The 57,671-nt window shown below is 45.5% G+C and carries 42 protein-coding genes (2 of these 42 cut by a window edge); 22 read left to right on the top strand and 20 right to left on the bottom strand.

Annotated elements, in window-relative coordinates; translation table 11 throughout:
- The 5 genes in view from BUB52_RS04315 to BUB52_RS04295 are tightly spaced (at most 48 nt apart) and all read left to right on the top strand, a layout consistent with a single transcriptional unit that may run on beyond the window.
- Positions 1–1,013, top strand: partial view of a branched-chain amino acid aminotransferase gene (locus BUB52_RS04315; RefSeq protein ID WP_009122770.1) — the 3' portion only. 7 nt of this gene lie to the left of the window's left edge; only the last 1,013 of its 1,020 coding nucleotides appear in the window; its start codon lies beyond the left edge, outside the window; it ends in the stop codon at positions 1,011–1,013.
- Positions 1,014–1,016: 3 nt separating this feature from the next.
- Complete coding sequence (locus tag BUB52_RS04310; protein WP_009122769.1) at positions 1,017–1,823, top strand: MBL fold metallo-hydrolase; 807 nt, start codon at positions 1,017–1,019, stop codon at positions 1,821–1,823.
- Between the two features lie 9 nt (positions 1,824–1,832).
- Complete coding sequence (gene trmB / locus BUB52_RS04305) at positions 1,833–2,591, top strand: tRNA (guanosine(46)-N7)-methyltransferase TrmB (protein ID WP_009122768.1); 759 nt, start codon at positions 1,833–1,835, stop codon at positions 2,589–2,591.
- Between the two features lie 48 nt (positions 2,592–2,639).
- Positions 2,640–3,740 (top strand): Mrp/NBP35 family ATP-binding protein, encoded by a 1,101-nt coding sequence (locus tag BUB52_RS04300; RefSeq protein WP_009122767.1) that lies wholly within the window; start codon positions 2,640–2,642, stop codon positions 3,738–3,740.
- Positions 3,741–3,777: 37 nt separating this feature from the next.
- Positions 3,778–5,325 carry a Gfo/Idh/MocA family protein gene (locus BUB52_RS04295; protein ID WP_039950974.1) on the top strand — a complete coding sequence of 516 codons (1,548 nt, stop codon included), beginning with the start codon at positions 3,778–3,780 and terminating at the stop codon, positions 5,323–5,325.
- Between the two features lie 129 nt (positions 5,326–5,454).
- On the opposite strand, the gene BUB52_RS04290 is transcribed toward BUB52_RS04295, so the two are convergent.
- Positions 5,455–7,344, bottom strand: coding sequence for a TlpA family protein disulfide reductase (locus BUB52_RS04290; protein WP_009122765.1), 1,890 nt, complete (start codon positions 7,342–7,344; stop codon positions 5,455–5,457).
- A 140-nt stretch (positions 7,345–7,484) separates the two neighbouring features.
- Between BUB52_RS04290 and BUB52_RS04285 the strand changes: the two genes are divergently transcribed.
- On the top strand, positions 7,485–8,555 hold the full coding sequence (locus BUB52_RS04285; RefSeq protein ID WP_039951027.1) for an SGNH/GDSL hydrolase family protein: 1,071 nt from the start codon (positions 7,485–7,487) through the stop codon (positions 8,553–8,555).
- Positions 8,556–8,725: 170 nt separating this feature from the next.
- Here BUB52_RS04285 and BUB52_RS04280 read toward each other — a convergent pair whose 3' ends face one another.
- The 12 genes from BUB52_RS04280 to BUB52_RS04225 all read right to left on the bottom strand — a co-directional run bounded on the left by BUB52_RS04280 (position 8,726) and on the right by BUB52_RS04225 (position 32,754).
- Complete coding sequence (locus tag BUB52_RS04280; RefSeq protein ID WP_009122763.1) at positions 8,726–9,997, bottom strand: sugar MFS transporter; 1,272 nt, start codon at positions 9,995–9,997, stop codon at positions 8,726–8,728.
- Position 9,998: 1 nt separating this feature from the next.
- Positions 9,999–10,952, bottom strand: a complete 954-nt coding sequence (locus tag BUB52_RS04275) for an ROK family protein (protein WP_087942772.1) — start codon at positions 10,950–10,952, stop codon at positions 9,999–10,001.
- 2 nt (positions 10,953–10,954) lie between these two features.
- The gene (locus BUB52_RS04270) at positions 10,955–12,583 is read right to left on the bottom strand and encodes a CehA/McbA family metallohydrolase domain-containing protein (protein WP_009122761.1); all 1,629 of its coding nucleotides are present in this window, start codon (positions 12,581–12,583) and stop codon (positions 10,955–10,957) included.
- 19 nt (positions 12,584–12,602) lie between these two features.
- A complete protein-coding gene (locus BUB52_RS04265) occupies positions 12,603–14,213 on the bottom strand; it encodes a sulfatase family protein (protein ID WP_009122760.1) in 1,611 nt (536 codons plus the stop codon).
- A 90-nt stretch (positions 14,214–14,303) separates the two neighbouring features.
- On the bottom strand, positions 14,304–16,304 hold the full coding sequence (gene hepC / locus BUB52_RS04260) for a heparin-sulfate lyase HepC (RefSeq protein WP_009122759.1): 2,001 nt from the start codon (positions 16,302–16,304) through the stop codon (positions 14,304–14,306).
- Between the two features lie 27 nt (positions 16,305–16,331).
- Positions 16,332–17,609 (bottom strand): DUF4995 domain-containing protein, encoded by a 1,278-nt coding sequence (locus BUB52_RS04255; protein ID WP_009122758.1) that lies wholly within the window; start codon positions 17,607–17,609, stop codon positions 16,332–16,334.
- 201 nt (positions 17,610–17,810) lie between these two features.
- Entirely contained in the window at positions 17,811–19,550 is a 1,740-nt protein-coding gene (locus tag BUB52_RS04250; RefSeq protein WP_009122757.1) for a RagB/SusD family nutrient uptake outer membrane protein, read from the bottom strand.
- A 19-nt stretch (positions 19,551–19,569) separates the two neighbouring features.
- A complete protein-coding gene (locus tag BUB52_RS04245; protein WP_009122756.1) occupies positions 19,570–22,731 on the bottom strand; it encodes a SusC/RagA family TonB-linked outer membrane protein in 3,162 nt (1,053 codons plus the stop codon).
- 25 nt (positions 22,732–22,756) lie between these two features.
- Positions 22,757–25,135, bottom strand: coding sequence for a surface glycan-binding family protein (locus BUB52_RS04240; RefSeq protein WP_009122755.1), 2,379 nt, complete (start codon positions 25,133–25,135; stop codon positions 22,757–22,759).
- Between the two features lie 21 nt (positions 25,136–25,156).
- Positions 25,157–27,340: a heparin-sulfate lyase HepC gene (gene hepC / locus BUB52_RS04235; protein WP_009122754.1), complete on the bottom strand. Its 2,184-nt coding sequence runs from the start codon at positions 27,338–27,340 to the stop codon at positions 25,157–25,159.
- A gap of 676 nt (positions 27,341–28,016) precedes the next feature.
- Positions 28,017–28,586 carry a type IV toxin-antitoxin system AbiEi family antitoxin domain-containing protein gene (locus BUB52_RS04230; RefSeq protein ID WP_009122753.1) on the bottom strand — a complete coding sequence of 190 codons (570 nt, stop codon included), beginning with the start codon at positions 28,584–28,586 and terminating at the stop codon, positions 28,017–28,019.
- Between the two features lie 103 nt (positions 28,587–28,689).
- Positions 28,690–32,754: a hybrid sensor histidine kinase/response regulator transcription factor gene (locus BUB52_RS04225; RefSeq protein ID WP_039950971.1), complete on the bottom strand. Its 4,065-nt coding sequence runs from the start codon at positions 32,752–32,754 to the stop codon at positions 28,690–28,692.
- Positions 32,755–32,923: 169 nt separating this feature from the next.
- Here BUB52_RS04225 and BUB52_RS04220 point away from each other — a divergent pair, with 169 nt between their 5' ends.
- Positions 32,924–34,108, top strand: a complete 1,185-nt coding sequence (locus BUB52_RS04220) for a heparin lyase I family protein (protein ID WP_009122751.1) — start codon at positions 32,924–32,926, stop codon at positions 34,106–34,108.
- Between the two features lie 88 nt (positions 34,109–34,196).
- Here BUB52_RS04220 and BUB52_RS04215 read toward each other — a convergent pair whose 3' ends face one another.
- The 5 genes from BUB52_RS04215 to BUB52_RS04195 all read right to left on the bottom strand — a co-directional run bounded on the left by BUB52_RS04215 (position 34,197) and on the right by BUB52_RS04195 (position 40,144).
- Positions 34,197–35,417 (bottom strand): ABC transporter permease, encoded by a 1,221-nt coding sequence (locus tag BUB52_RS04215; protein ID WP_009122750.1) that lies wholly within the window; start codon positions 35,415–35,417, stop codon positions 34,197–34,199.
- Positions 35,417–36,595 carry an ABC transporter permease gene (locus BUB52_RS04210; protein WP_009122749.1) on the bottom strand — a complete coding sequence of 393 codons (1,179 nt, stop codon included), beginning with the start codon at positions 36,593–36,595 and terminating at the stop codon, positions 35,417–35,419. The genes BUB52_RS04215 and BUB52_RS04210 overlap by 1 nt, the downstream gene beginning before the upstream one ends.
- 53 nt (positions 36,596–36,648) lie before the next feature.
- Complete coding sequence (locus BUB52_RS04205; protein ID WP_009122748.1) at positions 36,649–37,635, bottom strand: HlyD family secretion protein; 987 nt, start codon at positions 37,633–37,635, stop codon at positions 36,649–36,651.
- A complete protein-coding gene (locus BUB52_RS04200; protein ID WP_009122747.1) occupies positions 37,632–39,140 on the bottom strand; it encodes a TolC family protein in 1,509 nt (502 codons plus the stop codon). The genes BUB52_RS04205 and BUB52_RS04200 overlap by 4 nt, the downstream gene beginning before the upstream one ends.
- Positions 39,141–39,265: 125 nt before the next feature.
- Positions 39,266–40,144 carry a hypothetical protein gene (locus BUB52_RS04195; RefSeq protein ID WP_009122746.1) on the bottom strand — a complete coding sequence of 293 codons (879 nt, stop codon included), beginning with the start codon at positions 40,142–40,144 and terminating at the stop codon, positions 39,266–39,268.
- Positions 40,145–40,372: 228 nt separating this feature from the next.
- Here BUB52_RS04195 and mdh point away from each other — a divergent pair, with 228 nt between their 5' ends.
- Together mdh and BUB52_RS04185 are read left to right on the top strand one after the other, a co-directional pair.
- A complete protein-coding gene (gene mdh, locus BUB52_RS04190) occupies positions 40,373–41,314 on the top strand; it encodes a malate dehydrogenase (protein ID WP_009122745.1) in 942 nt (313 codons plus the stop codon).
- Positions 41,315–41,459: 145 nt separating this feature from the next.
- A complete protein-coding gene (locus tag BUB52_RS04185; RefSeq protein ID WP_009122744.1) occupies positions 41,460–44,732 on the top strand; it encodes a S41 family peptidase in 3,273 nt (1,090 codons plus the stop codon).
- An 84-nt stretch (positions 44,733–44,816) separates the two neighbouring features.
- Here BUB52_RS04185 and BUB52_RS04180 read toward each other — a convergent pair whose 3' ends face one another.
- Positions 44,817–45,686 carry an NAD kinase gene (locus BUB52_RS04180; RefSeq protein WP_009122743.1) on the bottom strand — a complete coding sequence of 290 codons (870 nt, stop codon included), beginning with the start codon at positions 45,684–45,686 and terminating at the stop codon, positions 44,817–44,819.
- A gap of 103 nt (positions 45,687–45,789) precedes the next feature.
- On the opposite strand from BUB52_RS04180, the gene BUB52_RS04175 reads away from it, so the two are divergent.
- The 13 genes from BUB52_RS04175 to folE all read left to right on the top strand — a co-directional run bounded on the left by BUB52_RS04175 (position 45,790) and on the right by folE (position 57,081).
- Positions 45,790–46,503 carry a pyridoxine 5'-phosphate synthase gene (locus tag BUB52_RS04175; RefSeq protein ID WP_009122742.1) on the top strand — a complete coding sequence of 238 codons (714 nt, stop codon included), beginning with the start codon at positions 45,790–45,792 and terminating at the stop codon, positions 46,501–46,503.
- Positions 46,503–47,219 (top strand): MotA/TolQ/ExbB proton channel family protein, encoded by a 717-nt coding sequence (locus tag BUB52_RS04170; RefSeq protein ID WP_009122741.1) that lies wholly within the window; start codon positions 46,503–46,505, stop codon positions 47,217–47,219. Before BUB52_RS04175 ends, BUB52_RS04170 begins: the two co-directional genes overlap by 1 nt.
- 71 nt (positions 47,220–47,290) lie before the next feature.
- Positions 47,291–47,665, top strand: coding sequence for an ExbD/TolR family protein (locus BUB52_RS04165; protein ID WP_009122740.1), 375 nt, complete (start codon positions 47,291–47,293; stop codon positions 47,663–47,665).
- Positions 47,666–47,705: 40 nt separating this feature from the next.
- Positions 47,706–48,518 carry a TonB family protein gene (locus BUB52_RS04160; protein ID WP_009122739.1) on the top strand — a complete coding sequence of 271 codons (813 nt, stop codon included), beginning with the start codon at positions 47,706–47,708 and terminating at the stop codon, positions 48,516–48,518.
- A gap of 14 nt (positions 48,519–48,532) precedes the next feature.
- On the top strand, positions 48,533–49,078 hold the full coding sequence (locus BUB52_RS04155; RefSeq protein WP_009122738.1) for a DJ-1 family glyoxalase III: 546 nt from the start codon (positions 48,533–48,535) through the stop codon (positions 49,076–49,078).
- Positions 49,079–49,264: 186 nt separating this feature from the next.
- Positions 49,265–49,936 carry a 2-C-methyl-D-erythritol 4-phosphate cytidylyltransferase gene (locus BUB52_RS04150; protein WP_009122737.1) on the top strand — a complete coding sequence of 224 codons (672 nt, stop codon included), beginning with the start codon at positions 49,265–49,267 and terminating at the stop codon, positions 49,934–49,936.
- Positions 49,924–52,020, top strand: a complete 2,097-nt coding sequence (gene recG / locus BUB52_RS04145; RefSeq protein WP_009122736.1) for an ATP-dependent DNA helicase RecG — start codon at positions 49,924–49,926, stop codon at positions 52,018–52,020. Before BUB52_RS04150 ends, recG begins: the two co-directional genes overlap by 13 nt.
- Before the next feature lie 269 nt (positions 52,021–52,289).
- Complete coding sequence (locus BUB52_RS04140) at positions 52,290–53,159, top strand: M23 family metallopeptidase (RefSeq protein ID WP_009122735.1); 870 nt, start codon at positions 52,290–52,292, stop codon at positions 53,157–53,159.
- A 121-nt stretch (positions 53,160–53,280) separates the two neighbouring features.
- Complete coding sequence (locus BUB52_RS04135; protein ID WP_009122734.1) at positions 53,281–53,823, top strand: DUF1599 domain-containing protein; 543 nt, start codon at positions 53,281–53,283, stop codon at positions 53,821–53,823.
- Positions 53,813–55,105, top strand: coding sequence for a BT_3928 family protein (locus tag BUB52_RS04130; protein WP_009122733.1), 1,293 nt, complete (start codon positions 53,813–53,815; stop codon positions 55,103–55,105). The genes BUB52_RS04135 and BUB52_RS04130 overlap by 11 nt, the downstream gene beginning before the upstream one ends.
- A 37-nt stretch (positions 55,106–55,142) precedes the next feature.
- Complete coding sequence (tpiA, locus tag BUB52_RS04125; RefSeq protein WP_009122732.1) at positions 55,143–55,898, top strand: triose-phosphate isomerase; 756 nt, start codon at positions 55,143–55,145, stop codon at positions 55,896–55,898.
- Positions 55,899–55,997: 99 nt separating this feature from the next.
- On the top strand, positions 55,998–56,456 hold the full coding sequence (locus BUB52_RS04120; protein ID WP_009122731.1) for an SPOR domain-containing protein: 459 nt from the start codon (positions 55,998–56,000) through the stop codon (positions 56,454–56,456).
- Positions 56,457–56,493: 37 nt separating this feature from the next.
- Positions 56,494–57,081: a GTP cyclohydrolase I FolE gene (gene folE, locus BUB52_RS04115; protein WP_004288383.1), complete on the top strand. Its 588-nt coding sequence runs from the start codon at positions 56,494–56,496 to the stop codon at positions 57,079–57,081.
- A 2-nt stretch (positions 57,082–57,083) separates the two neighbouring features.
- On the opposite strand, the gene dnaG is transcribed toward folE, so the two are convergent.
- A protein-coding gene (gene dnaG / locus BUB52_RS04110) for a DNA primase (RefSeq protein WP_009122730.1) crosses the window boundary here: on the bottom strand, positions 57,084–57,671 show its final stretch. 1,503 nt of this gene lie beyond the right edge of the window; only the last 588 of its 2,091 coding nucleotides appear in the window; its start codon lies off the right edge, out of view; the stop codon is at positions 57,084–57,086.

The raw sequence follows: 57,671 nt of genomic DNA, 5'->3' as shown, positions 1-57,671 counted from the left end.
AACTGGATTGGGCTAATCTGCCGTTCGGCTATATGAAGACAGATTACAATGTGAGAATTTACTATCGTAACGAACAGTGGGGCGCATTGGAAGTATGTAGCGAGGAAACTATTCCTATGCACATGGCTGCTACTTGTCTGCACTATGGTCAGGAAGCATTTGAAGGCTTGAAAGCGTTCCGTGGCAAAGACGGTAAGGTGCGTATCTTCCGTTTGGAAGAAAATGCGGCGCGTTTGCAATCTACCTGTCGTGGTATCTTGATGCCTGAGTTGCCGACAGAACGTTTTAAAGAAGCTATTCTTAAAGTCGTGAAGCTGAATGAACGCTTTATTCCGCCTTACGAATCGGGAGCTTCCCTGTATATCCGTCCGTTACTGATTGGTACGGGAGCGCAGGTTGGCGTGCATCCGGCAAATGAATATCTGTTTGTTGTATTCGTAACGCCGGTAGGGCCTTATTTCAAGGGCGGGTTCTCAACTAATCCGTACGTTATTATCCGTGAGTTCGACCGTGCTGCGCCTCTGGGCACAGGTATCTATAAGGTAGGCGGTAATTACGCGGCCAGCTTGCGTGCCAATAAGAAAGCGCATGATTTAGGCTATGCTTGCGAGTTCTATCTGGACGCCAAAGAAAAGAAATACATCGACGAATGCGGTGCGGCCAATTTCTTTGGTATCAAAGACAATACATATATCACTCCGAAGTCCACTTCTATCCTTCCGTCCATCACCAACAAGAGCTTGATGCAGTTGGCTGAGGATATGGGTATGAAAGTAGAACGTCGTCCGGTTCCGGAAGAAGAACTGCTGACTTTCGAGGAAGCGGGCGCTTGCGGTACGGCTGCGGTTATCAGTCCGATTGAACGCATTGACGATGTAGAAAACGGTAAGTCGTACGTGATTGCCAAAGATGGAAAACCGGGACCTGTGTGTACGAAGTTGTACAATAAGTTGCGTGCTATTCAATACGGTGACGAGCCCGATACACATGGTTGGGTAACTATCGTAGAATAACGCATGAGTATAAAGATTACAACCCTTGTCGAGAATTCGGTTTACGGCAAAGGATTACAGGGAGAGCATGGGCTTTCCCTGCTTGTTGATACGGGTGGGCATCGTCTGCTGTTTGATACCGGGGCATCCGACCTTTTTATACGTAATGCCCGGATGCTCGGGATTGATTTGAAGGATGTGGATTTCTTGGTACTGTCGCATGGACATCGTGACCATACAGGCGGTCTGCATCACTTTCTTCAGGTGAATCAAAAGGCTGAAGTAGTCTGTAAGAAAGAGCTTTTTATTCCGAAGTTCAAGGAAGAGCGTGAAAACGGCGTGATGCATCCTGACGCTTTGGATAGCACCCGTTTCCGTTTTGTGGATGAAGTCACCGAATTGTGTCCCGGCGTATTTGTTTTTCCCCGGTTGGCTATTGCGGATGAAGAAGATACGCATTTTGAACACTTCTTCACTTTGGCGGGAGGGAACAAACAGGGTGATACTTTTACGGATGAATTGGCATTGGTACTGAAACAAGGTGATGAAGTGTCTGTTTTGAGTGCCTGCTCGCATCGGGGAATTACGAATATCATCCGCGTAGTGCAGGAACATTTTCCGCAGACCTCGTTGAAACTGGTATTGGGTGGTTTTCATATCCGCAATACTGCAAAAGAGAAATTTGATGTGATAGCCCGTTTCTTTGAAAACCATTTGCCTCAAAGGCTGGGAGTTTGTCATTGTACGGGCATTGATAAATACGCATTGTTTCATCAATGCTTTGGCGACCGGGCTTTTTATAACTATACCGGTCGGGTAGAAATACTTTAATACATACGAATGGGAAAGAATAAGTTAGAGAAGTTTGCCGATATGGCGAGTTATCCGCATGTTTTTGAATATCCGTACTCGGCAGTGGACAACGTTCCGTTTGACATGAAGGGAAACTGGCACCGACAGTTTTTCAAAAACGACAATCCGATTGTACTGGAACTGGGTTGCGGTCGTGGAGAATACACAGTAGGACTGGGACGTATGTTCCCCGACAAAAATTTCATCGGCGTGGATATAAAAGGGGCGCGTATGTGGACGGGAGCTACCGAATCTTTGGAATCGGGTATGAAGAACGTCGCCTTCCTGCGTACCAACATTGAAATCATAGACCGCTTCTTCGCACCGGGTGAAGTGAGCGAGATATGGCTTACATTCTCAGACCCGCAGATGAAAAAAGCGACCAAGCGCCTTACATCCACTTATTTTATGGAACGCTACCGTAAGTTTCTGAAAGACGGCGGCACTATCCATGTCAAGACCGACAGCAACTTCATGTTCACCTATACCAAATATATGATAGAGAAGAACGAACTTCCTGTTGAGTTTGTCACCGACGACCTCTATCATTCCGGTTTGGTGGATGATATTCTCGGCATTCGCACCTATTATGAACAACAGTGGCTCGACCGCGGTTTAACCATAAAATACGTCAAGTTCAGGCTTCCCCGATGTGGTGGACTGCAAGAACCTGATGTCGAAATAGAGTTGGACGAGTACCGCAGCTACAATCGCAGCAAACGCAGCGGTCTCCAAACCGGTAAATAAACAGTGGCTATCAAATAGTAAACAGTAAATAGTAAAATAGTAAATAACATGACTCTTTATCCTAAATTGATTTTGGATGCACTGGCAACGGTGCGTTATCCCGGCAACAAGAAGAATCTCGTTGAGGCCGAAATGGTTGCCGACAATTTGCGTATTGACGGGATGAAAGTTAGTTTCTCACTGATTTTTGAGAAACCGACCGATCCTTTTATGAAGTCAATGGTAAAGGCTGCCGAAACAGCAATACATACCTATGTCTCACCGGAAGTGGAAGTGACGATTACCACGGAAAGCCGTCAGGCTGCACGGCCGGAAGTTGGTAAATTGCTGCCGCAGGTAAAAAATATAATCGGTGTGTCTTCCGGTAAGGGCGGTGTAGGCAAGTCGACCGTATCGGCCAACCTGGCGGTTTCTTTGGCTAAGCTGGGCTATAAAGTAGGTTTGTTGGATGCCGATATCTTCGGACCGTCCATGCCCAAGATGTTCCAGGTGGAAGATGCCCGTCCGTATGCGGAGAATATCGGCGGACGTGACTTGATTGTGCCTATTGAAAAATACGGTATCAAACTGCTGTCCATCGGTTTCTTTGTAGATCCCGATCAGGCTACTCTGTGGCGTGGCGGTATGGCAAGCAATGCTTTGAAACAGTTGATTGCCGATGCCGACTGGGGCGAATTGGACTATTTCCTGATAGACCTTCCGCCCGGAACCAGTGATATTCACCTTACCGTAGTGCAGACGCTTGCCATGACCGGGGCTGTTGTTGTCAGCACGCCACAAGCCGTGGCTTTGGCAGATGCCCGTAAGGGTATCAATATGTTTACGAATGATAAGGTGAACGTGCCTATCCTCGGTCTGGTAGAAAATATGGCTTGGTTTACTCCTGCCGAACTGCCGGAGAATAAGTATTACATTTTCGGCAAAGAGGGAGCCAAGAGTCTCGCAGAGGAAATGAATGTTCCTTTATTGGGGCAGATTCCTATCGTGCAAAGCATCTGTGAGAGTGGTGACAAGGGAACTCCCGTCGCTTTGGATGAAAATACGGTGACAGGACGCGCTTTCTTGCAACTGGCTGCCGCTGTGGTACGTCAGGTAGACCGCCGGAATATGGAAATGGCGCCCACCAAGATTGTAGAGACACATAAATAGAAAGATACCCGTATTATTTACTTTAAATTTGAGAAGCATGAAAAGTTTAAAGGTATTATTGTTGGGCATGTGCGTCGCATTGTGCGCATGTTCATCGCAGACATCCACTGTGCAGACAAACGACAAGGGAACTCAATGGCAATGGGAAAACGGAACGATTGTTGTTGAAACTCCCCAACGTCCGGCAGACCAGAAAAGCGTGATAGGATTGGCGCTTCCTAAAATGGAAGTGGTGCGTGTGGGATTTGTAGGTCTGGGAATGCGTGGTCCCGGAGCGGTAGAGCGTTTTACCCATATTCCCGGAACGCAAGTAGTGGCGCTTTGCGATTACGAACAGGAGCGTGCGGAGAAGTGCCAGAAATATTTAGAGCAAGTTTCTATGCCGAAAGCTGCCGTATATTCCGGCGAAAAGGGATACGAGGAACTTTGCAAGCGCGACGATATCGATTTGGTTTATATCGCTACCGACTGGTTGCATCATTTTCCCGTAGCCATGTGTGCTATGGAGAACGGGAAGAATGTGGCTATCGAAGTTCCTTCCGCAATGAATCTGAAAGAGTGCTGGGACTTGATTGACATGAGCGAAAAGACTCGCAAGCACTGTATGATTTTGGAGAACTGCTGTTACGACTGGTTTGAAATGAATACGCTGAACATGGCGCAGCACGGGGTGTTCGGTGAAGTGATTCGTGCGCAAGGCGCTTATATCCACAACCTGAGTCCGTTCTGGAACCATTATTGGAAAAATGGCGAGGGTGATAAGTTGGGCTGGCGTCTGGATTATAACATGAGGCATCGCGGTGACGTGTATGCCACTCATGGTCTTGGCCCTGTTGCGCAGGCTCTTGATATCCACCGCGGTGATCGTATGCAAACGTTAGTCGCCATGGATACTAAATCGGTAGTAGGAAAGTCTTTGGTTGAGGCAAGAACCGACTCCGCTTGCAATAATTTCCGTAACGGCGATCATACCACGACACTGATTCGTACCGCTAACGGTAAAGTGATTGAAATACAGCATAATGTAATGACTCCCCAGCCATACAACCGTCTGTATCAACTGACCGGTTCAAAGGGATTTGCCAATAAATATCCCGTAGAAGGATATGCGCTTGATGCCGACCAACTGACCGCTTCGGGGGTAGAGCCTAAAGTAGACGACCTGAATTCGCATGGTTTCTTACCGGAGGCGGAGATGGAAGCGCTTGTCGCTAAATACCAACATCCTATTTTGAAGAAATACGGTGACATGGCAAAAGAAGTTGGCGGTCATGGCGGCATGGATTTTATCATGGATAGCCGTCTGGTTTATTGCCTGCAAAACGGTCTGCCTTTGGATATGGATGTATACGATTTGGCGGAGTGGTGCTGTCTGGCGGAATTAGGTGAGCTTTCTATGGATAATAATTGTGCTCCGGTGGCGTTTCCCGACTTTACCCGTGGCGAGTGGAATGTTGTGAAAGGGTATAAGCACGCTTATGCAAGTCCCGAAGATGAAGCTGCCGCTATGGAAAAGGCAAAAGCGTTTACTGCCAAACTGAAAGAGCAGGGGGCTAAAGAATGGGCGCAGGCTGAGAAGAAATAATACTTTTCACTGGTAACAGGTGGTTTTTGGAACCCGGCCTGTCAGATGATAAAGAGGTGTATTACAAAACGAATGTTCCGATTAAGGTTGTTTTGTTTTGTAATACACCTCTTTATATATGTCCTTGTTTTAATCGGTCACTTTTAACAGTTCCTCTTTCATCTTTTCAACACCGGGAAAACCGGTTTGCTTGAATTTGATATCTCCCTTACGGTCGATAATCAAATAGGTAGGGACGCCTCTGATTCCGAAGCTTTTACTTAGATATTCCCATTGCGCGTTTGTCAGACGGTAGTGCTCTCCATGAATGTCGGGAATCATGTTTTCCCATGTCTTCTGTGGAGAAACTTCGCCTGTGATATACAGATAGACAATATCCTTATCTTTCAATTCTTCTTTCATGGGAGCCATTACTTTGTTCGCCATGCGGCAAGGAGCGCACCAGGTTGCCCAGAAGTCTACTAAAAGTACCTTACCTTTGAATTTGCCGATAATGGAGGGAAATAAATCCTCATTACTTACTTCGCCTGCCTCGTTGATGGTAAAACCTGATTTTTTCTTATTGTTCTCGAGTAGCTGCAATAACTGTTCGTTGGCTTGTTGCAATGTGCGTTGATAAGCATCGGGCAGAGTGGTGATTTCAACTTTTTGGGTATCGGTCAGCGGAGTAAAGTCTTTTATACTCTGATAGAGCAATGTCGTGCGGGCGATATCGAAAAATACGCCTTTATCGGTCCCCAATCTCCGGGCATAATCATTTTGGCGGCGTGCCGATACGTTGATTGCGTACAGGTAAGGTTGTACAAGAATAGCTTGTGGGATATTCAGATGTTTCAAGGTTTCGGTGGGAATATAATCTGCCGGTAAACTTTCGTCTAGTTTTTTGAAATAGGCTTCGGATTCATTTCTTTGCAGTTTTTTCTGTTGCAGAGCGGCCTGCGTCAACAGCCAAGGGGCTTGTGTCAATGTTTGGATTATATTCAATTCCTTTTCAAGAGAGAGTAGTTGTTTGGCACTTTGGCTGAGACTGGCATTGTCTATTTTCTGTTGGATATCTTTTGCTTTGTCAAGCATATAGGTTTTGTAGGCTGCTATATCCATGTCCCCAATCTCTTTTATTAGGGTTTGGTAATTAGTTATCATATCGGTGTTGATGCGGTTTCTATTCAACTCCTCGGATAAACCTGCCAGCGGGCCATTGATGTAGACAATTTCACCATAAGGCTTTTTGCTTTTGTGGAAAGTGGATTTTTTTCTGGATATTTCCCGCAAATTGATGTACAGTTCGCTGGTTTGTTCCGGCTCCACAAAAAAGTTTATATCTGTACCAAGAAGATTGATAGTGGCCGCTGTGGTTCCCATTACGGGGAAAGTGATATTAAAGCTTCCGTCTCGTTTGATTTCCGCTTTGATGGGGTCGGCATAACCTTTTGAGGGTTCCGACAGATATAAGGAGAGCTCTTTCATCATGCAGGGACGATAATCCAACAGCTTCCCTTTTACAGTCGTGTTACCATATTGCACAAGGGGAGCGGGGAGTGCGGCATTTTTATCTATCGGATGAGCTACGGCTTCCTGCGGTAACATTAACTTCGGTAGTTCTTTGCTTTTCAGTTGTATTCCCCAAATACTGAAAGCTCCTTCCACACCTTCCCCTTCTGTAAAGTCGATGGATGTAACTTTGGCTGGCAATGGCGGAAATACCAGTTGAAACTCTGCTTCACCGGATTCCGGCATCCAAAATTGCTTTCCGGGAGTGATGCCTATGCCGGAGCGTAGTAAGTAAGTTTCTCCGTTATTGTCTTGCAGGTAACTTTCCGAGGCAATCCGTATCCAGTTTTTGGGACGGTATTTGGCGTAAATATGCAATACGGTGGCTGTGTCGCTAAGTATTATTTTACTTACTTCGATGGAGGTCGTGTTACGTACGCAGAATGGCGGTTCTTCGATAACCCGGTTTTTGGCTTGGACGGTACAACCTATTATCAAGCCGACGATAAGTAATAGTGTTTGTCTCATAATATGTTGGTTTTTTATCAAAAATACGCATGTTTCGCAGAAGTGCAAGTATATGCGAGTTAATTGATGCAAAACGAAAGAAAATCGTATTTTTGCAAGAAACTTTGTATCTTTGGGAAATACTTAACATCATCTATAACATGAAAACAAAATCTTTTCTTTTGTGCCTTGTTCTGGCTGTATCCGCCAATGCACAAGTCGTCTATCACGACGCTTCCGCTTTTCCTCTGTTGGGAAAAGCTACCGAGACAACCCTTACGCGTTACGAACGTTTGCCGGACTCTTTACAGAATATCTCCCGTAAGCCTTTATGGGAGTTAGGGCGTAACAGTGCCGGACTTGCTGTACGCTTTCGTTCTAATTCTACCCGGATTGCTGCCAAATGGGATGTATTGCTCGACAGGAATATGAATCACATGACTCCTACGGGTATTAAAGGACTTGATTTATATTGTCTGCAAGATGGAAAGTGGATGTTTGCCGGGAGCGGACGTCCGCAAGGAAAGGCGAATGAGGCGACGATGGTAAAAGATATGCTGCCGGAAGAACGTGAATATCTTTTGTACCTTTCTTTATATGATGGAGTGACTTCTCTTTCTATCGGTGTCGATTCGTTATCTCAAATTAGCGGGCCGGCAGTAGAATTACCGGTGCGTAAGAAGCCTGTCGTATTTTACGGGACAAGTATTCTGCAGGGAGGTTGCGCTTCCCGTCCGGGTATGGCGCATACCAATATTTTGGAGCGCTGGCTCAATCGGGAGTGTATTAATCTGGGATTTAGCGGTAATGCTTTATTGGATTTAGAGATAGCGCATGTGATAGCGGGTGTGGATGCTTCGGTATTTGTATTGGATTTTGTTCCGAATGCCAGTGTGGAGCAGATAAAGGAACGTACTGATAAGTTCTATTCTATTATCCGTAGCAAACATCCTGATACGCCCATACTCTTTGTGGAGAATCCTGTATTTACTCATTCCCGTTTTAATGGAACCGCTGCCAAGGAAGTGAAAGATAAGAACGAAACTTTGCATACTGTTTTTCAATCTCTCAAAAAGCGGGGAGAGAAGAATATCTATCTGCTTTCTTCCAAAGATATGATAGGGCATGATGGAGAAGCTACCGTAGACGGTGTTCATTTTACGGATTTAGGTTTTATGCGTTATGCGGAGATGTTGTATCCGGTGTTGAAGAAACATATAAAAACAGAGTAAAGGGAAGCAAATTGTAAAAGTAACTTCTCTCTGTTATTTAAAACGCAGTGAAGAATCTCCTTCCCATACATATAAGAGAAAGGGATTCTTCACTGCGTTTTAAATGACAGGGAGAGATGTTTATCAAAGCTTAGTATTTCCCTGACATTCGTATATCAAGTTTCTCAGCCTTAAGCTTTCTTCTTGAAAAGTTCTTTCAGACAAATTGTCTTATTATTAATCAGCGGATGAGCCCAGAACCCGATGAATGTGATATAACCTACGAATACGAGGATAATCAACATACCGGTGCGTAATGAAGTTGCATCCGCCAGCATACTGATAATCATCGGACCGCCGGCTCCGCCTACAATCGCCGAACACAGGATACCCGCAAACGAGCCATGATGTTGCGATGCCGAGTTCAGTGCCAGTGAGAATACGATGGAGTACATCATGGAAATGCTGAAACCGATAGCCGGGAAAGCAATGATAGATGCTTCCTTATTTCCAAAGAGCGCAGTCAGCAATAAGACGATAGTTAATCCGCCTGATATTTGGAGCAGCCGTTTACTGTCAATCAATTTCAACAGTACCATGCCTACCAGGCATCCGGCAGTCATTAATCCCCAGAAATAACTTACAGCTTGCGCACCTTCTACCTGCGGGTTCACTCCGTGATATTGTTCGAGGAATGTACTCATAAAGATGGAAGTTCCCTGTTCCGTGCTGACGTAACAGAAAATACCGAGGAAGAACAACCATACGTATTTCTGCTTGAACAGTGCCAGATAAGAATCTTTTGAACCGCTCTTTTCATCTTCTTTCAACTCGATTTTCGGAAAGCGGGAAACGCTTACGGCAATCAGCATTACCAGCAATAGTAACGTAAATACCCAGTAAAGCGATACCCACGGCAAGTCGGGCGGGGTGATACCTGCCAAGAGGTCGATGAAGAAATTCCGGCCTTCCGTGTATATATCCGGATTGAGTTCGTGAATCAGGTATGTGTATACCAAAGGGCTGAGGAAAGAAGCGATACCGAATACGAATTGGGCTACCTCTGCCACGAACGCGTAGTTCTCTTCTCCGCCTACGACACGCTGTAACGGATTAATAACTGTCTGCAACATGGCCATACCCAAACCTATGATGAAAGAAGAAGCCAGCAGCACAGGGTATGTGTGCATGCAAGCAAACAACGTTGTTCCGATAAACGGCATCAGGAAGCCCAAGAACAATACCGGTTTCTCGCCGAAGCGGTCAATCATCAGCCCGGCAGGAATAGACATGATAGCATAGGCAATGAAGAAAGAAGTCGGGATGAATCCCGCCATTGCCAGGTCACTCAAATTGAAGTTATGAATAATGTCCGGAATGAGCGGTCCCAGGATATTAGTAATAAACGATATGGTAAACCAGAACGCCATGATTAGCGCCAGCATTCCTAAATTCTTTTTCATACTATTTTGTGTTTAATGAGAAGACCAGTGACGCGGCGCCGATACTTCCAGCTTTATTACCTAAAGATGCAGCCATGATTTGAGTATTCACGGCACAGTCGGCTATGGCATAACGATGTGCTTTTTCGCTGACTTTCCGGATATAGAAGTCGCCGGCTTCGGACAGTCCGCCACCTATTACGATGCGTTGCGGGCTGAAGATGTTGATGAATCCGGCGATGCCATGTCCCAGAAAATCACAATGCTCGTCCAAGCACTCTGTCGCCAGTTCGTTTCCTTCTTTATAAAGGCGTACGATAAGCTCTCCGTTGATGTCTTCACCCGGGAATGAGACACCGGCTTCAGCGGCACGTTTGCTGAAACGGCGTACCAGTGCCGAAGTGGATGCATAATGTTCCAGACATCCCACGGAACCGCATGCGCAAGGTTCACCGTTAGCGATAAGGGGCACATGTCCCAGTTCGGTACCACGGTTGGCAAAACCGTTGAACAGTTTACCGTCGATAACCACTGCGCCGCCGATACCGGTTCCTACGGTCAGGAACACGACATTCTTTGCACCTTGTCCGGCACCGTACATCGTTTCTCCCAACCCCATCAGGTTGGCGTCATTGCCCATCTGTACAGACAGGCCGGTTTCCGCTTCAATGCGGTCGGCAAGATTCAGATTCTCCCAACCCTTGATGTTCTCGGCTCCACCCAGTACTATGCGGTTCGTTTCGTCCACAATACCGGGAGTACCTATACCTATACCTTCTACCGCTACTCCGAGTTGCAGGGCCGAAGCCATCACCTCTTTGCAGGCGGTTACCAATTGACCGATTACCGCTTCCGCGGATACGTCGGCTTTTGACGGTAACTTCCCTTGAAAGTGAAATACGCCTTCATTATCAATAAGGGCGTATTTCACAGAAGTACCGCCAAGGTCAATTCCTATAGCGTATTTTTTCATAATTATCAAACTCTTTCAGCCCAGATAGGAGAACTCCAAGCCCATTGTCCGTCGCGCTGACGTACACGTACGTAGTAATAATCGGTGTCACGCTGAGGTTCTTTGTCTTCCATGTAGTGTTCTACGGTGAAGCAGCTTTCAGGCATGGCGCGGTTAAAGAGAATAGCTTCGCTCAACCAGCCGATCATGAAGTGAGAACGGGAACCTTCAAGCAGTTCGCCCAATGTGTGTTCGAACTTCTTGCCGTTGAAGTCTGCGGTAAGTATTCCGTCCTTCGGCATTTCCAGGTCAAGGATTACCGCCTGCATGGCTGCGGTGGTTGTATTCGGGTTCTTGCTGCTGTACAAATCCAGTTCCGTTTCTTTCTCGCCCACGGAAAGAATACGATTTACGTGTGTCTTGAACTCGTGTTCGCCCTCTTGGGGAGAAGTGAAAGCTGCGCCACGGAAGCAAGGAGTAACACTTACGATACGGCCCTTGTTTACCGACAGCTTACCTTGCCAGTGTACGTACTTTTCTTCGCGGTTCCAACCGAAATCAACTTTTACTTTGCAACGGACGGTATCGCCTTCCGGTGCAACCGGAGTTAACGGGCCGTTCATGCGGGCTAATATCTGACCGTTTTTAACAATGTCTACATAATCGATGCAGCTTTCGCCGGTTACATTCAAGTAGATACGACGGCTGTTGCCACGGACAACATCACCCATGAAAGCGTCATTAAGACGGAAGTCGATTATTATTTTATCACCGGTGGCGGCACATACGTGGCGGGTACGAAGAGCTTCCCAGATAGCGTCACGAGTCAATGACGGAGCCAGAACACCGATACGTCCGTCACCGTAGCTGCCCGGATAACCGGAGTGCTGGTCGGTAGAAGCCATGATACCGAATTTGTGGCCTTGATCCAGACCGTATTGGATAGTGCCTTCCCATTGGCGGGGACCCATATCGTGCAGATACGGATAATCGCCCTGGTCGCTTTCTGCCAAACCGTGGCGGGAATACATTTCGACGAACGGAGTAATATCTCCTTCGGTGAAGCATTTCCAATTGTAGCCGCGATAACCGCCCTGATAACCCATGTGGTGCGGAGTGACGAATACTTTATGTCCTTTGGCTTTCTCTTTCCAGTCTTCGATGGAAGTACATTCCACAAGCGGTGCGTCCAAGTCATAATTCAGCGCTACGTGGTCGCCATGTTCCATACTGTGTGCCTCGTATCCTACGAAAGTAAGGAATTCGCCTTCCTTATTGTATTCGTTGGTCATCTTTACATATTTCTCATAACCGCCTTCGCGCAAACGCTTGAAAGCTCCGGTATGATAGTCGATTACCCATTTCAGACGGGGATCGTTTGCACCCGGAATATCCGGCCACATAGCGTGGGGAGTTACGCTGACAAAGTCCAACTGGCCTTTGGCCGCTTCAAAAGCATCGCGCATATCGCCGTGTCCGTAAGTAATGTTACAGTGGTTATGTAAGTCACCCCAGAATACTTTAAGGTTACTTGCCGACGGCATAATTTTCTTTGCTTCTTTGCTTCCTGCTACGCAAGAGCCGAGCAGGCTTCCTGAAGCTGCCAGTCCGAGAAAAGACCAGCCTGTGTTTTTTAGAAAACTTCTTCTATCCATGATAATAAATTTAATGGTTTTATCTGTTTTTCATCAATCTTCTGTCACCCTTGAAAAGCTCGTTTACTGTTTCGTCGGGGTCATTGTCATTGTATTGCTTTTGAGTGTCTTGCAGCAGTTGCATCAGCTCTTTCTGTTTTTCAGCGTATTCCGATTTACCGAACACATTGTTCATTTCGCGCGGATCGGTTTTCATATCATACATTTCCCATTCATCGATGTCGTTATAGAAATGAATCAGTTTGAAGTCCTGTGTGCGAATACCGTAATGACGTTTCACCGAGTGCTCTGCGGGATACTCGTAATAATGATAGTAGGCAGCTTTACGCCAGTCTGCGGGAGTTTTACCTTCATTCTCCAATACGGGTTTCATGGAAGTTCCCTGAATATCCGATGGAATTTCCACTCCGGCAAAGTCAAGGAAAGTAGGAGCGAAGTCCACATTCATACAGATCGCGTTACTTGTGCTGCCGGCTTTAATGGCTTTGGGGTAACGGATGATGAGCGGCATACGCTGGCATTCCTCATACATGAAGCGTTTGTCGAACCAACCGTGCTCGCCGAGGAAGAATCCCTGGTCGGAAGTGTAGACAATGATTGTATTATCCAGCTCGCCAATCTTTTCAAGATAGTTCAAAAGGCGGCCGATATTTTCGTCTACCGACAGTACGGTAGCCAGATAGTCGCGCATATATTGCTGATACTTCCAGCTGACTAACGCTTTGCCTTTCAAGTTACCCTTGCGATATTCGGCAATGCGTTGCGCATACACTGAATCCCATTTGTCCTGTACATCGGCAGGCATACGCTTGTACACGCTGTAAAGCCTGTTGGTGGTATCTTTCAGCATTTCTTCACGAGTCAGCAACTTCAAATCCCAGTCGTTGGTCAGGGTATGTTCGATGGACATATCCTGTTCGCGGGCAGCTCTGCCGCGTCCTTCATAATCGTCAAACAGATTGGCGGGTTCCGGGAATGTAGTATTGTTGAATATGCCCAGATGGCGTGGGGCCGGCATCCAGTTACGGTGCGGAGCTTTCTGATGATACATCATGCAGAACGGTTTGTTCTTGTCCCTGCCTTCGAGGAATTTGATAGCCTTATCTGTAATGATGTCCGTGGCATAACCTTTCTCTACGATATGTTTGCCATCTTCCCAGAAATCGGGATCGTAATAATCTCCCTGTTCGTGCTGGCCACTGAGAATACTCCAATGGTCAAAACCTTGCGGTTCGCTGATAAGGTGCCATTTACCAATCATAGCCGTTTGATACCCGGCTTGCTGAAGCAGTTTCGGGAATGTTTGCTGGTCGCCGTTGAAGGTACTCGCATTATCCGTAAAACCGTTTTCGTGGCTGAACTTACCGGTAAGGACACATGCGCGTGACGGGCCTGAAAGAGCATTGACAGCGTAACAGTTATCCATGCGGATGCCCTCATTGGCTATACGGTCCATATTGGGAGTTTGCAGGAGGTTACCACCGTAACAAGACATGGCTTGTGTGGTATGGTCATCCGTCATCATGAAGATAATGTTCGGACGCTTGGGCTCTTCTTTTTTCTGGCTGGCGCAAGAAGCAAGACTTAATGTCGCTAACGGAAGAAGCAGGTTGGGGAGATTGTTTTTCATAATTGGATTGATTTGTTATAATCCTTTGGTAAATAAGTAAGTGTTGAAAATTAGTTTATACCAGATAGTATAAACTAATTTTCAGTATTATTATAATTTGTAATTTAGAGACTGTTTCTTACCGTTTACTTTCACCTCTACTTCCAGTCCGTTTTCATTGAATGCTTTGTTTTTGAACTTGGCAGATAATTTGGGGGCATCTGCACTGTTCTTAATCGGACAGATAACGGTAATGTAACGTACGGCATCTTCGCTGTCTTTCTTTGCGTTGAACGATACATTCATACGGTTGTAGCGTTTGCGGTAAGCGGTTGAACACCAGCCCGGCTCTTTCTTCATAGTCATACCTTCGGGACCGAAGCATTGCAGTTTCATGTTGCTTCCTTCTTCAAACTGAGTAACGAAAGTCATGTCTTCGCGGCTGTTGGCGATTTTGCCTTTCGGCATCTGATAGTGCAGGTTGATAGAACCCTTCTGGCTTCCTACCATTTCGTCTACAATTACGAAGTAGCTGTTGTCTACGAAGAATACGGAACGACGGTGTTTCAAGTTTTTGTAGCTCGGGTTTTCGGTAACCAATATCTGTACATTACCTTCCGGCTGCCACAGTTTGGTTACAGATTCAGTCTGATCCAGGTTCTTGTTGTTCAGAGTTACGGTGTTGTGTACGCAAGTCTGACGGTGCCAGTTACGTTGTTCCATTACTTCTCCTTCACCGGCGTATACATAAGAACCGGAATCGGGGAACAGGTTCTTACCGTTGAACCAGAGTTCGAAAGTACCGTTATCCGGTTGGCAGTGCCAGAAAGCTTTCGGGCCGGCCTTTACAACCATTTGTGTGGCATCCGTTCCCCAAGAGTTACGGAATACGAAGAAACCGGATTTCAAGAAACCTTTAGAGAGATATTCGGGCAATGCGCCTTCTTTACCATCGGTTGCCAGATACTTGATGAACTGGTTCTTCGGGAACATCTTGCTCCAGCTACGGTAGTTCTTCAGCATTTCTTTCTTATTGGTCAGCTTAGCATCGCTGAAGCACGGGTTGGTATAGTCGGGGAAAGAAATGTTGGCATAGAATACAATCATGTTTTCAATTGTATTCAGGTATTCTTGCGGGAACTCGTTGCGGAAACCGTTCAAGTCGGCAATGTTCAGTGCTTTACAGAAGATATTGATGGCAGCGAGGTGATAATGCGGGTCAAGCTCGAACTGTCCGCCGTCATTGTATACCTGTACATTGATTTCACGGTTCATGATGTCGATACCGCTCTTTCTCCAGGCAGCTGCTTCTTTGAATTCGGGGAAGAAAGCTCCGGCATAAATCATACGCTGTGCTTCGAACAGCAGGTGATTACCTTGCTTGGAGTAATTACCCAATATATGTATGGCATGTTTGTGATAGTTTACCAGGAACTCAGTCAGGAACTCCGGTGTGAAAGAGGGAGACGGGAGGAACAACTGGAACTGTGAGGTCTGGTCTTGCAGACGGTTGCTCACTTCCAGCGGACGCCATGCGAAACGTACATTCTCTGCGTCATCTTTCAGTTGGGTATTGCCTGTCAGTTCATATTCGTTCTTGTTTATCTTCACCAACGGGTTTTTCTTAATCCAGTCGATGTATTGCTTCGTCCATTCGGCGGCATATTTTTCGTCACCGCTTACACGATAAGCCTTACCCATGGGAGTAAACCATTTGTGGCGGTGCAACTGCCAGCGCAATTCGTTATCTTTCACCGGCCAGTATCTCCAGTCGATGTCTTCACCGTAATTGAATGACGGTTGATAACCTTTGTGAGCAAAGAATGTATGCTGCAGAGCATCGTCCGCCATTTTCTGGTCATCTTTGCTGATAGTCACTTTCTTAAGGTTGATGTCCGGAGTTTTCACGTTGGTACGTGCGCGGTAGTAGTCGAGTAATGCTTTGGCCGCATCGGCGTCTTTGCCTTCCTGATGCAAAGTCTTTACTTTCTCCAATCCGGGATAGTCCAGATTAAGGAGCGAGAATACCTCAGTCTTCAGTTCCTGGGCATTTGCTTTTCCAACGAAGCAAGCAAGAGCCAGCAGAACGATATATTTGAAAGTCTTATTCATAATGTTTGTCGATTTATAGTTCAGGTATTAGAGATTTTTATAGCTGATGCCTTTCAAATCCATGAAACGCTTCAAAGCTTCCATATAGTAGTAGTCCGCATAGTTCAGCGGAGTATCGATTTCCGAACCGTTAGGCAATGAACCGGTAGAGTGCATCAGGATGAATCCCTGGTTTTCGCCAATCTTTGCCAGATAAGCGTCGCTTGACAAGCTCTTCAAGATTTTCTCTGCGTAGTCCAGATATTTTTTTCCGTCGGGTACCATCGTGCTCAACTCTATCAGGGCGGAAGCGGTTACTGAAGCGGCAGATGCGTCACGCGGAGTTTCCTCGGTTACGGGAGCGTCATAGTCCCAGTAAGGAATAGCGTCGTCGGTCTTAACGCGATCCATAATCATGTCAGCCACTTTTACGGCGAAGTTCAGGAAAGTAGTGTCTTGTGTTTCGCGATAGCAAGCAGTATAGCCGTATACAGCCCATGCTTGTCCGCGTGCCCATGAAGAATCGTCGTTCTTGCCTTGGAATGTTTGTTTCTTTTCTACCGTACCATCGTTGTTGTAGCTGACTACGTGCCAGCAAGTATAGTCGGGGCGGAAGTGGTTGTTCATGGTAGTCATTGCGTGTCTGACGGCAATATCCTTATAAGAGTTGTTACCGGTTGCTTTGGCTACATTGAACAGGAGATCCAGGTTCATCATATTGTCGATGATAACGGGGAAGTTCCAGGTTCCGAAATCCCATGAACGGATAGCTGAAATGGAGTCGTTGAAACGTCCGCACAAGTTGTCGGCGGTTTCTTTCATTACGGCTGCAATGGTATCGTTAGGAGCCAGACGCTCTGCATTACCATAGCTGCAATTTACCATGAAGCCCAAGTCGTGCGTACCGGTGTAGTAACGAACGGGGTTCAGCAGGTTAGTATATTGAATAGCCCATGTTTTCAGTGTATCGTTGCCCGTCAATTCGTAGGCATACCATAAAGAGCCTGGGTAGAAACCGCTGGTCCAGTCATAAACGCTGCATAGGCGGCGTTTTCCCAGTTGGTCGGCTGCGGGGTGCGCGCGTAAAGAATCTTTGAAGGTGTCTTCACCTCTTTCTAATTGGCGGCACAGGAAGTCCATGTCATAGCCTGTGCGAATAGAACGCGGCAACATATTAGTGGATGAGATTTCTTCTGCGGTTAATGTTAATTGTGCAGAAGCTACGTCCAGGCCTTTTTTAATCCAACTGTAGTCTTCCTTAGGCTGTGTCTGGCATGATGCAAAAGTCAGCGCACCCAAAGCTAAGAGAACAAGGTTTTTTTTCATGTTATTCGTTTTTAATGTAATTGATTTTAGTAGGTTTTGTAACGAAAGCAAAGCTAACGGATTTTTTATAGTTTTTGTAGTAAGAATGTTGAAAAGGCAATTAATCCGCGTTCTTCGAATGTCACTTTTGTTGAAAAGAGTTTAGATAATCTCCAATATGCCTCGGGTAGGGGCATATTGGAGATATATTTAGGGTGATTGTTACCAACCCGGGTTCTGTTCAAACTGGGTACACAAGTCCATTTCGCGTTGCGGGATGGGCATGAGTTCATGTTTGCCTTCTTTGGTATAGTCGTATACTACGTAGTTGGGAATGGGGTTTTTCGCTTTGTCTATATCGCTGTTGTCCCACCATTCGTTTAAGGCTGTATGGGTCTTTTCAATTGTTTCGAAGTAAATGCCCCAACGTACGAGATCAAGACGGCGATGTCCTTCGAACGCCAGTTCGTAAGCACGTTCTTTTTGAATGGCTTCGCGGAATTGCGCTTGGTCCATACCTTGGGTCAACTTGTAACCGTTGGCACTATTATAACCGCGTTTACGTACTTTTTCGATAGCGGCATACGCGTCTGTTGTCGGACCACCTTTCCATTCGTTCAAAGCTTCCGCATATAGCAACAGTACGTCGGCATATCGCAATACGTACCAGTTTACAGTGGATTTATCATTGTTGACGAACGGTACGCTTTCCATATACTTGTCAATGTCCCACTTGGCTGGTGTATAATTCTGCTTTTCTTTTGCAGATTTTTTTTCATTTAAATCCTTTTCTAAAGCTACATCTTTGGAATCTGTATATTTGCCTGCCAAATAAACATCGCCGAGATACTGTATGCCTGCTTTGTCATCATTATGACCGTGCTTATAGTTGGCGATAGATAAGTCTAATCGCCTGTCGGGGCTTATGCGGTTATCTACATCAACTCCAACGGCTCTTCTCCAGTCAAGGACGAACGAGTGTACTACTTGTACGTTGGCAGCAGTACTTCCGCTTTTGCCGGCTTGAGTTGTAGTTTTCACCCCATTCCATTTGCCGATACGGCCTACAGGATCGCTACCCCCCGAATATGTAGGAGAGTAGAAAGATATTTCAATCAAACTTTCCGTTGGGTCCCAAATGCCATTACAAGTGTTTTTCCACAATTGTTCGTAGTCGTTCAGTAAATCGTGTTTACCTGATTCAACCAAGATACGTGCCGTCTTTGCAGCGGCTTCCCACTTGCTCTCGTCTCTCAAAGGGTATCCTGCCCAAGTAGCGTACACTTTAGCAAGCAAGCCGAGCGCTGCTCCTTTGGAGAAACGATAGTCATTACTGCTGCGGTAATGGTCGTCTGTTGCATACGGCAGTATGTCGCAAGCATACAGCAGGTCTTCTTCGATGAACTTATAGACGTCTACCGGGTCGGCTTGTATCAGTGTCGACGGATGCTGGTGAGACATGGCGGTGTTTGTCATCAAAGGAATATGGCCCCAGCGGCGAACCAACTCAAAGTAGTATAAGGCTCTCAAAGCTCTGGCTTCGGCGATGTAAATGGTGGCTAAATTCTTGTCCGTTTCATTGTATGACTCCATTTTCACGGAAACTCGTTCCAAGAAGTCGTTGGCATTATATATTCCGGAGTAGAGTGATGCCCATGTGGTTTGCACCTCAGCTTGTGAGGCGTAGTAAGCGTTGGTAGGCAAGATACGGAAGTTCTCGGTGGTACTTCCTTCTACTTGTGAAATATCGGTTCCCATGGAGAAGTAGATAGAGAGATGATAGCCATACATACCGTCTTCTACGGTAGTGCGGTATACACCAAGCAATACGTCCTGAGCCTCTTTGGCGTCATTCATATATTTGTTTTTTTCTACTTCGGTACTGCTTTCTTCTTCCAGCGAGCAGGCGGCGGGAAGAAGGCACAAAGCTAAAAATCCTATATAGTATATAAACTTTTTCATATTATCTTTATTTTACGGATTAGAATTGAAGGTCAAGTCCCACTGTAAATACCCGGCTCTTAGGATAAGCACCCCAGTCCAGACCCGGCATCATCGGATTGTTCAGGCTGTTTACTTCGGGGTCGTAGCCGCTGTAGTTGTTCAGGCAGAATAGGTTCTGACCGGTGACATATACGCGGAGACGTGAAGCATGGAATTTATTTGTCCACTTCTTCGGCAAGGTATACCCCAACGTCAAGTTTTTCAAACGCAAGAAAGAACCGTCCTCAACAAAACGTGAGTATACGTCGTTAGTGATGTAACCTCTTGTGGAAGGAACCAAATTGGAAGCATTCGTTTCGCTCCAACGGTCTGCCACTTCGGCAAGCATGTTACGGCGTCCGCTTCTGGATTGTGTGGCATACAAACGGGTAGCGTTGTAGATGTCGTTGCCATAGTTGAACTGGAACATGAAACTCAAGTCGAAACCTTTGTATTCAAAAGTATTGGTGATACCACCGAACCATTTCGGCATAGCGTTACCAATCACTGTACGGTCATTGGTCGTGATGTCACCGTCACCGTCCTGGTCTTTGTACTTCACTGCACCGGGGCGTGCACCGTTGGCGTCGCCTTTGATGCCGGTGTTGTAACGTGAGTTTTGTGTAATGCCCGGTTTCAATGTCAACTTACCGTCCGTATCGGTATAGAAATCATCGTATTGATAAATACCATCAAATTCATATCCGTAAATCAGACCTAATGATTCGCCTACTTTAGCAATATAGTCATAACCTGTAAAGTTGCTATCAAAGCCGGAACGTGCATACATGTGGCTTGCGCCGTCTGCCAACGCCTTCAGTTCGTTACGGATGAACGAGATGTTGAAATTGGTACTCCATGTAAAGTCTTTAGTCTGTATATTCGTAGAAGATATGCTCAACTCAATACCTCTATTCTGAATTTTACCGATGTTCTGCCATTGCGAAGTAAAACCTGTGGCCTGTGCCAATGACTGTGCCAACAGCAAGTCTTTAGTATTTTTGATAAAGAAATCTGCGGTAACATTCAAGCGATTATCTAAGAAACCTAAGTCAAGACCTAAATTGACAGAACTAGAACCTTCCCATTTCAAATTGGAATTCTTGAGCTGCTTAGGAGTAAGTACGGTTACAGTATTGTTGCCAAGGCCATACTTAACGTTTGAGTACATATCCAAAGAAAGGTAGTTGCTGATACGGTCGTTACCCACGATACCCCAACCGAAACGTACTTTGAAGTTCGACAGCCATTTGAGGTCTTTCATGAAAGCCTCTTCGGATACACGCCATGCAGCGGAGAATGAGGGGAAGAAACCCCATTTATTCTTGTTGGAGAATACGGTAGAACCATCGGTACGTACCGTAGCCGTCAGCAAGTAGCGGTTGTCATAGTTGTAGTTGGCACGAGCAAAGAAAGAGAGTAATGTCTTGTCGTAATAATCAGTGTTTACTTTACTCGGAGTAGCTCCCAGACCTAAGTTATCGTTACCCAGATTATCGAACGGGAAGTCCATCGCTTCGCCCAACAGATATTCGGAACTTCTGAAAGAAACTTCATGCGCCAACATTACATCATAGTTGTGCTTCTTTACTTTATCTTTCCATGTCAGTGTATTGGTATTGGTCCAGCGTACATCGCGTCCCATTTGTGTACGCCCGTAAGGTTTCTGTCCGTTACGGTATGCTTCTTTCGAACCATCGCGGTAGAATATATCCGTACGGTTATTGGTAGTATTGTAAGAACCACTGGTCTTGAATGTCAGGCCTTTGATGATTTGCCAGTTTATGGATGCATTTGCTGACCACATCTCTGCACGCTTCTCGTTGGTTACTGATTCGGCTTGTTTTACAGGGTTTACCTGTGCGAGGCTCTCGCCGGATGCCAACATTTCGGGGTCGATGGCAGACGCCAGCAGTTCTTCATTTGTCATCTTCAAGCCGCCTGTGGGACGTGCACTCAAGATTTGTGCCAGCATATTGAAACGTCCAGAATCACCTGATGTACCCACACCCTTACGGTTGGTCATTGCATAGTTTACAGTGAGGTTGAAAGACAGTTTCTTGTTGATTTTTTGGTCTAAACGGAATTTGGCGGTAGTTCTGTCGAAACCGCTGTTCTTAAAGATACCGTTTTCTACGTAGCGTGAGAGTGAACCGTTATATTTGGTATTGTCGGTACCGCCCATGATAGTTACGTTATGGTCTTGAGACCAAGTGGGGTTGAATGTTTCGCCTTGCCAATCTACTCCGGTTACGCCGATGTAGTCATCGAGTGATTGATATTTGTAAGGAACTCCTTCTGTTTCATCACCTGTTTTGTAGTAGGTATCTGTGAATTTTGCGTCAACATCGCCTTGCAATCTTGCAAATTCGTACGGAGAAAGCACGTCTAATGTCTTTGAAATCTTACGGTATGTAGCCGAGCCGTTGTAGGTAACGGTTGTTTTGCCTACTTTGGCAGATTTGGTGGTAATCAAAACTACACCGTTGGCGGCACGCGCACCATAGATGGCGGAAGATGAAGCGTCTTTCAATACTTCGATAGATTCGATGTCCGAGTTGGAGAGGTAATCGATGTCCGATACTTCAAAACCATCTACAATATAAAGTGGAGAAGCGTCTCCCGTCAATGTTCCTACACCGCGGATGCTGATGTTGAAGCCTGCGCCCGGGGTACCGTCGGTAGAGGTGATTTGTACACCGGCAATTTGACCTCCCAAAGCTCCGGCTACGGAGCTTGTCTGAAAGCCTTCAATGTCTTTGGAAGCTACGGAAGCAACAGAACCTGTCAAGTCGCTTTTCTTCATGGTACCGTAACCCACAACTACTACTTCGTCCAGTGTTTTGCTGTCGGGGGTCAGCTGAATAGTTACCTGTGTTTTGCCTTGCAGGCGTACTTCTTGCGTCAAATAACCGATATAGCTTACTACCAGTGTAGCGTTCTTTTTGGCTTTCAGGGTAAAGTTACCGTCAAGGTCGGCAGCAGCACCGGTGGTTTCGCCTTTCACTTGCACGGTGGCACCAATCAAGGGTTCTTGATTCTCGTCAAGCACAGTTCCTTTTACTGTCACACCTTGCGCAAAGGTGATAATGGAGACGAGGAGAGCCAAGAGGGTGATGTACCCTCTTTTGCTCAGTGTGTGATATGTTGGTTTATACATAATTGTATTATTGTTTGGTTAGTAATTAGTTGCCTTCGTAGGTTTCGTCGAACCAGATAATGAGTGGGAAAACAGGATTCGAAGGATTATCAGTAGTAGCCTTCAGCGCATCCATAATATCATTTTTAATGTTGTATCTGAGCTGAGCTAACATTGCTCCATAAGCATATTGATTATCTTTACCCTTTATTTTGTCAGGAATAACAACGAGTTTCACTTCGTCTTGATCTAAATAGCAAGCTTTTTTATTCAAGTCCGTGATATTAGGTGTTCCTTGTTCATTATAGTAGCGCATTGGATCTTTTTTGGTTTTCGTGACAGTGGAACAGTTTTCCCATACTTGATATAGCAGTTCATCAGCTTTAGAACTTCCATTTAATGGTGTACTGTTTTTGTGACTATCATTATTGTCAAAATTGCAATATGTAAAAGGTCCATAATACTCCCAAACAAATTTATCTTTTGGCATGTCATAAATACCATTACATTTAATAGGTGTACTTTTATTAGCTCCAATTATCTGAGTTGTAAAATTACTACATTTACCAGTCTTTGGATTTGCTTTAATAACGAAAGGAGTACAAATCATAGTTTGATTACCTTTTTTTTCTTCGCCATTTAAAATGTATGGCTTACTGTCAACCTTGGGGGTGTTGAAAAATATAGGAATATTACGAACAAAAGCAGGAGCTTTAGGTTGGGTTGCATTGGTTACGGTTACTTTAATTAATAAAATACCACCTTCAAAACTGCTACCTAAAGGTGTATCTCCCATAGTAATTTTTCCATTGTTTGAGTCAATTTCCGTCTTTGAGAACTTGTCCGTTTTTTCTCCTCCAAATCTAGAAACAATCGTATAATTAAATATTGCATTGTCATCTTTTATGTCTGATCCCTTCACCTCATATTCAGATGTCACATCTACTCTATGAATGAACCGGAACTGATTTCTATAGAGTTCATTTTGAGTCTTTACTGTAGCTATATTTATATTTTGATTAGATTGCACCTCATGTTCAATATTATTCCCCCAATCTATATATGTAAAATAATTTGGATTTTCCAATACATTCACAGAAAGTGATTTAATAATACCTTCTTTATTCTTCATATTAGTAACCTTTACTTTGATTTCGTGAGATCCGGCACTTAATGTATGATTATTGGCTATTGTGATTGTTCCATTACCATCATCAACTTTAATAATCTCATTCTTTTTATGTGCAAGGATTTCTTCGTCTGTATTTTCTTCAGCAAAAGAGAATTCTACAGCATCACCCTCAAAGCCTGGATTACGTTCGGCAGTTAGCTCTCCTCCTAATTGGTAGAGGTCTTGTGTAGTATAACTAAATTTATCAGGGTCAATAGGTTTTACATAGTCTGTAACTTTTGCAGCATATACACTCTCAAAATCAGCACTACCATAGCTGTTGCTGACAGTAATTGTAAATGAATAAATTAAATCCTTGTTAGCAGGCACTTCATGATTCTCTGGTAAACTGATTTGTCCGTTTTCCTCGTTAATACTAAAACCTGAGATTTCCGGGTTGATAGACTTAATGGCAAACTTCAGGTCTTCTTTTCCACCTTTTAGCTGAGGTATACTACTTTCTCCGGCCAATCTTGCTTCAAAAAGGTCATAATCTGTTTGGTTTAGACTATAAACCAATTTGCGTGGCTTGGAAACGACTTTGAATGTTACAGCGTCAGCAAACATATGGTCGCCTACTTTAGTAGTCAGCTTTAAGCTCAATGTATATTCTTCTCCTGCTATCAGTTGGTCTTCTGTAACACCCTCTTTGATTATGATTTTTCCTGTAGATGTTACATCGAAGTATTGCAGATAAGGTTTGCTTTCATCTTGTGCAATGGCATAACGAAGAATGCTAATATGTTTATCTTTTTCAGTAGTGACTTGTGCACTGGTTTCCGCCCACTTTTCTTCGTCTTGGTTTACTACAATTATTTTGTCCGGTTCTATTGTTACGCCTTCGGGAGCAGCAAGCAGCATATTCACCTGAACAGCATCTTTGAACTCGAAGAACTTACCGTTGGAATAGCAACCTACACTGATGCTGTACAGACCTGATGCCATAGCGCCTGTGTTTTGAATGGCGATTGCTCCTGTCTCGGTATTGATTACGAAATTCTCGTCATTGCTGAATGTTTCTTCATCCAGCGTAATATTTGTGATTGTAAAGTCGTAGGGCGCACTGCCTTTATAGGCGGGTGCTTGTAAATCATACGATAATCCCGGACCTATATCCGTCACTCCCATGTAATAGAGAATAAAGCCCGTTGAATCCGTAGTCTCCGTCTTGTCACAAGAGACACAGAACACAGTTAATGCAGCTACCATCAGAACTCGTAGCATGCTGAATGTGCTTAACAATTTAGATTTCATATTTTGAAAGTTATTGGTTTATTATAAAGTATAAGATAAAGTCTTAGTTTTTCCTTCAACTGTAACATTTACAGAAACACTGTTGTCGGTACATTCACCGAATGTAGCTTTAATCTCTTCATTCCCTGTATATTTATCTACCGGAAGAATAACAGTGATGAAACGGGTTGTTTCATTGGCTTTTTTATTGGAATTTATATAATAGGCAGTGCGTTCGTTGTAGCCATCTCCTGCTGAACTTGAGAATGAAACACGTCCATTTCTTGTTGCACCCTTTATGAAGTTGTCATCAGTAATGGTACGTACAATGATATTATTGTTTGAAAATACTGTATGTGCACCTTTCGCTTGTTCATCTACAACTACATCCTCTTTTTTGTCACATAAATGAAAGTTCAGGTACAACTCTCCTGCTGCGTTACCGATACCTTCATCCACTAATACAAAGTATGATTTATCTACATAAAATACAGAGCGGCGATGTGTTAAGTTGTCGTAACCTTTATTTTCGAATACTAGTACATCATTGTCTGCTTTTAAAAGTTTGCCGGCAGCATATTTAAAGTCTGATGCTTGATTGTTCTTTTTATCTATTATCTCTACTTTTCCTAAAGTCAGTGTGTTATGATTTTCACTATTACGGAACCATAAACGATCTTGCCCATCATTTGAATCGAGGTTGTAGTTGTAACTGTAAACTCCAGAATCTGGGAAGAAATTACGTCCATTGATGTAGAGTTCAAATGTTCCGTTGTCGGGTTGGTTATGGCTCCAACGGTCTAAGTTGGTAGATATGTCATTACTCTTGTTATTGCTGAAAATCATCACTGTTGATGACGTTTCCCAACCGTTGCGCATTACATAATAACCTGCGTCTTCAAATACTTTTATTTCAGTGTCGGGATGGCTTCCTTGAGGAGTGTTGCCATTGACGGCTGTTGCCATATATTTGAATTCTTCGCTGTCTGGGAAGAGCTCAACATATCTATCGAAGTTTTTAGAAATAGTAGAACGTTTCCAGTTGCTTTTCCAAGAATCGTTAAAGCCAGGTACAATGTAATCATTGTCAGGACCTGATTTAAAGTAGTTAGGGTAGGTAAAGTGTGTTAAAACTTCTGCTGCCTTACGGAGGTGTTCATTGAAATCAGGGTCTAACTTATTTGTAAGATTGTTGGCTTTGGTCAGTCTTATTGTTTCATAAAAATCGGCTACGGCAGAAATATGATAGTGGAGTGACATTTCTTTATGCCAACCGTCGGACATAAATTGATTTTTTACTTCTGCATTTGCAATGCTGTACCCCTTGTCCATCCATGTTTGAGAATTTTTAAATTCAGGTATCAGTATACCGGCAGTAATCAACGCCTGTCCTTGTGTTACTAAAATATTACCACTTGATTTATAGGGGTATTTTACAAGAAAATCCGCTTGTTCAGCAAATGATGCAAGGAATGTGGTGAGCCATTCAGGGGTAAAGTTGTCGGAGTGTTTGAAGTATTCCAGCAACTGCACCTGGTCGATAAGGCGAGTTGCTACTTGGAGTTGCCACCACGGGCCTTCTCCTATTTCTGCTTCAGTAGCGGGTTGCGGGTTTTGTGCAATCCAGTCGCCGTACACTTCTATCCATGAATTGATGTATTTTTCATCACCACTTACACGATAAACTTTAGCTTGGGGAAGAAACCATTGATGGCGGTGAAGTTGCTTCGGGTATTCTGTATCATTTTTAGGATTATTCGCCCAGTTGATTGCACCGGCTTTACCTACAGAATAAGGTTTTCTGTCTTCGACTTTACCATCGTAGTAACCTTTAACATAGAAACGATACTCTAACGCGAAGTCGGCGGTTTTCTGGTCGCCGTCATTATAGCTGTTACCGTCTTTGTCTTTAGTGTCTTTTTTGAGTTCAATGTTTACTAATGATAATAACGGGTTTTCTGCATTTTTTCTCATGCGATAGTATTCCAGCAATGCACTTGCCGCCAGATAATCCTCTCCTGCTTCATGGTGTTTTTTTACTCTCTCCAGACCGGGATAGTCGAGGTTGAGTTGGTCAAATACGGCAGCATTCAATACTGCGTCCTCTTTGTTCTCAGGGGTCAATTCCGGATTGGTGTTGCCACCTGCTAAGAAATCTTCTTCATCATCAACGCATCCGGAGAATGCACATAATGCGAACAAACAAATAAAAAGAGTGTTCTTCATACTTAAGTTGATTTTTATTAGTAAAAGTTTAATTTTTCTTGCCGCAAATATATTACATTGAATTTTAAATAATAGTATATCTTGTTTATCTTTTTTTTGAAATCAGAATTTTATTATCAAAGTTGTTGAATGAAATATTAGATTTGTCTAAAAGGGTGGCGTAAGATGCTCTGAGAGGGTGATTTTAGTGAATAGGGGAATATCGGATTATGCTTGTTTTATCAGATTATCATCGTAGGAAAACAGGATATTATCATAGGAAAATAATGTTTGCTCATACCTCCTTCACCCTTTTCCTTCTTCCTATTCATAGGGAATAACGGGTGAAGCCTGATTGTGTAAGTGTCATTACTGTCGGCGTATAGCAGTACTTGAAACGCCACACCTTATCTCCCCAAAGTCCGGGCATTTGCTTGGCAAACCGCAGGCATTATGAACGTTGAGATGTGGCATTTTACTCGTAAAGACGTGGTGTTTCGGGCGCTAACGTGTGGGTATTACACGTAAAATCCGTTTTGTAGGATGAATAAGTTCATCCTACAAAACGAATAAATTCATCTTACGGGTTAGTTTTTTTCGTCTCATGAGATGAATATATTTATCCCATGGGTTCACCCGCTATCCCGCATGAACAGAGAAGGGGGAAAGGGTGAAGGGGGGCAATTACGTACTTCTTTTATTGCCATACTTCAAGATATTGATTAAGTGTGTTGCGGAGCCTTAGTTTTGCTGCATAATCCATCAGTAAGGAAATATTTTTGTCAGGGCGTTTCAGGTAAGTTTGAAGAATTTCAGCCATTACATCAATACCAACTTTATTCCTGTATTTGATAGCATCACATACCGAACGCTCCATGTCAAAGATTGGTACATTGTATCCTTGTACATCTTTTTGGGTAACTCCGATAGACAGCAACTTATCGGATTGAAAAACCAGTTGAAACTCCGGATAATCGGGCAATATTATTTTTCGAGTACGCTCAATGGCCACATAGTAAGCGTTTGGTATCTGCGTGGTCAGATGGTAAATAGACCATGCGGACCAAAGACAAAGTATGCCATTGGGGATTATCGTGCGGATATCTACCATTGTGTTTGCCAAGGCATCAATGTCTGCATATATACCATTTTTAAGACGTATAGCCTCACCTTTACGAACAGCAGCCTGCAACTGTTGTTCTTGCCAGTCGCTCAACTCTTTGGTTGAAATAAAGCCACTCTTTTTTAGTTTATCTATGATACACATACTCTAAACATATTTACTTTGCAAAAGTACTGCAATTATTTGAGTATGCAGTAGGTTTTATAGGATTTTTATTCTGATAGTCTAAAACTTTGGTTTTCAGTAATTATCCTTTAGCTTTCTTTATATACTCCGTCGGCAGGCAGCCCACATACTTCTTGAAACATGTTGCAAAATAAGACGACGAATTAAATCCTACCATACTGCTGACTTCGGCCACTGTATAACGTCCGCTTTTCAGCAGTTCCGTCGCTTTCTTAAACCGGATTTTGCGGATAAAGTCAATAGCGGATTCTCCGGTAATCGCTTTTAGCTTCAAATGCAGGTTGGAACGGCTCATATTCATTTTCTGCGCAAATTCATCGGTGGAGAATTCGATGTTGTCTATGTTCTCCTCTACAATGCTCACGGCACGTTTCAGCAACTCTTCGTCCATGGCGTTGAAAGTGATTTTCTCCGGTTCCACTTCCAGTGACTTGGCATACTTCTCGAGCATGTGCCGGCGGGTACGCATCATGTTCTGTATCTTTGAAGTGAGGACGGTAATGGCGAACGGCTTGGAAATATAATCATCCGCACCCACTTGCAAGCCTTCCAACTGGTCTTTTATATCGGTTTTGGCAGACAGAATAATGACCGGAATGTGGCAAGTACGGATATTCTGCTTGATATTCTTACACAGTTTGATTCCGTCCATTACAGGCATCATAACGTCGGTGATGATGATATCTACCTCATTATCTTTCAGCTTCTCCAGCGCTTCTTCACCGTTTCCGGCTTCCAGAGTATTGAACAACCCGGCCAAGCCGCTACTGAGATAATGGCGTATTTCCTGATTGTCTTCCACAATAAGGATAGTGCCGCGTTTTTTGTCACCCGTCTCTATGGCCTCACTTTCCATTTTCTCCGTATCGATGAAATACATGTCTTTGGAGTTGGTGGAGTACACCTGCTCTTCTTCCTTGGAGGCATTGGAGTCCGCCCGTTCCGAAACTTTATAGACGGACAAGTCTTGCGGCAGATAGACGGAGAACGTGCTTCCCTTACCCTCTTCGCTCTCTAATTCGATGTGCCCGTGATGTAAATCCACCAGGCGTTGCACCAATGAAAGGCCGATTCCGCTTCCTATATGCTGGCTTTCTATCTGATAGAAACGTTCGAACACCTTACCCTGCTTGTTGATGGGGATACCGATACCGGTGTCGCTCACTTGCAGTATCAGGCAGTTGTTCTCCTCTTTCAGAGTAACGGTGATGCTCTTTCCGTTATCCGTATATTTAAAGGCATTGGATAACAGATTGTTGACAATCAGTTCCAGATAGTTCGGGTCGAAATACTCCTCTTTATCTTCCAGCTCGGAGTGGAAAGCATAGTGTATCTCTTTGTGGCGTGCCAGCTTGTCATAATACAGGAAGTTTTCGCGTATCAGGCGATATGCGTTGCCTTTCTTTATCTTCAATTCGAAAACACCGAGTTCCGCCCGGCGGTAGTCCATAAGCTGATTGACAAGATGCAGCAGGCGGTTGGCGTTCCGCTGGATGTATTCCAGCTGGTTGCGGGTCCAACGGTCGTTGATTTTGCTGATAACCTCTTGCAGCGGCGCCAGAATCAGGGTAAGCGGCGTGCGGAGCTCATGCGAAATATTAATGAAGAAACGCATCTTCATCTGGTTGATTTCTTCACGGTGTTCCTTGTCTCGGCGTTCTATTTCAAGCTCCGCTTCCATATTCTTACGCAGCCAGAAGAACCGGAATACAAACGTAATGAACCCGATGGAAGTGGAGAGGAACAGCAGGATAGCCCACCAAGTCTTGTACCATACGGGCAGTATGACGATTTCCAGTATGGTAGGCGTGGTATTCCATTTGCCGTCGTTGTTGGCGGCTTTCACCATGAAGTGATAAGTGCCGTGCGGCAGGTTGGAGTAGGATACCGAGCGCCTGTCCGTGAGGTAATACCATTCTTTGTCGTAACCGTCTAATTTATAGGCGAAAGTATTATGCTGTCCGGAAATGTAGTTTGAAACGACAAACTCCAGAGAAAACGCTGTCTGCCAGGATTTCAGCGTGATGCTTTTCGTGTCGCTGATGTTCTTGCTCAAAATACCGGTTTCGTCGTCGGGACGGACGGTTTTGTTGAACAGTTGTAACTTGGTGATTACTACCGGCGGAGTATAGGGGTTGTCCAGCAACAGCTCCGGGCGGAATGTGGTAAGGCCGTTTATGCCTCCGAAGTACATTTCGCCGTTGGAAGTACGGTAACAGGAAGATGTATTGAACTGGTTGCTTTGCAATCCGTCCGCTTCGGTAAAGTTGCGGAACTTCTCCGTTTCAGGGTTGAAACATGAGATACCCCGGTTGGTGCTCATCCACAGGCGGCCGTAAGAGTCTTCGAGTATGCCGTAGACCACGTTGTTGGGCAGGCCGTTGGCTGTGGTGTACCGCTTAATCCGCTTCTCCTTCTCGTTGAAACAGTAGAACCCTTCGCGCGTACCCACCCAGATTAAACCGTTGGCCGCTTCATAGATATAATTGGTGAATGCTTTCGTAACAGTGGATTCGGGCAGAATCGCCGCTTTCTGTATAGACGTTCCATGCTGTTTGAATACGGATATACCCTCTTCCCCGCCTATCCAAAGGCGCTTTTGAGAGTCCCGGAACAGGGTTGTAATCTTTTGAAGATTCATTGGCGTCCCGTCGCTCTCTTGCGTGACGGTGGTAAAGCTCCGCTTCTCCGGATTGAAGTGTACCAAAGCGCTTAATGTACCTAAGAGGAAGTTATTCTCTCCGTCGGGCAGAATGGCGTATACGTTTTCGTTGATTAAACGGCTGTTGCGTTGGTTGAAGTTCTCTATGCGTCCGCTGTTGCGATGCAAGATGCTTAGACCGCCGGCGTGTGCGCCGATGTAGACTAATCCTCTCGGTTCATCCACATATACGGACTTGATGTTGTTGGAGCCGAAACCGTCTTCACGCTGGTTTTCCTGCAATGCGTAATGGACGAATTGCTGGGTATCGGGGGTGTATAGGTTCAGTCCGCCGTCATTGGTTCCTATCCACAGGTTTTTCTGCCTGTCTTCAACGATACAGCTTACGACATTATCACTCAGCGAGTTTCTGAAAGGAATACGCTCGATGTTCTTGAAGCGGTTACGGATGGGGTGGTAATAGTTCAGTCCGCCGAAATAAGTGCCCAGCCACATACCGCCTTGCGAGTCCATGAAGATGCTGCGCACCGAGCGTTGCGACAGGCTGCCGCTTTCTACGGGATTGCTGCTGTAAGACATGAAAGAGTCGTTTCCTTCATGGTAGATATTGAGGTCGTTGAAAGTGCCTATCCATAAGCGGTTTTGCGAATCCAGCGCCAATGAGCGGATGTAATTGGAGCTGATGGACTGCGGATTGGAAGGGGAATGTCTGTATATCTTGACTTCCCGGGTCTTAGGATTGATGAGAAGCAGCCCGGAGCCTTCCGTTGCCACCCATATACGGGTGGGGGATTGCTGGAGTATTCCCTGAATCTGCTTGCTGCTCGGTATGTAAGTAAGCTTCTCAAGTTTTTTCTGCGGAACGGAGTAGCAGTACATACCGTCCGACGGCGTCCCGATATAGATTTGGTCGCCATGCCTGTACAGGGCGGATGCAATCGTTTTGTGCATTGCCGTACTGAATATGTCGTTGACAAAACGGGATGTAGAGACGTCGAACATCGTCAAACCCTCCAGGGTGCTGATGAGTAAACGGTCTGGTGACAGTTCCACAATACCGTTGACTTGCAGATGCTTGCCGTTCTTTTCATAGAAAAAGTTCTGGAATTTGTCTTTCTCCTCGTCGTAGTACGAAAGGCCGTCGCGGGTGCCGATCCACACGCGCCCTTTGCTGTCGGTCATCACGATACGGGCTATGTCGTTGGCGATGCTGTTCGGGTCGTTCTCGTCGTGCTGATAAACGGTGAATGCGTATCCGTCGTATTTATTGACGCCGTCGTAAGTGGCGAACCACATATTCCCGAGCTTATCTTGCGCTATGGAGAATACTGTGCTTTGCGATAAGCCGTCCTTAATGGATATATAAGAAAAATTTATTTGTCCCCAGGCTTCCGAATAAGCGTAAGAGACTCCTGCCATACATAGAAAAAACAGGATGGTTACTATCTTTTTAAGGTTACTCATTATTAAACCGTAAAATTTATGATGCATCAAAGATAGTAATATCTTTCAAAATTTCTATATCTTATGGTGGATTTACACAAATATAGGGTTTTCTGAAACAAATAGGGGGTGGGTATGAGGGATAGCTTTCGTACTTTTGCAGCGTAATTTAAGTTTAATATCAAATAGAATGAAGAAAAACATTTTTGTTATCTGCATGGTGATGGCAGCAGGTTGCACGACAACGCTGACTGCGCAAACCAAAGGCTCTGAAACATTGGTTCCCCTGACCAAACGGGTAAACGTTCAAGCTGACTCAGCGCGTATCGATCAGGTTATAGACGGCTGTTGGGTAGCTGTCGGCGCGAAAAAGGAGCATGCCATTCAACGGGATTTTACATGTTTGTTCAACGGCAAACCGTCTTATCGTTTTGAGCTGCGTGAAGAGGATAATACTTTGGAAGGGTACGGAAAGGGAGAGACCAAAGGCCGTGCCGAGTTCTCTTATTGTTATGCCACCTCGGCCGATTTTAACGGATTGCCGGCGGATGCTTACCGGAAAGCGCAAATCACCAAGACCGTATATCATCACGGAAAAGGTATTTGTCCGCAAGGAGCGTCACGCGACTATGAGTTCTCCGTATATATTCCGTCTGCGCTGGATAACAATGTGTCTACCATTTTTGCCCAATGGCACGGTATGCCCGACCGTACGCTTGTGCAGACTCCTGAAGGTGAAGTGAAAAAGTTGACGGTTGACGAGTTTATAGAGCTGGATAAGACCACTATTTTCAAAAAGAACACCGGACATGAAAAAGTGGCGAGACTGGATAAGCAAGGAAATCCGATGAAAGATAAAAAGGGAAATCCTATCTATAAGGCCGGAAAGAAGAACGGTTGGTTGGTAGAGCAAGGCGGTTATCCGCCGTTGGCTTTCGGATTTTCCGGCGGCTGGTTTTATATCAAGGCCAATTCAGACCGCCGTTGGCTGACCGACAAGACTGACCGCTGTAACGCCAATCCGGAAAAAACTCCGATAATGAAGCCTGTGACTTCTGAATACAAGTCGTCTACAATAGCTTATAAGATGCCTTTTGTCGATTTCCCCAAAGACTGCTGGGTTACTTTCCGCATTCATATCGACTGGACTACTTATGGCAAGGAAGCCGAAACCATTGTGAAACCGGGCAAACTGGACGTACAAATGGAGTATACCGACAAGAAGAAAACCGTTAAAGAGCATATCGTGAATAATGAAGAAATTCAGATAGGCCGTAATGACGATGACGGTTACTATTTTAAATTCGGCATCTATCGTGTAGGTAACAGTACAGTACCGGTATGCTATAACTTGGCTGGATATAAGGAAGAGTGATGAGTTATAAGTTATGAGTTATAAGTGATTAGTGATACCCTCGATTCACAATTCCCTTACTTACAACCAATCCTTAATCACTTATAACTCATAACTTATAACTTATCACTCCTTTCTTTCTGCTTTGTATGATTTGCCAACGATAGACCAGACAAGTGGTGAGGAAGTAAATGCCTGTTTGTATCCATAAAGCCTGATACTCGAACGATACTTCGTTGAGAGTGGCTCCCATACTGTTGATGCGTACATAGCCGTTGATTCCGAAAGTGGAAGGGAAGATATAGGAAAAATATCTCCAGAATTCGGGCATTGCGGCGCCCGGCCATGAAATGCCGGAGAGGAACAATAGCGGTACGGAGGTAAATACAAACAATAACATACAGGTTTCCCGGTTGCGTATGGCAATGGATGCCGTCATCGCAAAGAAGATGCAAGCTGCCAGATAGGGCAGGGCGAAGAGAGTCAGCACACCGGGAATCGCTATCTGGTTGAGGCTGAAAAGGCGGGGAACCACGCATAATATATACACAGCCACCAGCGAATATACCATAAAATAACTCAATCCTTTTCCCATTACGATACGGAGCGTACCGTTATAATGACGGTTGATAGGAACCAAATCTTTGAATCGGTTTTGCTCACGGGCGGTTCCGGCGGATAAGCCGATACCCAGCAGGAGCGTTTGCTGTATAATCAATATGAGTACGGCAGGTATCAGAAAAGCGGCAAATCCATTGGTCGGGTTGAAGATGGCTACGTCTTCGTATTCGATGGGGTAGGCTGTTATTTCATCCTGACGGGCGGTGGTGTTGCCGGCGCGTTTCATTTTAATGTCTGCATTCATGGCGAGCGACACGTTGGTGTTGGCTGTCAGTAATGCCTTGTAGTAAAGCAGTCCGCTCATATCGCAGAAAATGCTGACTTGTGTCTGTTTGCCCCGGGCTATATCATCGCTGAAATGGGCGGGTATGTAAATAATGCCGTAAGCTTTGCGGTCTTTCAGCATGAGTTTGGCTTCTTCCATATCGGCGCAATGAGCCACAATGCTTGTTTCCGGACTGGCGTCCACTTTCCGGAGATACTCCCGGCTCAGTGAACTGCGCGAGTTGTCCACGACTACGGTAGGTACTTCACGAATTGTTTCGTTGGTATAGATGAAAGAGTATATCAACGGATACACCAACGGGACAAGCACAAAGAAAATCAGCACGCCTTGATCGCGAAAGGTGGTGCGGAATTCCTGCTTCCATATATAGAACAGGTCGTGTATGCCTTGTACGACTTTCTGTTTGAACGTCAGCTGTTTCATCAGGGTACGTATTTATAGTATATCAATGCTTCTTTCAGCCTGTGGGCAACGAGGAAGGGAAGCATCATGAAAATAAGCAATGCCACATAATTCATCCATGAGTAAATCATGGGATAGCCGTTCAGAGCCTGGTCTACATAGATAAGGAAGTAGTGGCGCAGGGGGAATAAGTTGGCCAAACCTTGCAGTACGGGGTGCATCGCCATAGCCGGGAACGACAGTCCGCACATGGAGAACGACAGCACGCCCCATAAGGAAGCGAAGCTCAGTCCCAAACGCAGTGTGGGGAGGGTGCCTATCATCAGTATGCCCATGCCTTGCGAAGCCAATACCAGGCAGAGGGTGGCGAACAGCATCGGCAATATTCCGCTGTTGCAGGGGAAGTGCAGGAAGCCGTACAGATACACATTATATAATATACCCATAAGGAAGAATACAGCCGTGTGGGGCAGCAGCTTTCCGGCAAGGGAAATCCAGATGGAGTTGTTACCCGTACGCAACCATTCGCGGGCGGTACGGTCTTTGATTTCTACGCCGATGGAGTAGACGGTTATCATAAAGATGAGCAGCATCAGTACGCCCGGAGCAAAGGTATTGCACAGGTATACGGAATAGTTCAGCCACGGATTGTTCAGCGGGTGAGTATCGATGACAATCGGTTGCAGGAATGCCATCGCCTGGTCTTCGGTAGCGCCTTTGGCATATAGTGTTGTGCGTGCGGCGGCTCCGGATGCCAGTTCGCTCATCATCTTCATGTCTTTAAAGAGTAATGAACCGGCTATGAGCAACGTGTTGTTGGTATAGAAAGATACTTTGGGCTGCCGCTGGGCTTGTGCTTTGGCGGTTGTCCCTTCGGGGATGTAATAGAAGCCGTAAATCTCTCCTTTCTGCATGGCGATACGCGCATCGGCGATAGTGGGGTAGTGAGCTACGACTGCCGTTTGCTCGAAAGCGTCCAGATTACGTACCAGTTGGCGTGAGGTGGTAGTCATATCCTGGTCTACCACGCCGACCGGCATATCGGTGGGCAAACCGGAATCCATCAATGTCGTGAAGAATATATAGCAGAATAGGGGCGCTACTACCATGCAGAACAGGTAGAGCGGGCGTGAAACGAGACGGCGAAACTCACGTTTCATCACATTCCACAAGGCCATGTATTTATTGTTCTTCTCCATTGTCGTTCTCTCACCTTATCACTTTACCACCTTATCATCTTTGTATTACCTCATCACTTTTTCAATATCACGCTCATTCCCGGACGCAGCCCTTCTACTTTCTCCTGCGGAGACGCCTTTACTTCGAATGTTTTTAAGTCGAATTGTCCGGTAGTCTTGGTGGCTTTCCAGGCGGCGTATGTGCCGAGGTCTTTCATGTAGTATACTTTCAGCCGGATGTTCCTGTCAAGGGCGGGGATGAAGGCTTCAAATTCGGTTCCCATACCCAATCCTTGCAATAAATCCTCGCGCACATTGAAAGTGACCCACATGTCGTCCATAATGGCGATATTCATGATGGGGGCACCTGTACCCACCAACTCGCCTGTTTTTGGGAATATCTCGGAGACTTCTCCGGCGGTTTGGGCTATCAGGTAAGTCTCCTTAATGTATGACTCTACCTCGGCGACGGCTCCTTTTGCCCGTTCCACCAAAGCTGCCGCGGCGGCCTTGTCCTCACGTTCCGCCCCGTTCTTTGCCATGGTGTATTGGGCTTTGGCGGCTTTCTCGGTGGCTTGCGCGGCATCGCGCTGGGCGGTAACTTCATCCAGCTTTTGGGCGGACATTACTCCCTGGTCGTGCAGGTTCTTTACACGCTTGTACGATTTCTCTGCTATGGCAAGTCCTGCTTGGGCTTTCTGCCACATTTCGTAGGCTGCCTGTATTTGTTCTTGGCGGGCGCCTTTCAGCGCCTTTTCGTTTTGGGCTTGCGCGGCGGCTTCGGCGGCACGTGCCTGCTCCAGTTTCGCCTGTACGTCCGGAGCTTCAAGAATGGCAAGCGTATCTCCGGCCTGTACGCTTTGTCCCTCTTTCACCCGGAACTCCAGGATACGCCCCGGTACTTTGCTCGATACGCGGTATTCTGTTACTTCCGCCTGGCCTTGTATGATTTCCGGTCCCTTGCGCAGCATGAAGAAACCCACCAGAGCAACGATGGCAATCACTCCCGTTAAAGTGAGGAATGCCAGCAACATGTTACTGTTTTGTGATTTTGTATTCATTTTATGATTTCAGATTTATAATTTTCAACCCTTAAACTTCCCGTTGCCTTCTTTAAATAGATGTCCGTCAGTTTCACGTCTATTTGGGCGTCTATCTTCTCCGACTGGGCGGACAGCCAGGCGGTATGCGCTTCCAATACGTTGCTTGCCGGGATTACTCCTTCCTCGAATCCGAGGGTGGCGTAGCGTAAGTTCTCATCTGCCTTTTCCAGGTTCTTTTCGGCCATGATAAGTTTCTTGGCTGCTTCGTTTACTTTGAAAACCGATTGGCTGACTTGCAGTTCTATCTTTTCTTTGGCGTCGTCCAGTTGATATTGGGTGATACGGGCTTCGGACTTGGCGGCTTTTACTTTATAAATACCTTCTCCCCAATGCCAGATAGGTACACTGACCATGACGCCTACATTCCACATACCTTTGAATTTGTTCTCAAAACTGTTGAATACGGAAGGATTCGTTGCCATATAGTTTCCGATGAGGGCTACGGACGGCAGGAACTCCGAACGGGTGACGTTCACTTTCTGCTTGTAGATTTGAGTGGCGAGTTCCAGGCTGCGTACTTCCGGGCGTGTGGCATATACACTATTTATATCGATACTGCTGTTGTCTGCCGGAATAAGGGTTAAGTCGTCCTCCTTTTCATCCGCTAAAGCAATGGGGGTACTGAGGTCTAATCCGCATAGCTGGCATAGCAACATTCTGGAAAGGCTTAAACCGTCATCCACTTTTGTCAGTGTCATTTCGGCTTCGTTTACTTTTACTTTGACAGACAATCCGTCCGCTTTGGTAGCTACTCCTTCGGCAATCATCTTGTCTACATCGCTTTCCAGCTTTTGCAAAAGTTCAAGATAGCCTTCCGCCAATTTCTTTTTATTGGCGAGAGATACGACTTGCCAATATGCCTGGTCGGTACTTAGAATGACTTCCTGCATCCCGTTGTTGTGCTGTTGGCGCGCCAGTTCTTCGGCATATCTGGTAATCTTGTTGTAAGCGCGTATTTTACCGCCCATATACAATGGCTGGGTCAGTGTCAATGCCCCGGCGTACATGTTACGTGTGTCGGTACGGAAGGCATCGACAAGCGACTGTCCTAATCCATTCAGCGGAGTGGCAATGTCTATGTTGCCCAATGACCGGACGAGCGCCATGAATTGCGGGTTTTGTGTCAGTTGCGGGTATTGGGTTATCATACCTTGAATACCGTTCTGTAACGCGCCGCTTACTTGTGTTCCTACGGAGCCGAGCGCGCCTTTCTGCGCATCATTCAGCAGAGAAAACTCTTTTTGATTGCGCATATATCCGCCGGTAGCGGATATTTGGGGCAGATAGCTCGTGAACGCCGCTTTTTTCCGGTAGTGCGCCGCTTTGATTTTTTCCTGACCGATCAGCAGTTCCTTGTTATTGGCAATTGCCAATGCACGGCAACTATCCAAGCTTAAAACGTCCTGTGCAACCGCTGGAAGCGTCAGGCAGGTCAAACAGATGAAACAGAAGAACTTTTTCATTGTATCTATACATTAGAATAGTAGTGAATCCGTTGTTTAATAAAGCAACAATAATTGCATAAACAACGATGCAAATGTATAGGGTTTCAATGATATTGCAAAATAAATTAGGGCTTTTTTAGAACTTAATCCAAGTTGAACGATTGAGAACCGATGAGCGTTCCGTCCGAGAATATGTCTATGCGATAGCTTCCCGCATACAGAAACTCTTCGACATCCCAATAAACCGTAACATGCTGTTCTTCGCCGTTATACTCTATATATTTCTTGATGGAGTATACCAGTTCGCGATTTTCATACGGGAATGTGTTGGAAGCGCTTTTGCTCAGTACGTCATTATCCGGTTTGGTGATACGGACGTAGAGCGTGCGTTCTCCGGTTTCGGCGGTTATATTCTTGACGATTGTGAAGTTGATTTTCAGTTTAACGACGTCTTTCACCTTTTTGGCTGTTTTGCCTCGTTTGTTGGTAGCCTGGATGTTGATGTTCGTAGCATCCAGCTGAGCTGCGAGCGTAACCTTTTTATTCAGGTTTTTCTTTTCTTCGGAAAGGTTGCTGATTTGCTGTGAGGCGACGTTATACTTACGGGTGACATCGGCTATCACTTCCTTTTGGTGGGTAGTGAGACGGCTCAGGGAGTCTATCTGGTTGATATAGCCGATCATTACTTTACGAAGGGTCGCCAGTTCTTTTTTCAAGCGGCGAATTTCGGTGGCATTGGTACTTTTTACGGTACGGAGCTCTTCCAACAGACGTTGTGTCTTCAGCTGCTCCTGCTCCAGAAGTACGGAAAGGGAGTCGTTGGAAACGGTAAGTTTCAGTTCGTCATATTGTTTGGCGAAGTCGGTATATTGGTTTTCCAGGTCTTCCTTTTCCAGGTTGAACTCCTGTACCAACTCGTTGTTGGTTCGTTTCTCCGAAATCAATAACACGGTGACACCTATTAATAATAGTATCAAAAGACTTCCGATGATAATCTGAAGCGTATTTTTTTTATTGGCCATTTTGATGGTGTTTAGTGGTTAACGATTGGCGATTAACAGACGGGTTGCTTCCCCCTATAATCGTAAATCACCGCAAAAATAATCATTAATCACCAATCACTAACCACTAACTACTATCAAATTCTTCATTTAACTAAAATTATTACGGAAATATTTCTTTAATCAGGAATGTCGTTGTACTTTTGTGGCAACTTTATAGAACACTAATAAACAAAAACTTTAGAAATTATGTCAAAAGTAACCGTAGTAGGTGCAGGTAACGTAGGTGCTACATGCGCTAATGTGTTAGCCTTTAATGAAGTGGCTGACGAAGTGGTAATGCTGGATGTTAAAGAAGGCGTTTCAGAGGGTAAAGCAATGGATATGATGCAGACTGCTCAGCTGTTGGGCTTCGACACCACTATTGTAGGTTGTACCAACGATTATGAGAAGACTGCCAATTCCGACGTTGTCGTAATCACTTCAGGTATTCCCCGTAAGCCGGGTATGACTCGTGAAGAGTTGATTGGCGTGAATGCAGGCATCGTTAAGTCGGTTGCGCAGAACATTCTGAAATATTCTCCTAATGCTATCCTCGTAGTTATCTCTAACCCGATGGATACTATGACTTATCTGTCTTTGAAATCTTTGGGTATTCCTAAGAACCGCATCATCGGTATGGGCGGCGCTTTGGATAGCTCTCGTTTCAAATACTTCTTGTCTCAGGCTCTGGGTTGCAATGCCAACGAAGTGGAAGGTATGGTTATCGGCGGTCACGGTGATACTACTATGATTCCTTTGGCTCGTCTGGCTACTTACAAAGGCCAACCGGTAAGCACGCTGTTGAGCGCGGAAAAACTGGACGAAGTAGTTGCTTCTACTATGGTGGGCGGTGCTACGCTGACTAAGTTGCTGGGTACTTCTGCATGGTACGCTCCGGGTGCGGCAGGCGCTTATGTAGTTGAGTCTATCATCCACAACCAAAAGAAGATGGTTCCCTGCTCTGTATATTTGGAAGGTGAATACGGTGAGTCCGATATCTGTATCGGCGTTCCCGTTATCCTCGGCAAGAACGGTATCGAAAAGATTGTTGAACTGGAACTGAACGCTGATGAAAAAGCTAAATTTGCTGCCAGCGCTGCTGCCGTTCACAAAACAAACGCTGCTCTGAAAGAAGTAGGCGCTCTCTGATTGAGGGGGTAACTTAAAGTATAAGTAAGGCCTCACGAACTTTTACCGGAAAGGAAAAGTCGTGGGGCTTTTGCATTTTTTTCCATTATCCTAATGCCGTTCGTTATGCTCTGAATGACAAACGGCGGAAAACAACACTTATTATATGAAAAAACTATTATTAACCCTTGCCGCTGCCTGTATGGCAAGCTTTACTTTTGCGCAGGATGCTCCGCTTTGGATGCGTCATTGCGCCATTTCTCCCGATGGGACTACGATTGCTTTCACTTATAAAGGCGATATTTACACAGTGCCGGTCGGCGGTGGACGTGCTATGCAGCTTACTACCAATCCGGCCCATGATACGGAGCCGGTATGGAGTCCTGACAGCAAACGTATCGCTTTCGCTTCCGACCGTATGGGAAGCATGGATGTCTATATCGTTTCCAAAGAGGGCGGCGAGCCTCGCAGGCTGACTACCCATTCGGGGAGCGAAACCCCTGTGGCATTTAGCGATGCCGGACATATTCTGTTTTCCGCGGATATTATGCCGTCTGCCGAAACGGTTCTTTTCCCTTCCAACGGACAATTCCGGCAAGTATATAAAGTGTCGGTAGAGGGCGGCCGTCCTGTCCTTTATTCGCCGATGCCGATGGAGCGCATTTCTATTAATAAGGAAGGGACGATACTTTATCAGGATAAGAAAGGCTATGAAGATTATTGGCGTAAGCATCAGGTATCGCCCATCGCACGTGACATATGGATGTATACACCGGATGAAAAACCCGCTTACCGGCAACTGACTGCATTTGGCGGTGAAGACCGCGAACCGGTTTGGGCGCCCGATGGAAAGTCTTTTTATTATCTGAGTGAAGAAAACGGAACTTTCAACGTATATCAGCGTACTCCCGGCGCAACTTCCGCCACGCAGGTCACCCGTCATACCAAGCAACCGGTGCGTTTCCTCAGCATTGCTGCCGACGGCAGGCTTTGTTACGGTTATGACGGGGAAATTTATACCTTGACTCCGGGAGGAGAGCCTCGGAAAGTAAATATCAGCATTGTTTCCGACAGAAGCGACAAGGATTTGATTCGCCAGATTAAGAGTAGCGGGGCAACGGAAATGGCTTTATCGCCTAATGGCAAGGAAGTGGCTTTTGTGCTTCGTGGAGATGTGTATGTAACTTCGGTTGACTATAAAACCACCAAACAGATTACAAATACGCCTTGTCAGGAACGTGATGTTGATTTTGCTCCCGACGGCCGTTCGTTGGTATATGCTTCCGAGCGTAACGGGCTCTGGCAGCTTTATACTTCCGCTATTGTCCGTAAGGATGAAAAACAGTTTACATACGCTACGGAGTTGAAAGAGGAACGGTTGACCGATTCGGATGTGACCTCTTTCCAACTGCAGTACAGTCCCGATGGGAAAGAAGTGGCATTTCTGGAGAACCGTGCGGCTATCCGTGTCATCAACTTAAAGACGAAAGATGTACGTACCGTAATGGATGCCAAGTATCAGTACTCTTATTCCGACGGCGACCAGTGGTTCCGGTGGAGTCCTGACAGCAAGTGGATTCTTTCTGATTTTATAGGCATCGGCGGTTGGAACAATAAGGATGTCGTGTTGCTGAATGCCGACGGAAAAGGAGAAATGATAAACCTGACCGAAAGTGGCTATACAGACGGTAACGCCAAATGGGTATTAGGCGGAAAAGCGATGATTTGGACGAGCGACCGTGCCGGATATCGCAGCCATGGCAGTTGGGGAGCCGAAGATGATACCTATATCATGTTCTTCGATGCCGAGGCTTATGACCGCTTCCTGATGAGTAAAGAAGAAACCGCTTTGATGGAAGAGGCCGAAAAAGCGGAAAAGGAAGCAAAGGAAAAAGCGGATAAGAAGAAAGATTCCAAAAAGAAAGGTGATAAGACAGAAAAGGACGGGGATGCAGCGAAAGAAAAGAAGGCGGAGCCTTTGAAATTTGATTTGGAAAATCGCTTCGACCGCATTGTACGTCTGACAGTTAATTCTTCGCACATGGCGGATGCCGTACTTACTCCGAAAGGGGATGCGCTTTATTACCTGTCTACTTTTGAAGACGGTTACGACCTTTGGAAGCATGATTTGAAAGAAAATTCAACCAAGGTTCTTTTGAAAGATGTAGGCGCGGGTGCTTTGTTGCCTGATAAGGATGGAAAGAATATTTTCCTTTGCAGCAGCGAAGGTATGAAGAAAATAGAGACAGAGGGCGGTAAAGTTACTCCGATTGAGTTTGAGGCCTTCTTCGATTATCGTCCTTATGGAGAACGTGAGTATATTTTCGACCATGTTTGGCAACAGGTGGATGATAAGTTCTATGTGGAAGATTTGCAGGGAACGGACTGGACGGGCTATAAGGCGAGCTATAAACGCTTCTTGCCATATATCAATAATAACTACGACTTTACGGAAATGCTGAGTGAAATGCTGGGTGAGCTGAACGCTTCGCATACGGGAGCGCGTTATTATGCTTCCGGTGCAACGCTGCCTACGGCTGCATTGGGCGTATTCTATGATGAATCGTATGCCGGTGATGGACTGAAAATCAAGGAAATCATCGCTCAAAGTCCTCTGACCAAAAAGAAAACCGACGTCAAGCCCGGTTGTATAATCGAGAAGATAGACGGTGTGGCTGTCAAGGCGGGTATGGATTATTTCCCGTTGCTCGAGGGTAAGGCTAATCGTAAAACGATTCTTTCGGTTTATGACCCGGGTACGAAGAAACGCTTTGAAGAGACGGTTAAACCGATTACTTATGCGGCGCAAAGCGAACTCCTTTATAAGAGGTGGGTGGAGAATTGCCGTAAGAAAGTAGAGGAACTGTCCGGCGGACGTATCGGTTATGTTCATATCAAGGGAATGGATAGTCCGAGTTTCCGTAAGATGTATTCCGAATTGCTGGGACGTAACCGTAACAAAGAGGCGGTAGTGGTGGATGTCCGTCATAATGGTGGCGGGTGGCTGCACGATGATGTGGTGACATTACTTGGCGGAAAAGAATATGAACGCTTTGTGCCGCGCGGGCAGTATATCGGCAGCGATCCGTTTAATAAATGGTTGAAACCGTCCTGTATGTTGGTTTGCGAGGACAATTACAGCAATGCCCATGGTACTCCTTTTGTTTACAAGACTTTGGGTATCGGTAAATTGGTGGGCACTCCTGTTGCCGGGACGATGACAGCCGTATGGTGGGAACGCCAGATCGATCCGAGTATCGTGTTCGGCATTCCACAGGTGGGTTGTATGGATATGCAGGGTAATTATCTGGAAAACCATACTTTACAACCGGATATTTTGATATACAATACTCCGGAAGAGGCGATAAACGGGGATGATGTGCAATTGAAAGCTGCGGTGGAACATCTGCTGAAGCAGTTAACATCGAAGCCTGAATGAAGTTAACTGAAAGGTAGATAATTAGTTAACATCTTGATATAAGGAAGTTAACTTCGTTGTTGGCGCGAAGTTAACTTCCTTTTTTTATCTTACATCCGCCCCCCACATCATTTTATTCCGCAACGTATCGAAAAAGATATGATTGAAGCGTTTCACTACTTTTATGGAATAGTCCGCACGTGAAATGGTGAGCCGTGTGGTTTCTTTGCATGATTCGCTCCGTCCGTCGATGGCTACGAGGAAGTTGTGGCTGCGGCTCTCTACTTCAAGCGTGATTTCCCAGTCATCACAGATGACGATGGGACGTACGTTCAGGCTATGAGGGGCAACGGGAGTAATTGCAATCGTCTTGCTATGAGGAACGATGACCGGACCGCCGACACTCAATGAATAAGCCGTAGAGCCCGTAGGGGTGGCTACAACCAAACCGTCAGCCTGATAAGTGGTAAGATGCGCTCCGTTGATTGCCGTATGAATACTGATCATGGATGAACTGTCGCGTTTCAGGACGGCTATTTCATTCAGGGCATAAGGATATTCCATTAGTTTTTCGTCATCGCACTTCAACTGCAATACGCTGCGTTCCTCTACTTTATAGTGGTTGTTGTAAATTTCATCAATCGTTTCTTCCATTTCTTCGGGCGATATGTCGGCCAGGAAGCCGAGACGTCCTGTATTGATACCCAAAATGGGAATATTCTTTTTGCCGACGCGGCTGGCGGCTTTCAAGAACGTGCCGTCACCGCCGATGCTGATAACCATATCGGCGCAGAAATCGTCACCGTCGAACAATTCGGCGGAGGGGATGTTGAGGTGTAGGTCGGAAGTCAGGAAATTGTAGAACTCGCGGCAGACACAGAGCTGTGCTTTGCGCTGAGCCAGCAGGCGGAAAAGGTTTTCGGCATGCGATGACTTCTTCGCCTGGTAAGTATTTCCGAATATGGCAAATTTCATAATTGTTTTCTGTTTTTGTAGGATGCAAAAATAGTTTTTTTCTCAGAATGCTGCCAACATATTGCTATTATTTGTACTTTTGCCCCAAACTATAAGCCGAATTATGACTAGATTAAGTGTAAATATCAATAAAGTGGCAACATTACGTAACGCGCGTGGAGGCGATGTGCCTAATGTTGTAAAAGTAGCGTTGGATTGTGAAAACTTTGGCGCCGACGGTATAACGGTGCACCCGCGCCCCGACGAAAGGCATATCCGTAAGAGGGATGTTTTCGATTTGCGTCCGTTGTTGCGTACGGAGTTTAATATAGAGGGTTATCCCGCCCCCGAATTTATAGATTTGGTGTTGAAGGTAAAGCCGCATCAGGTGACATTGGTTCCGGACAGTCCCACTCAGTTGACATCCAACTCCGGTTGGGATACGAAAACCAACCTTGAATTTCTGACGGAAGTACTGGAAGCGTTCAATACCGCGGGTATCCGCACGTCTGTATTCGTGTCTACCGATGCGGAGATGATAGAGTATGCCGCCAAAGCCGGCGCAGACCGTGTGGAGCTTTATACCGAACCCTATGCTACGGCATTCCCGAAAGGAAAGGAAGCTGCGGTAGCTCCTTTTGTGGAAGCGGCCAAAATAGCGCGCAGCCTGGGACTGGGGCTGAATGCCGGTCACGACCTGAGCTTGGAGAATCTGAATTATTTCTATAAAAACATACCCTGGCTGGATGAAGTTTCCATCGGTCATGCGCTGATTAGCGATGCTTTGTATCTGGGATTGGAACGCACCATTCAGGAATATAAAAACTGTCTCCGCTGATGAATCTTATGTTGTTATTAGCCCAGGCGGCTCCGGCGTTGGCCGATTCTATCGCCGGTGCCAATCCGGTACTTACTCCTGTTGCCGCTCCCAATGAAATGAATTTATGGAGCATGGCTGTCAAGGGCGGTTGGATTATGATAGTTCTCGGAGTTCTCTCCGTTATCTGCTTCTATATCTTGTTTGAACGGAATTACGTTATCCGTAAGGCGGGTAAGGAAGACCCTATGTTTATGGATAAAATCAAGGATTATATTCTGGGTGGTGAGATTAAGGCTGCCATCGCTTATTGCCGCAGCGTCAATACGCCTTCCGCCCGTATGATAGAGAAAGGTATCAGCCGCTTGGGACGTCCGGTTAACGATGTGCAGGCTGCCATAGAAAATGTAGGTAATATCGAAGTGGCAAAGTTGGAAAAAGGACTGACTATCATGGCTACCATTTCCGGCGGTGCTCCGATGATCGGTTTCTTGGGTACGGTGACCGGTATGGTACGCGCTTTCTTTGAAATGGCGAATGCCGGTAATAATATCGATATAACTCTGCTTTCGGGCGGTATATACGAGGCTATGATTACCACCGTAGGCGGTCTGATTGTGGGTATCATCGCTATGTTTGCCTATAATTATCTGGTGACGCTGGTGGATGGTGTCGTAAACAAGATGGAAGCCAAGACAATGGCTTTCATGGACTTGCTGAACGAGCCTGCCAAATAAAATCATAAGTTATAAATCATAAATAGGAGAGCGTGTTACAACGTAGAGCAAAAATATCGCCCAATTTCAGTATGGCGTCCATGACGGATGTTATATTCCTGCTGTTGATTTTCTTTATGATTACTTCTACGGTAGTATCGCCGAATGCAATCAAGGTATTGCTTCCGCAGGGAAAACAGCAGACATCCGCCAAGCCGCTGACAAGGGTTATCATCGATAAGGATTTGAATTATTACGCGGCTTTCGGTAACGACAAGGAACAGGCGTTGACTTTGGATGGTTTGACTCCTTTCCTGCAATCGTGCGCAGCGAAAGAACCCGAAATGTATGTGGCGTTGTATGCTGATGAATCCGTTCCTTATCGGGAGATTGTGAAAGTGCTGAATATCGCTAATGAGAACCACTTCAAAATGGTGTTGGCTACACGCCCGCCTGAGAATAAGTAAACGGTTTCAATCGTAAATAGTTAAATCGTAAATCGAAACGGTGAATCAGAAGAAGAAAGGAAAATATATAGGATTGGCAGGGGCGCTGTTGGTACACGTTGTTGTCATTGCCCTTTTGATACTGGTAGGATTTACGTTGCCTGAACAGTCGGAGGAAGGCGGTGTGCCTGTGATGATGGGAGAAACGTCCGATGCCTGGGGCGTTGCCGATCCTTCTTTGGTAGAAGTGGAGACTATGCCGGAAGAAGCGGCTCCGGAAGTGCCGGAAGAGGCAGAGCAAGAGATGTTGACGCAGGAAGATGAAGAAACCGTCGCCATAAAGCCTAAAGCGGAAGAAAAGAAGAAAGAAATAAAGAAACCCGAAAAGACCGAGGCTGAAAAAGCCGAAGAGGCTCGTAAACTTGCTGCTGAAAAAGCGGAACGCGAACGGAAAGCAGCCGAAGAAGCTACCCGCAAACGTGTAGCGGGAGCTTTCGGTAAAGGTGCGCAAATGGGTAGTAAAGGTTCTACGGAAGGAACCGGCGTGCAGGGAAGCCCTACGGGGAATTCTTCGAGGGGAGCGACAGCCGGAACCGGCGGATATGGAACTTTTAATCTTGGCGGACGTTCTATAGGCGAAGGCGGCTTGCCGCGTCCTGTATATAATGTACAGGATGAAGGAAAAGTAGTGGTTACCATTACTGTAAACCCTGCCGGACAGGTCATCGGAACCAGTATCAACCGCCAGACGAATACTGTAAACCCCGCTTTGCGGAAAGCGGCCGAAGATGCGGCGAAGAAAGCGAGGTTCAATACTGTAAGCGGGTTGAATAACCAGACAGGAACGATAACGTATTATTTTAATCTAAAATAAGAGGAGAAACTATTATGGGTACAGTTTATGTGTTTTTTGCAGACGGTTTTGAAGAAATAGAGGCTTTCACTTCTGTCGATGTAATGAGACGTGCAGGTTTGAATGTGGAAATGATTACAGTGACTCCTGACGAAATTGTAACAGGCGCTCATAGTGTACCGGTGCTTTGTGATAAGAATATAGTGAACTGTGACTTCTTCGATGCTGATTTAATATTGCTTCCGGGCGGTATGCCGGGTGCGGCCACCTTGGAAAAATGTGATGATTTGCGCAGATTGATTTTACGTTTTGCCGAAGAACAGAAACCGATTGCCGCCATTTGCGCCGCTCCTATGGTGCTTGGTAAGTTGGGACTGTTGAAAGGTAAGAAGGCTACTTGTTATCCGGGCTTCGAGCAATATCTGGAAGGCGCTGACTGCACCGGGGCGATGGTGGAAAGAGACGGTAATATTATCACGGGAAAAGGTCCCGGTGCCGCAATGGAGTTTGCTTTGGCTGTCGTGGAATTGCTGCAAGGCAAGGATAAAGTCGCGGAGTTGAAGGAAGCGATGATTGTCTGATTATAAATTATGAAAAAACTGTGTGAAAAGCGCATAGGTATTTACATAATGATAGGATTTTAGGTACGGATTATACGGAACACACGGATTAAATAAACTAAGATGATGGAATCCGTGTAATCCGTGCCTAAAAAACATTAAGAGCTTTTTACACGGTTTCTTTAATACTCAAAATCCGTAATTCCAATGAAGTATGTTCTGATTGTAGCCGGTGGTAAAGGTTTGCGTATGGGATGCGAACTTCCCAAACAATTTCTTCCGATAGGAGGAAAACCTGTATTGATGCGTACCATAGAAGCCTTTTACGCTTACAATCCGGAGATACGGATAATATTGGTGCTTCCGCGCAACCAGCAGTCTTACTGGAATGAATTGTGCCGGAAACATGACTTTTCAATCCCTCATCATATCGCAGACGGTGGAGAAACACGTTTTCATTCGGTGAAGAACGGTTTGGAATTTGTTACAACACCGGGCTTGGTCGGGGTGCATGATGGTGTCCGCCCTTTTGTAGCCCGGGAAGTTATAGAACGTTGTTATTCCTTGGCAGCCGGAAAGCAGGCGGTGATTCCTGTGATAGACGTGGTGGAGACAGTACGTCATTTGGTCGGCGAAGGAAGTGAAACAGTCAGCCGTGACGAATACAAACTGGTGCAAACTCCGCAAGTGTTTGATGCGGATTTGCTGAAACAGGCCTATGAACAGCCTTATACTCCGCATTTCACGGACGATGCCTCGGTTGTTGAGGCGTTAGGCAAGCCTGTTTATCTGACGGAAGGTAATCGGGAAAACATTAAAATAACCACTCCCTTTGATTTGAAAATAGCTACCGCCCTTTTGGATTCATGTTCGATTTAACTACGCGTGACATAAAATATTTGTCGGGCGTCGGGCCGCAACGTGCTTCGGTGCTTAATAAGGAATTGGGCATCTTTTCCTTCCATGATTTATTATACTACTTCCCTTATAAATATGTAGACCGCAGCCGTATCTATTACATTCAGGAAATAGACGGTACGATGCCTTATATCCAGCTAAAAGGGGAAATCTTAGGTTTTGAAACAGCCGGTGAAGGACGGCAGCGAAGATTGATAGCGCACTTTTCAGACGGTACGGGGGTAGTCGACCTGATTTGGTTTCAAGGCATCAAATATCTGATAGGGAAGTATAAAGTTCATCAGGAATATATCGTATTCGGTAAACCTTCCGTCTTTAATGGCAGGATAAACATTGCCCATCCGGATATAGACCCGGCTTCCGAGCTGAAACTGTCTGCTATGGGTTTGCAACCCTATTATAATACGACGGAGAAGATGAAGCGGAGCTCTCTCAATTCGCACGCCATGGAGAAGATGATGAAAAACATTGTCCGGCAGTTGAATGAACCTTTGCCGGAAACGCTTTCTCCTGCCTTGTTGGCGGAACACCATCTGATGCCGTTGACGGATGCTTTGCTGAATATTCATTTCCCGGTTAGTCCGGATGCGCTGAGAAAAGCGGAATATCGTCTGAAATTCGAGGAATTGTTTTATGTCCAACTGAACATACTGCGTTATGCCAAAGACAGACAACGTAAATACCGGGGGTATGTCTTTGAGAAAATAGGCGAGACGTTCAACGGTTTTTACTCCCGTAATCTTCCTTTTGAGTTGACCAACGCTCAGAAACGCGTGTTGAAGGAAATACGGCGGGACTTAGGATCGGGTAAGCAAATGAACCGTCTCCTGCAAGGAGATGTGGGTAGCGGAAAAACATTGGTTGCGTTGATGAGCATGCTGATTGCACTTGATAACGGTTATCAGGCATGTATGATGGCACCTACCGAAATATTGGCGAATCAACATTACGAAACGATTCGTGAACTGTTGTATGGAATGGATGTACGGGTTGAGCTGTTGACCGGTTCAATCAAAGGCAAACGCAGGGAAGCCATTCTTTCCGGCCTGCTGACAGGAGATGTACAGATACTTATCGGTACGCACGCCGTCATTGAAGATACCGTGAACTTTGCATCATTGGGTCTGGTTGTCATCGACGAACAGCATCGTTTTGGCGTAGCTCAGCGTGCCCGCTTGTGGACAAAAAGCGTACAGCCGCCTCACATACTGGTAATGACCGCAACCCCCATACCGCGAACGTTGGCAATGACGCTTTATGGCGATCTGGATGTATCGGTTATTGATGAGCTTCCTCCGGGAAGAAAGCCGATTGCTACTATCCACCAGTTCGACAGCCATCGTGTAAGCCTGTATCGTTCTGTGCGTAAACAGATTGATGAAGGACGCCAGGTCTATATCGTTTATCCTTTAATCAAGGAGAGTGAGAAGATTGACCTCAAGAATTTGGAAGAAGGTTATCTGCACATCTGTGAAGAGTTTCCCGATTGCAAGGTTTGCAAAGTACATGGAAAAATGAAACCTGCCGAAAAAGATGCGCAAATGCAGTTGTTCGTTTCCGGTGAGGCGCAGATAATGGTTGCCACCACAGTTATTGAGGTAGGTGTGAATGTGCCTAATGCTTCTGTGATGATAATAGAGAATGCCGAACGTTTCGGACTTTCTCAGCTTCATCAGCTTCGCGGTCGTGTAGGGCGTGGAGCCGACCAGTCTTATTGTATATTGGTCACCGGTTATAAATTAGCGGAAGATACCCGGAAACGTCTGGAAATCATGGTGCGCACGAATGACGGTTTTGAGATAGCCGAAGCCGATTTAAAGCTGCGTGGGCCCGGTGATTTGGAAGGAACTCAGCAGAGCGGTATTGCTTTTGATTTAAAAATAGCGGATATAGCCCGTGACGGACAACTTTTGCAATATGTTCGTGAGGTTGCCCAAGCCATTGTAGATAAGGACCCGAATGCTTCTCTTCCTGAAAATGAGATACTGTGGCGACAGCTGAAAGCCTTGCGAAAGACAAACGTTAATTGGGCGGCTATAAGCTGAAAAACGGTTAAACATACGCTTTATTTGCAAGTTTATGTTGTTAAACATGTTTGTAGTGTAAGTTATTTGTTGTTAGTGATTTATCTGCTGTTATTCTCTGCTTTTATTCTTACTGCTTCAAAAAAATAGTTAATGATACAAGCGCCTTTTCGGAGAGAAATGTTACCTTTGGGAGAATTTTTGAAAATAATCTGGATATTCGCGTAAGAATAGGTGTGGTTGATTCACCAGATATGCTCTACGGATATCGAAATGAATGACGAAACGGAATGAATTTTAATTGGATTAGAACGGCTTTATTAGCAGCAACGGCAATGGTCAGCCTGAACTCTTTCTCGCAGGATTTGATTGCCCGCCAAGCCCCCATTGACAGAAAACTTAAAAGCGTAGATTCATTGGCTTTGCAGAAACAAATTCGTGCGGAACAGTCTTTGTATCCGGGGCTGGATTTGTATCCGAGCTGGAATAATGAATTTGTGCAGGCTTATGGCAATGCTATCGTGCCGGAAAGTTATACCTTTGACTTGAAAGGCTTCTGTATGCCTACCGAACATACCCGTATTACTGACGTATTCGGCTATCGCCCTCGCAGAAGAAGAGCGCATTACGGTTTGGATATTAAAGTATATGTAGGTGATACGATCCGTGCCGCGTTTGACGGTAAGGTACGTATCGTTAAGAATCAAGGCCGTCGCGGATACGGTAAATATGTCGTTATCCGCCATGATAACGGCTTGGAAACGGTCTATGGACATTTATCCAAGCAATTGGTTGATATAAACCAGTTGGTAAAGGCCGGAGAACCTATTGCATTGGGTGGTAATACCGGACGTTCTACCGGTTCTCACCTGCATTTTGAAACCCGTTTTTTGGGAATTCCTATCAATCCCGCATTGATGTTCGATTTTGAAAAGCAAGACGTTGTTGCCGATTCTTATACGTTCCGTAAGACCAAAGGCACTTCCGGTACGGCCCGCAGTATGGCGTCGGGTGAAGGTCTCTTCTATAAAGTGAAGAAAGGCGATACCTTATCCAAGATTGCATCCCGTCAGGGTACAAGCATCGACAAGCTTTGCAAACTGAACCGTATTACCCGGAGAACAATTCTCCGTCCGGGACAGGTGTTGCGTTGCTCATAAAACGAAAATACTCTCTAAACGTAAACAATCTCTATAGGAGAGGGCGCTTTAATATAATTTAGAGTGCCCTCTTTTCTTTTTTCTTTAATTATTCCTAACTTTGCAGTCTATTTGTAAGGATATGAAAGATACCAAGCAACAATTTGAGCATGTCATTGCTATTTGTCGTGATTTGTTCTCTAAGAAACTTCATGATTACGGTCCTGCATGGCGTATTCTTCGTCCGGCTTCCGTAACCGATCAAATATTCATTAAAGCCAATCGTATTCGAAGCATTGAAACTAAAGGTGTGACTTTGGTGGACGAAGGCATTCGTTCGGAGTTCATAGCTATTGTCAATTACGGTATCATCGGTTTGATACAGTTGGAGTCGGGCTATGCCGAATCTGCGGACATAACGAACGAAGAAGCAATGGTCTTATATGATAAATATGCGAAAGAATCATTGGAACTGATGCTTGCCAAGAACCATGATTACGATGAGGCTTGGCGCAGTATGCGTATCAGTTCGTATACGGACTTGATATTGATGAAGATATATCGTACAAAGCAAATTGAAAGTTTGTCCGGTCAGACACTGGTTTCGGAAGGTGTCGACGCCAATTATATGGACATGATTAATTATTCCGTGTTTGGTTTGATTAAGATAGAGTTTGGAGACTGAGAGAAGACATATCATAAAACTCGTCTGGGTAAATACCTGCCGCTTTTTGCTGGCGGCACTGTTTATCTTCTCCGGATTTGTGAAAGCTGTCGACCCGCTCGGCTCTTTTTATAAGATTCAGGATTATCTGACGGCATTCGGTATCATTTCATGGTTTCCCGCATATCTTCCGTTACTCTTTGCCATAGTTCTGTCATCCGCGGAGTTTTGTGTGGGAGTTTTCCTTTTTTTCGGGGTTCGTCGGAAAATCGCGTCGACATTGGCGCTCCTTCTAATGAGTGTAATGACCCCGCTGACGTTGTATCTTGCTTTGGCAAATCCCGTATCCGACTGCGGATGCTTTGGGGATGCCTGGGTGTTGACGAACTGGCAGACATTCGGAAAGAACATAGTATTGCTGGTTGCGGCGATAGCGGTGTTCAGGGATCGGAAACTCATGTTCCGCTTTGTTACGCTGAAGATAGAGTGGATGGTATCTTTATATACGCTTTTATTCGTCTTTGCGCTCTCTTTTTATTGTCTGGAATATTTGCCGGTATTGGACTTCCGCCCTTATAAGATCGGAACGAACATAAAGGCGGGCATGGAGATTCCCGAAGGCGCGAAACCAAGTGTATTCGAGAGCCGTTTCGTGTTGGAAAAAGACGGCAGGCGGCAGGAGTTTACATTGGATAATTATCCGGACAGTACATGGACCTTTGTTGAAACACGTACCGTATTGAAAGAAAAAGGTTATGAACCGCCCATTCACGACTTCTCTATGATAAGCTTGGGTACGGGTGAGGATATAACGGACAGTGTGCTGTCAGATAAAGGATATGCTTTTTTACTGGTAGCCCACCGGATAGAAGAAGCGGACGATAGCAATATCGACCTTATCAACGAGATTTACGATTACAGTGCGGAGTATGGCTATGGTTTCTATGCGCTGACTTCTTCACCGGATGAAGAAATCGGGATGTGGCGTGAAAGAACCGGCGCGGAATATCCGTTCTGTCAAATGGATGATATTACCCTAAAGACGATTATCCGTTCCAATCCCGGCTTATTATTGATAAAAGACGGGACAATCCTGAATAAATGGAGCGATAATCAGCTTCCGGATGAGTATGTGCTGAACGACAGTTTGGACAAATTGGAGTTGGGGCAACAGAAACAGGAAAATAATTTGCATACCATAGGCTACGTATTGTTATGGTTTATCGTACCTTTGACGCTGGTTATCGGCGTTGATATTCTGGTAATCAAGCGGAGAGAAAGGAAAAGTAAGGAGCGGCAATAAACAGTAAATATATTAACCCTTTAATAATTAAAACAAAATGAGAAAAAACATTGTTGCAGGAAACTGGAAAATGAACAAAACCCTTCAAGAGGGTATTGCTCTTGCAAAAGAACTGAATGAAGCGTTGGCCAACGAAAAGCCTAACTGTGATGTAATCATCTGTACTCCGTTTATTCACCTCGCATCTGTTACTCCGCTGGTGGATGCCGCTAAGATCGGTGTAGGTGCAGAAAACTGCGCGGACAAGGAATCCGGTGCATATACCGGCGAAGTGTCAGCCGCTATGGTTGCTTCTACCGGCGCTAAGTATGTAATCCTCGGTCACTCGGAACGTCGTGCTTATTACGGTGAAACAGTGGAAATCCTGGAAGAAAAAGTAAAGTTGGCTTTGGCTAACGGACTGACTCCGATTTTCTGTATCGGTGAAGTTCTGGAAGAACGTGAAGCTAACAAACAGAATGAAGTGGTTGCCGCTCAGCTGGCATCTGTATTCTCTCTGTCTGCAGAAGATTTCTCTAAGATTATCTTGGCTTACGAACCGGTTTGGGCTATTGGTACAGGCAAGACCGCTACACCGGCGCAGGCGCAGGAAATCCATGCTTTCATCCGTTCGGCGGTTGAAGGAAAGTATGGTAAGGAAATCGCTGAAAACTGCTCTATCCTTTACGGTGGTAGCTGCAAGCCCTCCAATGCAAAGGAACTGTTTGCAAATCCTGATGTAGACGGTGGTTTGATTGGTGGCGCCGCTTTGAAAGTTGCCGATTTCAAGGGTATCATCGACGCTTTTAATTAATAACGAAGAGTTGGAAGTTGCCGTCCTGATAGGGAATGGCCAACTTCCGACTCTTTATGTTTAAAGCTTGGCTTTTCAACTATATAAAAACACCCTTTTATGAAGAAACTTGGTTTGCTTTTAATTGTATGTTTTGCTTTTGCCGCTGTATCTATGGCGCAGAATAACATCGTAAAAAGCCTGGAACGTAATGTGCCGGGGCAGGGTAAGGTGTCCATTCATCAGGATGCCCGTATCGGGGCTTTGATAGGCTCTGAATACATTCCTACCGGTTCGGACGACCAAAAAGTGATTAAGAGTTCGGGCTATCGCGTACAGGTATACGCCGGTAATAACACCCGTCAGGCCAAGAATGAAGCCTATTCGGTGGCTTCCAACATAAAAGAGCGTTTTCCCGACCTTCCCGTTTATACATCTTTCAATCCGCCCCGCTGGTTGTGCCGTGCAGGCGATTTCCGCAGTATTGAGGAAGCGGACGCCATGATGCGCCAATTGCGTGCGACGGGTGTTTTTAAGGAAGTGTCTATTGTGAAAGATCAGATAAACATTCCTCTGTAATTTATAACTCATCATTCATCATTTATTCCATCTTCTCATGTTAGGAAAAGAAGAAATCGTATCTCCTTCATTGGACGAACTGAAAGAACATTATCATCGTATATTGACTTTGTTGGGTGAAGACCCTGAACGTGAAGGGCTGCTGAAGACGCCGGAACGGGTGGCGAAAGCTATGCTGACACTGACTAAGGGCTACTCTATGGACCCGCACGAAGTACTCCGCTCCGCCAAGTTCAAGGAAGATTATAACCAAATGGTGATTGTGAAAGACATTGATTTCTTTTCTCTCTGTGAGCACCATATGTTGCCTTTCTACGGTAAAGCTCACGTGGCTTATATTCCCAACGGCTACATCACAGGCCTGAGCAAGATTGCCCGTGTGGTAGATATTTTCTCTCACCGCCTGCAAGTGCAGGAACGTATGACGCTGCAAATAAAGGAGTGTATTCAGGAAACGCTGAATCCTTTGGGCGTAATGGTTGTGGTAGAGGCTAAGCACATGTGTATGCAGATGCGCGGTGTGGAAAAACAGAATTCAATAACCACTACTTCCGACTTTACGGGAGCTTTCAATCAGGCTAAGACGCGTGAGGAATTTATGAATCTTATCCGTCACAATTCTTAATGTCAGGGGAGCACCACCCGGTCTCCCAAACGTTTTGCCATGATACTTTGCACTTCGCGCATTTCGCAGTAGCGCTTCATGATAGCGTTGCATTTCTCCTCGTCATTGGCTACGGCAGGGTCTTGCAGGGCAGACATCATGTGCTTTAACTCTTCGCTGACAATGGCATATTTAAAGTTAATCATCAGTGCCGGAACCAGCTCATAAAGACGTTCTTCATCGGTTACTATCTTTTGGCTTTTTGAGTGGTACTTGCTTAACTGATAGCGGTTGCTGATAAGTTCCACGCTCAGTTTGCTGATGGTTGTTTCCGGATGTGCCAGAAAATAACGCTCGGCTGTGAATCCGGCATCATGTATATGGGTGGCGGCTTCGGTCAAAATTTGACGGTGCAGCGGGTTGTGAAATGACAGCTCGTCTTGCTTCAAATCGTTAATAACGTATTCAATCACACTTACAGGTACTTCCTGCCCTTCTTCATTGGTTGCGTTGCACATTATCTTTTCGCCGTAGCGCACAATCATCTGAAGAATCAACCGTTCGTATTTATAGAACTCCTGTCCTTCTTTTCCCTCCTGGGGAATGAAAGA

The sequence above is a fragment of the Bacteroides clarus YIT 12056 genome (assembly GCF_900129655.1).
GTDB classification, from domain to species: Bacteria; Bacteroidota; Bacteroidia; order Bacteroidales; family Bacteroidaceae; genus Bacteroides; species Bacteroides clarus.
Note: the sequence above shows the minus strand (reverse complement) of the source record. Positions and strands in the feature narration are given on the sequence as shown.

Excerpts from the sequence above, each read along its gene's own strand:
- BUB52_RS04310 (WP_009122769.1), top strand. The coding sequence starts at position 1,017 with ATGAGTATAAAGATTACAACCCTTGTCGAGAATTCGGTTTACGGCAAA.
- trmB (WP_009122768.1), top strand. The coding sequence starts at position 1,833 with ATGGGAAAGAATAAGTTAGAGAAGTTTGCCGATATGGCGAGTTATCCG.
- BUB52_RS04300 (WP_009122767.1), top strand. The coding sequence starts at position 2,640 with ATGACTCTTTATCCTAAATTGATTTTGGATGCACTGGCAACGGTGCGT.
- BUB52_RS04295 (WP_039950974.1), top strand. The coding sequence starts at position 3,778 with ATGAAAAGTTTAAAGGTATTATTGTTGGGCATGTGCGTCGCATTGTGC.
- BUB52_RS04290 (WP_009122765.1), bottom strand. The coding sequence starts at position 7,344 with ATGAGACAAACACTATTACTTATCGTCGGCTTGATAATAGGTTGTACC.
- BUB52_RS04285 (WP_039951027.1), top strand. The coding sequence starts at position 7,485 with ATGAAAACAAAATCTTTTCTTTTGTGCCTTGTTCTGGCTGTATCCGCC.
- BUB52_RS04280 (WP_009122763.1), bottom strand. The coding sequence starts at position 9,997 with ATGAAAAAGAATTTAGGAATGCTGGCGCTAATCATGGCGTTCTGGTTT.
- BUB52_RS04270 (WP_009122761.1), bottom strand. The coding sequence starts at position 12,583 with ATGGATAGAAGAAGTTTTCTAAAAAACACAGGCTGGTCTTTTCTCGGA.
- BUB52_RS04265 (WP_009122760.1), bottom strand. The coding sequence starts at position 14,213 with ATGAAAAACAATCTCCCCAACCTGCTTCTTCCGTTAGCGACATTAAGT.
- hepC (WP_009122759.1), bottom strand. The coding sequence starts at position 16,304 with ATGAATAAGACTTTCAAATATATCGTTCTGCTGGCTCTTGCTTGCTTC.
- BUB52_RS04255 (WP_009122758.1), bottom strand. The coding sequence starts at position 17,609 with ATGAAAAAAAACCTTGTTCTCTTAGCTTTGGGTGCGCTGACTTTTGCA.
- BUB52_RS04250 (WP_009122757.1), bottom strand. The coding sequence starts at position 19,550 with ATGAAAAAGTTTATATACTATATAGGATTTTTAGCTTTGTGCCTTCTT.
- BUB52_RS04245 (WP_009122756.1), bottom strand. The coding sequence starts at position 22,731 with ATGTATAAACCAACATATCACACACTGAGCAAAAGAGGGTACATCACC.
- BUB52_RS04240 (WP_009122755.1), bottom strand. The coding sequence starts at position 25,135 with ATGAAATCTAAATTGTTAAGCACATTCAGCATGCTACGAGTTCTGATG.
- hepC (WP_009122754.1), bottom strand. The coding sequence starts at position 27,340 with ATGAAGAACACTCTTTTTATTTGTTTGTTCGCATTATGTGCATTCTCC.
- BUB52_RS04230 (WP_009122753.1), bottom strand. The coding sequence starts at position 28,586 with ATGTGTATCATAGATAAACTAAAAAAGAGTGGCTTTATTTCAACCAAA.
- BUB52_RS04225 (WP_039950971.1), bottom strand. The coding sequence starts at position 32,754 with ATGAGTAACCTTAAAAAGATAGTAACCATCCTGTTTTTTCTATGTATG.
- BUB52_RS04220 (WP_009122751.1), top strand. The coding sequence starts at position 32,924 with ATGAAGAAAAACATTTTTGTTATCTGCATGGTGATGGCAGCAGGTTGC.
- BUB52_RS04215 (WP_009122750.1), bottom strand. The coding sequence starts at position 35,417 with ATGAAACAGCTGACGTTCAAACAGAAAGTCGTACAAGGCATACACGAC.
- BUB52_RS04210 (WP_009122749.1), bottom strand. The coding sequence starts at position 36,595 with ATGGAGAAGAACAATAAATACATGGCCTTGTGGAATGTGATGAAACGT.
- BUB52_RS04205 (WP_009122748.1), bottom strand. The coding sequence starts at position 37,635 with ATGAATACAAAATCACAAAACAGTAACATGTTGCTGGCATTCCTCACT.
- BUB52_RS04200 (WP_009122747.1), bottom strand. The coding sequence starts at position 39,140 with ATGAAAAAGTTCTTCTGTTTCATCTGTTTGACCTGCCTGACGCTTCCA.
- BUB52_RS04195 (WP_009122746.1), bottom strand. The coding sequence starts at position 40,144 with ATGGCCAATAAAAAAAATACGCTTCAGATTATCATCGGAAGTCTTTTG.
- mdh (WP_009122745.1), top strand. The coding sequence starts at position 40,373 with ATGTCAAAAGTAACCGTAGTAGGTGCAGGTAACGTAGGTGCTACATGC.
- BUB52_RS04185 (WP_009122744.1), top strand. The coding sequence starts at position 41,460 with ATGAAAAAACTATTATTAACCCTTGCCGCTGCCTGTATGGCAAGCTTT.
- BUB52_RS04180 (WP_009122743.1), bottom strand. The coding sequence starts at position 45,686 with ATGAAATTTGCCATATTCGGAAATACTTACCAGGCGAAGAAGTCATCG.
- BUB52_RS04175 (WP_009122742.1), top strand. The coding sequence starts at position 45,790 with ATGACTAGATTAAGTGTAAATATCAATAAAGTGGCAACATTACGTAAC.
- BUB52_RS04170 (WP_009122741.1), top strand. The coding sequence starts at position 46,503 with ATGAATCTTATGTTGTTATTAGCCCAGGCGGCTCCGGCGTTGGCCGAT.
- BUB52_RS04165 (WP_009122740.1), top strand. The coding sequence starts at position 47,291 with ATGGCGTCCATGACGGATGTTATATTCCTGCTGTTGATTTTCTTTATG.
- BUB52_RS04155 (WP_009122738.1), top strand. The coding sequence starts at position 48,533 with ATGGGTACAGTTTATGTGTTTTTTGCAGACGGTTTTGAAGAAATAGAG.
- BUB52_RS04150 (WP_009122737.1), top strand. The coding sequence starts at position 49,265 with ATGAAGTATGTTCTGATTGTAGCCGGTGGTAAAGGTTTGCGTATGGGA.
- recG (WP_009122736.1), top strand. The coding sequence starts at position 49,924 with ATGTTCGATTTAACTACGCGTGACATAAAATATTTGTCGGGCGTCGGG.
- BUB52_RS04140 (WP_009122735.1), top strand. The coding sequence starts at position 52,290 with ATGAATTTTAATTGGATTAGAACGGCTTTATTAGCAGCAACGGCAATG.
- BUB52_RS04135 (WP_009122734.1), top strand. The coding sequence starts at position 53,281 with ATGAAAGATACCAAGCAACAATTTGAGCATGTCATTGCTATTTGTCGT.
- tpiA (WP_009122732.1), top strand. The coding sequence starts at position 55,143 with ATGAGAAAAAACATTGTTGCAGGAAACTGGAAAATGAACAAAACCCTT.
- BUB52_RS04120 (WP_009122731.1), top strand. The coding sequence starts at position 55,998 with ATGAAGAAACTTGGTTTGCTTTTAATTGTATGTTTTGCTTTTGCCGCT.
- folE (WP_004288383.1), top strand. The coding sequence starts at position 56,494 with ATGTTAGGAAAAGAAGAAATCGTATCTCCTTCATTGGACGAACTGAAA.